General features: G+C 59.2%; 50 protein-coding genes, 1 tRNA gene, 1 pseudogene and 2 riboswitches (2 of these 54 only partly in view). Of the genes and pseudogenes, 27 read left to right on the top strand and 25 right to left on the bottom strand.

From position 1 onward, the window contains the following. From CUN63_RS25865 to nfuA, 3 genes are all read left to right on the top strand, one after another. On the top strand, positions 1 to 931 hold the 3' end of the coding sequence (locus CUN63_RS25865; protein ID WP_129443638.1) for a fatty acid cis/trans isomerase. The gene continues 1364 nt to the left of window position 1, outside the view; the window shows 931 of its 2295 coding nt (coding positions 1365-2295); the start codon falls outside the window, past its left edge; the stop codon is at positions 929 to 931. Between the two features lie 185 nt (positions 932 to 1116). Then, a complete protein-coding gene (locus CUN63_RS25870; RefSeq protein ID WP_129443640.1) occupies positions 1117 to 2151 on the top strand; it encodes an acyltransferase in 1035 nt (344 codons plus the stop codon). A 57-nt stretch (positions 2152 to 2208) separates the two neighbouring features. Further along, on the top strand, positions 2209 to 2793 hold the full coding sequence (gene nfuA / locus CUN63_RS25875; RefSeq protein ID WP_008150988.1) for a Fe-S biogenesis protein NfuA: 585 nt from the start codon (positions 2209 to 2211) through the stop codon (positions 2791 to 2793). A gap of 147 nt (positions 2794 to 2940) precedes the next feature. On the opposite strand, the gene cobM is transcribed toward nfuA, so the two are convergent. The 4 genes from cobM to CUN63_RS25895 form a co-directional block, all read right to left on the bottom strand. Further along, entirely contained in the window at positions 2941 to 3687 is a 747-nt protein-coding gene (gene cobM, locus CUN63_RS25880; protein ID WP_129443642.1) for a precorrin-4 C(11)-methyltransferase, read from the bottom strand. A gap of 83 nt (positions 3688 to 3770) precedes the next feature. After that, positions 3771 to 4184 carry a cobalamin biosynthesis protein gene (locus CUN63_RS25885; RefSeq protein ID WP_129443644.1) on the bottom strand — a complete coding sequence of 138 codons (414 nt, stop codon included), beginning with the start codon at positions 4182 to 4184 and terminating at the stop codon, positions 3771 to 3773. Further along, positions 4181 to 4888: a CbtA family protein gene (locus CUN63_RS25890; RefSeq protein WP_129443646.1), complete on the bottom strand. Its 708-nt coding sequence runs from the start codon at positions 4886 to 4888 to the stop codon at positions 4181 to 4183. The genes CUN63_RS25885 and CUN63_RS25890 overlap by 4 nt, the downstream gene beginning before the upstream one ends. Positions 4889 to 4899: 11 nt before the next feature. Next, on the bottom strand, positions 4900 to 5094 hold the full coding sequence (locus CUN63_RS25895) for a CbtB-domain containing protein (protein ID WP_129443648.1): 195 nt from the start codon (positions 5092 to 5094) through the stop codon (positions 4900 to 4902). A gap of 120 nt (positions 5095 to 5214) precedes the next feature. Next, positions 5215 to 5444, bottom strand: a riboswitch (cobalamin riboswitch). A gap of 193 nt (positions 5445 to 5637) precedes the next feature. Beyond that, positions 5638 to 5853, top strand: a riboswitch (cobalamin riboswitch). 99 nt (positions 5854 to 5952) lie between these two features. Here CUN63_RS25895 and cobW point away from each other — a divergent pair. From cobW to CUN63_RS25920, 5 genes are all read left to right on the top strand, one after another. After that, positions 5953 to 7026 carry a cobalamin biosynthesis protein CobW gene (cobW, locus tag CUN63_RS25900; protein WP_129443650.1) on the top strand — a complete coding sequence of 358 codons (1074 nt, stop codon included), beginning with the start codon at positions 5953 to 5955 and terminating at the stop codon, positions 7024 to 7026. Between the two features lie 3 nt (positions 7027 to 7029). Beyond that, positions 7030 to 10896 carry a cobaltochelatase subunit CobN gene (cobN, locus tag CUN63_RS25905; RefSeq protein ID WP_129443652.1) on the top strand — a complete coding sequence of 1289 codons (3867 nt, stop codon included), beginning with the start codon at positions 7030 to 7032 and terminating at the stop codon, positions 10894 to 10896. An 88-nt stretch (positions 10897 to 10984) separates the two neighbouring features. Then, positions 10985 to 11983, top strand: a complete 999-nt coding sequence (locus tag CUN63_RS25910) for an ATP-binding protein (protein ID WP_129443654.1) — start codon at positions 10985 to 10987, stop codon at positions 11981 to 11983. Positions 11984 to 12102: 119 nt separating this feature from the next. After that, positions 12103 to 12642 (top strand): VWA domain-containing protein, encoded by a 540-nt coding sequence (locus CUN63_RS25915; protein ID WP_178082673.1) that lies wholly within the window; start codon positions 12103 to 12105, stop codon positions 12640 to 12642. A 100-nt stretch (positions 12643 to 12742) separates the two neighbouring features. Then, positions 12743 to 14389: a phospholipase D-like domain-containing protein gene (locus CUN63_RS25920; RefSeq protein ID WP_129443658.1), complete on the top strand. Its 1647-nt coding sequence runs from the start codon at positions 12743 to 12745 to the stop codon at positions 14387 to 14389. Between the two features lie 152 nt (positions 14390 to 14541). On the opposite strand, the gene CUN63_RS25930 is transcribed toward CUN63_RS25920, so the two are convergent. Beyond that, positions 14542 to 15768: an NADH:flavin oxidoreductase/NADH oxidase family protein gene (locus tag CUN63_RS25930; RefSeq protein ID WP_129443660.1), complete on the bottom strand. Its 1227-nt coding sequence runs from the start codon at positions 15766 to 15768 to the stop codon at positions 14542 to 14544. A gap of 77 nt (positions 15769 to 15845) precedes the next feature. On the opposite strand from CUN63_RS25930, the gene CUN63_RS25935 reads away from it, so the two are divergent. Continuing rightward, positions 15846 to 16250: a MerR family transcriptional regulator gene (locus CUN63_RS25935; protein WP_129443662.1), complete on the top strand. Its 405-nt coding sequence runs from the start codon at positions 15846 to 15848 to the stop codon at positions 16248 to 16250. On the opposite strand, the gene CUN63_RS25940 is transcribed toward CUN63_RS25935, so the two are convergent. Next, entirely contained in the window at positions 16240 to 17802 is a 1563-nt protein-coding gene (locus CUN63_RS25940) for an MFS transporter (protein WP_129443664.1), read from the bottom strand. The two genes, CUN63_RS25935 and CUN63_RS25940, sit on opposite strands and share 11 nt — an antisense overlap. Before the next feature lie 103 nt (positions 17803 to 17905). On the opposite strand from CUN63_RS25940, the gene CUN63_RS25945 reads away from it, so the two are divergent. Continuing rightward, on the top strand, positions 17906 to 18775 hold the full coding sequence (locus tag CUN63_RS25945) for a LysR family transcriptional regulator (protein WP_129443666.1): 870 nt from the start codon (positions 17906 to 17908) through the stop codon (positions 18773 to 18775). A 149-nt stretch (positions 18776 to 18924) separates the two neighbouring features. Here CUN63_RS25945 and CUN63_RS25950 read toward each other — a convergent pair whose 3' ends face one another. Together CUN63_RS25950 and CUN63_RS25955 are read right to left on the bottom strand one after the other, a co-directional pair. Next, positions 18925 to 19356: a thioredoxin family protein gene (locus CUN63_RS25950; RefSeq protein ID WP_129443668.1), complete on the bottom strand. Its 432-nt coding sequence runs from the start codon at positions 19354 to 19356 to the stop codon at positions 18925 to 18927. A 102-nt stretch (positions 19357 to 19458) separates the two neighbouring features. Then, positions 19459 to 19863 carry a hypothetical protein gene (locus CUN63_RS25955; RefSeq protein WP_129443670.1) on the bottom strand — a complete coding sequence of 135 codons (405 nt, stop codon included), beginning with the start codon at positions 19861 to 19863 and terminating at the stop codon, positions 19459 to 19461. A 403-nt stretch (positions 19864 to 20266) separates the two neighbouring features. On the opposite strand from CUN63_RS25955, the gene CUN63_RS25960 reads away from it, so the two are divergent. From CUN63_RS25960 to CUN63_RS25995, 8 genes are all read left to right on the top strand, one after another. Continuing rightward, entirely contained in the window at positions 20267 to 21115 is an 849-nt protein-coding gene (locus CUN63_RS25960; RefSeq protein ID WP_129443672.1) for a transporter substrate-binding domain-containing protein, read from the top strand. Between the two features lie 52 nt (positions 21116 to 21167). Continuing rightward, positions 21168 to 21830 carry an amino acid ABC transporter permease gene (locus CUN63_RS25965; RefSeq protein ID WP_008015908.1) on the top strand — a complete coding sequence of 221 codons (663 nt, stop codon included), beginning with the start codon at positions 21168 to 21170 and terminating at the stop codon, positions 21828 to 21830. Between the two features lie 8 nt (positions 21831 to 21838). Next, positions 21839 to 22501 (top strand): amino acid ABC transporter permease, encoded by a 663-nt coding sequence (locus CUN63_RS25970; RefSeq protein WP_129443674.1) that lies wholly within the window; start codon positions 21839 to 21841, stop codon positions 22499 to 22501. Beyond that, positions 22498 to 23304, top strand: a complete 807-nt coding sequence (locus tag CUN63_RS25975) for an amino acid ABC transporter ATP-binding protein (RefSeq protein WP_129443676.1) — start codon at positions 22498 to 22500, stop codon at positions 23302 to 23304. Before CUN63_RS25970 ends, CUN63_RS25975 begins: the two co-directional genes overlap by 4 nt. Positions 23305 to 23334: 30 nt before the next feature. Beyond that, positions 23335 to 23724, top strand: coding sequence for a RidA family protein (locus CUN63_RS25980; protein WP_129443678.1), 390 nt, complete (start codon positions 23335 to 23337; stop codon positions 23722 to 23724). Between the two features lie 150 nt (positions 23725 to 23874). Beyond that, positions 23875 to 24639, top strand: coding sequence for an IclR family transcriptional regulator (locus CUN63_RS25985; RefSeq protein ID WP_129443680.1), 765 nt, complete (start codon positions 23875 to 23877; stop codon positions 24637 to 24639). A 39-nt stretch (positions 24640 to 24678) separates the two neighbouring features. Continuing rightward, complete coding sequence (locus CUN63_RS25990) at positions 24679 to 25896, top strand: amino acid deaminase (protein ID WP_129443682.1); 1218 nt, start codon at positions 24679 to 24681, stop codon at positions 25894 to 25896. A 160-nt stretch (positions 25897 to 26056) separates the two neighbouring features. Then, positions 26057 to 26992, top strand: coding sequence for a sugar kinase (locus tag CUN63_RS25995; RefSeq protein WP_129443684.1), 936 nt, complete (start codon positions 26057 to 26059; stop codon positions 26990 to 26992). 127 nt (positions 26993 to 27119) lie between these two features. On the opposite strand, the gene CUN63_RS26000 is transcribed toward CUN63_RS25995, so the two are convergent. Next, positions 27120 to 27395 carry a peptidylprolyl isomerase gene (locus CUN63_RS26000; RefSeq protein ID WP_007898282.1) on the bottom strand — a complete coding sequence of 92 codons (276 nt, stop codon included), beginning with the start codon at positions 27393 to 27395 and terminating at the stop codon, positions 27120 to 27122. Between the two features lie 64 nt (positions 27396 to 27459). After that, entirely contained in the window at positions 27460 to 29997 is a 2538-nt protein-coding gene (locus CUN63_RS26005; RefSeq protein ID WP_129443686.1) for a PAS domain S-box protein, read from the bottom strand. A 120-nt stretch (positions 29998 to 30117) separates the two neighbouring features. Here CUN63_RS26005 and CUN63_RS26010 point away from each other — a divergent pair, with 120 nt between their 5' ends. Together CUN63_RS26010 and CUN63_RS26015 are read left to right on the top strand one after the other, a co-directional pair. Beyond that, positions 30118 to 31227: a PilT/PilU family type 4a pilus ATPase gene (locus CUN63_RS26010; protein WP_129443690.1), complete on the top strand. Its 1110-nt coding sequence runs from the start codon at positions 30118 to 30120 to the stop codon at positions 31225 to 31227. A gap of 291 nt (positions 31228 to 31518) precedes the next feature. After that, entirely contained in the window at positions 31519 to 35373 is a 3855-nt protein-coding gene (locus CUN63_RS26015; RefSeq protein WP_129443692.1) for a hypothetical protein, read from the top strand. Positions 35374 to 35392: 19 nt separating this feature from the next. On the opposite strand, the gene CUN63_RS26020 is transcribed toward CUN63_RS26015, so the two are convergent. The 12 genes from CUN63_RS26020 to CUN63_RS32400 all read right to left on the bottom strand — a co-directional run bounded on the left by CUN63_RS26020 (position 35393) and on the right by CUN63_RS32400 (position 50336). Then, the gene (locus CUN63_RS26020) at positions 35393 to 37348 is read right to left on the bottom strand and encodes an acetoacetate--CoA ligase (RefSeq protein ID WP_129443694.1); all 1956 of its coding nucleotides are present in this window, start codon (positions 37346 to 37348) and stop codon (positions 35393 to 35395) included. A gap of 148 nt (positions 37349 to 37496) precedes the next feature. Continuing rightward, positions 37497 to 38270: a 3-hydroxybutyrate dehydrogenase gene (gene hbdH / locus CUN63_RS26025; RefSeq protein ID WP_129443696.1), complete on the bottom strand. Its 774-nt coding sequence runs from the start codon at positions 38268 to 38270 to the stop codon at positions 37497 to 37499. A 7-nt stretch (positions 38271 to 38277) separates the two neighbouring features. After that, positions 38278 to 39669 carry a GntP family permease gene (locus CUN63_RS26030; protein ID WP_129443698.1) on the bottom strand — a complete coding sequence of 464 codons (1392 nt, stop codon included), beginning with the start codon at positions 39667 to 39669 and terminating at the stop codon, positions 38278 to 38280. Between the two features lie 301 nt (positions 39670 to 39970). After that, positions 39971 to 41386: a sigma-54-dependent Fis family transcriptional regulator gene (locus tag CUN63_RS26035; protein WP_129443700.1), complete on the bottom strand. Its 1416-nt coding sequence runs from the start codon at positions 41384 to 41386 to the stop codon at positions 39971 to 39973. A gap of 164 nt (positions 41387 to 41550) precedes the next feature. Next, complete coding sequence (locus tag CUN63_RS26040; protein WP_129443702.1) at positions 41551 to 43125, bottom strand: ABC transporter ATP-binding protein; 1575 nt, start codon at positions 43123 to 43125, stop codon at positions 41551 to 41553. A gap of 14 nt (positions 43126 to 43139) precedes the next feature. Then, positions 43140 to 44162 (bottom strand): ABC transporter permease, encoded by a 1023-nt coding sequence (locus CUN63_RS26045; protein WP_046048461.1) that lies wholly within the window; start codon positions 44160 to 44162, stop codon positions 43140 to 43142. Further along, positions 44162 to 45223: a microcin C ABC transporter permease YejB gene (locus tag CUN63_RS26050; RefSeq protein WP_129443704.1), complete on the bottom strand. Its 1062-nt coding sequence runs from the start codon at positions 45221 to 45223 to the stop codon at positions 44162 to 44164. The genes CUN63_RS26045 and CUN63_RS26050 overlap by 1 nt, the downstream gene beginning before the upstream one ends. After that, positions 45223 to 47091 carry an extracellular solute-binding protein gene (locus tag CUN63_RS26055; protein WP_129443706.1) on the bottom strand — a complete coding sequence of 623 codons (1869 nt, stop codon included), beginning with the start codon at positions 47089 to 47091 and terminating at the stop codon, positions 45223 to 45225. The genes CUN63_RS26050 and CUN63_RS26055 overlap by 1 nt, the downstream gene beginning before the upstream one ends. Positions 47092 to 47226: 135 nt before the next feature. After that, complete coding sequence (locus CUN63_RS26060; RefSeq protein ID WP_129443708.1) at positions 47227 to 47508, bottom strand: peptidylprolyl isomerase; 282 nt, start codon at positions 47506 to 47508, stop codon at positions 47227 to 47229. Positions 47509 to 47614: 106 nt separating this feature from the next. Further along, the gene (locus tag CUN63_RS26065; RefSeq protein ID WP_129443710.1) at positions 47615 to 48496 is read right to left on the bottom strand and encodes a triacylglycerol lipase; all 882 of its coding nucleotides are present in this window, start codon (positions 48494 to 48496) and stop codon (positions 47615 to 47617) included. A gap of 288 nt (positions 48497 to 48784) precedes the next feature. Continuing rightward, the gene (locus CUN63_RS26070) at positions 48785 to 49873 is read right to left on the bottom strand and encodes a 3-deoxy-7-phosphoheptulonate synthase (RefSeq protein ID WP_129443712.1); all 1089 of its coding nucleotides are present in this window, start codon (positions 49871 to 49873) and stop codon (positions 48785 to 48787) included. 334 nt (positions 49874 to 50207) lie between these two features. Next, positions 50208 to 50336: a hypothetical protein gene (locus tag CUN63_RS32400; RefSeq protein ID WP_256657593.1), complete on the bottom strand. Its 129-nt coding sequence runs from the start codon at positions 50334 to 50336 to the stop codon at positions 50208 to 50210. Positions 50337 to 50496: 160 nt separating this feature from the next. Here CUN63_RS32400 and CUN63_RS26075 point away from each other — a divergent pair, with 160 nt between their 5' ends. The 7 genes and pseudogenes from CUN63_RS26075 to CUN63_RS32805 all read left to right on the top strand — a co-directional run. Continuing rightward, positions 50497 to 51255 (top strand): carbon-nitrogen hydrolase family protein, encoded by a 759-nt coding sequence (locus tag CUN63_RS26075; protein WP_129443714.1) that lies wholly within the window; start codon positions 50497 to 50499, stop codon positions 51253 to 51255. Then, entirely contained in the window at positions 51255 to 51698 is a 444-nt protein-coding gene (locus CUN63_RS26080; RefSeq protein WP_129443716.1) for an N-acetyltransferase, read from the top strand. Before CUN63_RS26075 ends, CUN63_RS26080 begins: the two co-directional genes overlap by 1 nt. A gap of 126 nt (positions 51699 to 51824) precedes the next feature. Next, on the top strand, positions 51825 to 52466 hold the full coding sequence (gene uvrY / locus CUN63_RS26085) for a UvrY/SirA/GacA family response regulator transcription factor (RefSeq protein ID WP_008015884.1): 642 nt from the start codon (positions 51825 to 51827) through the stop codon (positions 52464 to 52466). 2 nt (positions 52467 to 52468) lie between these two features. Next, positions 52469 to 54292, top strand: coding sequence for an excinuclease ABC subunit UvrC (uvrC, locus tag CUN63_RS26090; RefSeq protein WP_129443717.1), 1824 nt, complete (start codon positions 52469 to 52471; stop codon positions 54290 to 54292). A 33-nt stretch (positions 54293 to 54325) separates the two neighbouring features. Continuing rightward, complete coding sequence (gene pgsA / locus CUN63_RS26095) at positions 54326 to 54886, top strand: CDP-diacylglycerol--glycerol-3-phosphate 3-phosphatidyltransferase (RefSeq protein ID WP_008150904.1); 561 nt, start codon at positions 54326 to 54328, stop codon at positions 54884 to 54886. A gap of 62 nt (positions 54887 to 54948) precedes the next feature. Next, positions 54949 to 55024 (top strand) — tRNA-Gly (locus tag CUN63_RS26100). A 221-nt stretch (positions 55025 to 55245) separates the two neighbouring features. Further along, positions 55246 to 55755, top strand: a pseudogene (locus CUN63_RS32805) (tyrosine-type recombinase/integrase); the annotation flags it as partial. Between the two features lie 114 nt (positions 55756 to 55869). On the opposite strand, the gene CUN63_RS26110 reads toward CUN63_RS32805, so the two are convergent. The 3 genes from CUN63_RS26110 to CUN63_RS26120 form a co-directional block, all read right to left on the bottom strand. Continuing rightward, a complete protein-coding gene (locus tag CUN63_RS26110; RefSeq protein WP_129443719.1) occupies positions 55870 to 56226 on the bottom strand; it encodes a type II toxin-antitoxin system RelE/ParE family toxin in 357 nt (118 codons plus the stop codon). Between the two features lie 2 nt (positions 56227 to 56228). Next, a complete protein-coding gene (locus tag CUN63_RS26115; protein ID WP_129443720.1) occupies positions 56229 to 56519 on the bottom strand; it encodes a type II toxin-antitoxin system ParD family antitoxin in 291 nt (96 codons plus the stop codon). 287 nt (positions 56520 to 56806) lie between these two features. Beyond that, positions 56807 to 57671 carry the 3' portion of an IS4 family transposase gene (locus CUN63_RS26120; RefSeq protein ID WP_129443721.1) on the bottom strand. It continues 305 nt past the right edge of the window, so the window shows 865 of its 1170 coding nt (coding positions 306-1170); its start codon lies off the right edge, out of view; it ends in the stop codon at positions 56807 to 56809.

Genomic DNA, 57671 nt, shown 5'->3' on the forward strand with positions numbered 1-57671 from the left:
GACGATATTCCGGCACTTCGACAGTGCCTCGGTGAACAAAGGCCTGATCGGTGACGTGCCGCAAACGATGTGGCTGTTCGACTTCCCGCTGCTGGAGCGCACGTACTACCAGTTGGCAGTCAACTTCGACGTGTTCGGCAATGTCTCCCATCAGGCGCAAACGCGCCTGTACTTCGACCTGATCCGCAACGGTGCGGAGCAGAATTTCCTGCGCCTGATGCCGGCCGATTCGCGCGACGATTACCTCGACGACTGGTACCAGAGCGGCGGAAAATTCAAGATGTGGCTGGACTACGAGGCCATCGACAACGACAAAGAGACGGCGCTGGTACTGGACGAAAAGGACCCGAAACGCGATTTCGCCATGCAGTTGCTGACCCGTTACGGTGACCTCAACGCCAAGCCGGATCCGATCAATCGTTGTGACGGCGCTTATTGCTCGCGGCCGAATATCGATCCGGCCTTGCTGAGCGCCGAGCAGGCCTTGAGTCGCCTGACTTCGCGGCCGGCGGCCGGGCTGAAGGTTATCGATCAATTGCCGGAAGCGACACTGCTGCGCATCGAAACCGCGAGCGGCAAGCGTGAGGTTTACAGCCTGCTGCGTAACCGGGCGCACAGTAACGTGGCGTTCCTGCTCGGTGAATCGCTGCGGTATCAGCCTGGGCTCGACACATTGACTATTTATCCGGGCGTCCTCAGCAGCTATCCGAATTTCATGTTCAACATTCCGGCCGAGCAAGTGCCTGAGTTCGTGAACGAGATGGAATACGCCAAGGACGCCAATCGCTTCGAAAAAATCGTCGAGCGCTGGGGGATTCGTCGCAGCCATCCGCAGTTCTGGTTCTACTTCCATGACCTGAGTCGGTACGTCCATGAGACCGAACCGGTGGAAGAGGGCGTGCTGGACATGAACCGGTACGAGAATCTTTGATCGACCTTTGACTGTTGGCCGGTGTCGGATCTTTAGGGCACCGCCAATCCAATGTGTGCGGGCTTGCTCGCGAAGGCGGTGTATCAGTCAATATTGATGTCGACTGACACACCGCCTTCGCGAGCAAGCCCGCACCCACAGGGGATCTGTGGTGATTTGGGGGAATGCGATCGGGAGGGCCGTCGATGTTGATTTCAATACAGGCACTGCGCGCGCTCGCGGCCTGGACGGTGGTCTGCCACCATTTCATGCAGATATTCTTCGACTTCCAGGCCCGTGGGCCGGTGGGGCAGATGTTCATCGACAAGGGCGCGGTGGGTGTCGACATCTTCTTCGTCATCAGTGGGCTGGTGATTTTCCTGTCCACCGAGGGCAAATCACTGCCGCCGGGGCGCTTTCTGCTGTATCGGCTGTTCCGCATCGTTCCGGCGTACTGGCTGTATACGGTGCTGATGGCGCTGCTGGTGGTGTTCGCTCAGCCGGTTCTGCCGGATCAGACAGTCGACTGGTCGCATTTCCTGTTGTCGCTGTTGTTCATTCCTACTGAAAACCCCGGCGGCTACGGGATTTATCCGACGCTCAACGTCGGCTGGACCCTCAACTACGAAATGCTCTTCTACGTGCTGTTTGCCTGGGCGCTGCTGTTCCGCTTGCAGTTTCGACTGCTGATCGTCGCGGCGCTGCTGTTTGCGGTGTGTCAGGCCTGGACCGGCTACGGCTGGATTAGCGAGTTCTACCGCTCGGACATTGTTTATGAATTCTTGCTGGGGATCGCCATCGGCATGATTTACCGTCGCGGCTGGATCAGGCCCGGATTCTGGCTACCGCTGCTGGGCATTGGCGGCGCGTTGCTGGCGATTTATCACCTGGCGCCGCAGCCACGGTTGCTGGCCTGGGGGCTGCCGAGCGCGGTGCTGGTGATGGCGTGCATGGCGCTGGAGCGCTATGTCGAGCACAGTCGGGTGCTCAAACTGCTGGGCGATTGCTCCTACTCGGTGTACCTGATGCACGTGTTGGTGCTGTCTGCGGGTGGTTTTGTCGCACAGCTTTATGGCATCAATCCCTACGTGATGTTCGCCGTTTGCGCCGCGACAATCGGTCTGGGCTCGTGGGCAAGTTACGAATGGGTGGAAAAATGCAGCTATCGGTGGCTTAAAGGCCGAATTGACGGCGAATTGGCTATCGAGGCAGTCCCAGCTCTTTCCCGACAAAAATACTAGGACTTTGTACGGCGCGATGATTGGCGTAAACTGCGCCCAAGCCTGCGAGGAGTTTCCATGACCGCTATTACCATTACCGACGCCGCCCACGATTATCTGGCTGATCTGCTCTCCAAGCAGAACACCCCAGGCATCGGCATCCGCGTCTTTATCACCCAGCCTGGCACCCAGTACGCCGAAACCTGCATTGCCTACTGCAAGCCGGGCGAAGAAAAACCTGAAGACACGGCGCTGGGGCTCAAAAGCTTCACCGCTTACATCGACTCGTTCAGCGAAGCTTTCCTGGACGATGCGGTAGTCGACTACGCCACCGACCGTATGGGCGGCCAGCTCACCATCAAGGCGCCAAACGCCAAAGTACCGATGGTCAGCGCCGACAGTCCGGTCAATGAGCGTATCAACTATTACCTGCAAACCGAGATCAACCCGGGGCTGGCCAGCCACGGCGGTCAGGTCAGCCTGATCGATGTGGTCGAAGACGGCATCGCCGTACTGAAGTTCGGCGGCGGTTGCCAGGGCTGCGGCCAGGCAGACGTCACCTTGCGCGAAGGCATCGAGCGCACCTTGCTCGAGCGCATTCCCGAGCTCAAGGGTGTTCGTGACGTCACCGACCACACGCAGAAAGAAAACGCCTACTACTAAGTAAGGTGTTCGCTGCATACATAAAAAAACGGCACCCGTGAGTGCCGTTTTTTTATGGGTGAAGTCTTTAAAGATCGCAGCCTTCGGCAGCTCCTACAGGTGTACGCATCCCATGTAGGAGCTGCCGAAGGCTGCGATCTTTTGATCTTATGGGCGATACAGATGCGCATGTCCGGCACGATACAGCGACGACTCACTGAAGTGATCACTGCCCAAAACCCGGCCCACCAAAATCAACGCCGTGCGCCGAAACCCCTTGGCTTCAACCTTCTCGGCGATATCCGCCAACGTCCCCACCACCCAGTCCTGATCCGGCCAGGTCGCCCGGTGAATTACCGCGATCGGGCAATCCGCGCCGTAATGCGGCAGCAATTCGGCCAGGATTTTCTCCAGATGATTGACCCCCAGATGAATCGCCATAGTCGCCCCGTGCTGCGCCAGGCTGCCGAGCCCTTCGCCGGCGGGCATCGCGGTCTTGTCTGCGTAGCGGGTCAGGATCACGCTTTGCGACACGTCCGGTAACGTCAGTTCCGCGCCCAACAGTGCCGCGCAGGCCGCCGTGGCCGTGACGCCGGGAATGATTTCAAACGGGATGTCGAGTTCGCGCAGGTAGCGGATCTGCTCGCCAATAGCACCGTAAAGACTCGGGTCGCCGGAGTGCACCCGGGCCACGTCCTGGCCCTTGGCATGGGCGGATTTGATCAGCTCGATGATCTGTTCCAGGTGCAGTTCGGCGCTGTTGACCACCTGTTCGGCGCGATGGCCTTCCAGCACGGCGGCGGGCACCAGGGAGCCGGCATAGATGATCACCGGGCAGCTGCGAATCAGCCGTTGGCCTTTGACTGTGATCAGTTCCGGGTCGCCGGGACCTGCGCCAATGAAGTAGACGGTCATCGTCGGTTCCTGTGAGAAAAAGGGGCTGGGCAAGGCTTCAGATGAAGATTGCTCATGATCAAAGACGGGGATTATCGGGGATTTTAGGCGGCGCCGGCCAATGCCAAGGTGGCCTGGGCGTATTTTTGTCGAGAAATCAGCAATTTTGCCGGTGCCTGGGCCAACTGTTCGGCCATGGCCAGGGCGGCACTTTCCGCGACGCCGTAGCAGCCAGTGCGTTCGAACGCGATGTCTGAACGATGGCTAAGTTGCGTTTGATAGACGGCCAATTGTTCGCAGCTGAAGTACTGCAATGGTAACGCAAGCTGTTCGGCCAATTCGATCAGGCCAGGTTCTTCGCGCTTCAGGTCGATGCTGGCCAGGGCCTTGATCTGGTGAAGTGCGATTTTATGAGCCTGTAACGCCTGATCGAGCAGCGCCCGCAGTGTGCTGGCAGGGCAGCCGCGCTGGCAGCCCAGGCCGACCACTAAAGTCGGCGCTGTGCTGATCTCAGTCATGCGTGGTATTGACCATCGCTTTTGCGGCGGAACAACCAGGCACTGATCAGGCCCAGGGCCAGCCAGAATCCCATGTTGGTCAGCTGCGAAGCGATTTTGAACTGGGCTTCCAGAGCTTCTGGAGCGAGCATCGAATGCACCTCCGGTTGCGGCGCGCCGATTACGTGAGGCACGGCCAGAATGGCCACGCCGAGCACTTTCATCAGCCAGTGACGGCTGAACACGATCAATGCGATGCCGACCGCGGTGGAGGCCGCCGTGCCGATCCACCAGATCTGCCGTTGCGCCAAATCAGCTGCGGCAGTGCCCGGCAGCTCAGGCGGCAGACCGAGGGTCGGTGCCAGCACGAACGTGGCGTAACCGGCCAGGCCCCAAAGCAGGCCTTGGGAGGTTTTGGTCGGAGCGCGCAAGGTATAGAGGCCAGCGAGCATCAAGGCGAAACCGACCGCTACCACCAGGTTGCCGCCCGTGGTGGACAGTACGCGCTGCCAGCCGTCTTCCGGTTCCCAGGCTTCGGCATCGTGGGTGTGAGCGGCGACAGCACCCGCAGCGTGTTCGTGAACCTCAACAGCCGCCGGCTCGGATTTTTCGTAGGTCTCGGCCTGCAAAATCAGCGGAGCCACCCAGAAGCTTTGCAGCAGGGTCAGCAGCAGGGCGGCCAGCAGCCCGGTGAACCCTGCGGTTTGCGCAATACGCTTGATCATGTCGGCAGGTCTCAATGGCACGGGAATGCAGAGCTGTGGCGGGTATCGTGCGCGGCGTTGTGCACCGCTTCGATGTGCGAGAAACCGGCGAAATACACAAGGCACGCGCCAAGGATCGACGCACACACGGCGGCGGTCAGGCGTTGAGTCAGGGTATTGGTGGTGCTGGCTGTCGTGTGGCCGGTGCTGCTGATGATGATCGACATGGCGCTTCCCTCTGGTCTGTCAGCGGGTGATATAGAGCGCATGGAAGACCCCTGCGAGTCGGGCACGCAGAGGTTCAAACAGCGCCCGCCCACCGCGGGTTTGTTATTCAGTGATCGTAATGGTCACTTTGTGTTGCGGGCCGGTCTCCGGGCTCACGAGGGGCGCTGGCTTTCGCCTTGACCTGCAAGCATCACCTTCCCATGCCGAACTGCTGGCACAGTGGATCTGACGCTTCGCTCGCTTACCGTTGCGGGGGCAGCACCGGACTGACATGACTTTAGAGTAAAGCACATGATTCACCGGTTTCCCGTTTCACCCTGTGAAGGGCACCCGTAACAAGGCGTGTAGGAGAGCATGGGCGGGGGTTGGGCGTCAATTGGCAAGGGTTCTCACTTGGATGTCGAGTCGCTCCCTTCGCGAGCAAGCCCGCTCCCACATTTGAAATGCATTCCCCTGTGGGAGCGGCGGTGCGACGATTCGACTTGCTCGCGAAGGGAGCGCCACAGAAGTCAGGTGAACATTGACCCGCCTCCACACGATGCGTAGCCTTGCGCTTTCGAGGTTCTTCGGCGTCTGTCGAAGCTAAGAAGGGAACGCGGTCGATGCCGCGGCTGCCCCCGCAACTGTGAACGGTGATGTTCGCTGCCACGCCACTGCAAACCCTGTGCAACGGGTTCGCGGGAAGGCGCAGCGAATGCCAGGCCCACAAGCCCGGCAAACCGTCAGCCAGGAGACCTGCCTCGACACAGATTCTCACTACAACCGGGCGGGGTGATCCGGTGGCGAACTCTTACGCGCGCGCCTCCGTCGCAGCGATTGTCGTCCCGTATGCCCGCCACCTTGCCAAAGGGCATCCGATGAAAACACTGGCCAAACTCCCCGTCACCATCGTTACCGGCTTCCTCGGCTCGGGCAAAACCACCTTGCTGCGGCACATGCTCGACAACGCTCAGGGCCGTCGCATTGCGGTGATCGTCAACGAGTTCGGCGAGCTGGGCATCGACGGCGAAATCCTCAAGCAGTGCTCCATCGGCTGCACTGAAGAAGAAGCCAACGGCCGCGTCTACGAACTGGCCAATGGCTGCCTGTGCTGCACCGTTCAGGAAGAGTTCTTCCCGGTGATGCGCGAACTCGTCGCCCGTCGCGGCGACCTTGACCACATCCTCATCGAAACCTCGGGCCTGGCCCTGCCAAAACCGCTGGTACAAGCCTTCCAATGGCCGGAAATCCGCAGCGCCTGCACCGTTGACGCGGTGATCACCGTGGTCGACAGCCCAGCGGTCGCCGCCGGTACCTTCGCGGCTTTCCCGGACCAGGTTGATGCCCAGCGTAAACTCGACCCGAACCTGGACCACGAATCGCCGCTGCACGAGCTGTTCGCCGACCAACTGGCCAGCGCCGACCTGGTGATCCTCAACAAGGCCGACCTGATCAGCCCTGAAGACCTGGCCCGTGTACGCCTGGAAGTCGCGGAAGAACTGCCGCCCGCGGTGAAAGTCATCGAAGCCAGCAGCGGTCGCGTGCCACTGGACGTGCTGATCGGCCTCGGCGCTGGTTCTGAAGAACACATCGACAGCCGTCACAGCCATCACGATCACCACCATGAAGGTGAAGACGGCCATCACGATGAGCATGACCACGATGCCTTCGACTCCATCTCCATCGAACTGCCGCAAGCCGACGAAAGCCTGCTGCTGGACGCGTTGACCCAACTGGTGGTCCAGCACGGCATCCTGCGCGTCAAAGGTTTCGCGGCGATTCCGAAAAAGCCGATGCGCCTGCTGATCCAGGGCGTGGGCACTCGTTTTGACAAGCATTTCGACCGTCAGTGGGGCGCCGATGAAGCGCGTACCACGCGCCTGGTATTGATCGGTCAGGAGCTGGACGCCACTCTGCTTGAAGCGCAATTGCGCGCTGCGCTCAGCGTTTAAGCCATGCACCTGCTCAGGACCCAGCCCGGCGGTTTCGTGTCGGATGACAACATTGCCGACCTTGGACAAACCCCTGCCGAGTTGGTGATCCTGTGCAGCGGCGACTCAAGCCTCGCGCTGCTCGCCGAAGCGGCGCAGCAGTTGCCCGACGATTACCCCAGCGTGCGTCTGGCCAATCCGATGCAGGTGCAGAACCACGCCTCGGTCGACCTGTATGTCGACGAGGTGCTGCGCCATGCCAAGGTGATTCTGATCTCGCTCCACGGTGGCATCGCCTATTGGCGTTACGGTGTCGAGCGTCTGGTGGAATTGTCACAGCGCGGCGTGCAACTGATTCTGGTGCCCGGCGATGACCGTCCGGACCCGGAACTCAGCGAGCTAAGCACGGTGGCTGCCTGCGACCGCGACCGCCTCTGGCAGTTTTTGCGTCAGGGCGGCATGAGCAATGCCCTGGATTTTTTCTGTTGCCTCGCCAATCGTTGGCTGGATCGCGACTACGCCTGGGCCGAGCCGCAAACCCTGCCGCGCACGGCGATTTACCACCCGCACAAAAGCCCCGCTGAACTGAAGGATTGGCAAGCCGATTGGCAGGCCGATCAACCGGTCGCGGCGGTGCTGTTCTACCGCTCGCATTTGCAGGCGGCGAACACTGGTTTCATCGATGTTTTCTGTCAGCGTTTGCAGGCGGCAGGGTTGAACCCGTTGCCGATTGCCCTGGCCAGTCTGAAAGAGCCCGGCTGCCTGACCGTGGTCGAGGACCTGTTGGACGAAGTCGAAGCCGGCGTGATTCTCAATACCACCGGTTTCGCGCAATCCAGCCCTGAAGCGCCGCACCTGCGACCGTTTCGCCGCAACATTCAAGTGATCCAGGCGATCTGCGCCCAGGACAACGAACCCGGATGGCGCGCCAGCGAACAAGGTCTCGGTCCGCGTGATCTGGCGATGCACATCGCGCTGCCGGAACTGGACGGGCGGATCATCAGCCGACCGATCAGCTTCAAGGACCTGGCCTGGCGCAGCGAGCGCAGCCAATCCGATGTGGTCTGCTATCGGCCACAACCGGAGCGTATGGATTTTGTCGCCGAACTGGCGCGGCGCTGGATCGATCTGGCGCGGGTGCCCAACGCTGAAAAACGCATCGCACTGATCCTCGCCAACTACCCGACGCGCGATGGGCGCATCGGCAATGGCGTGGGCCTCGACACCCCGGCCGCCGCGCTGAACATCCTGCGCGCGTTGCATACAGAAGGTTATCCGCTACCCGCCGAATTGCCCGACACGGGCACCGCGTTGATCCAGCAGTTGCTCGGTGGCGTGAGCAACGACCTCGACACCCTCGACCAGCGTCCGTGTCAGCAAAGTCTGTCGATGGACGACTACCTGCTGATGTTCAACGCCTTGCCCGAGTCCAATCGCCAAGCCGTGCTGGAACGTTGGGGCTCGCCGCAAAGCGATCCGATGTGCCGTGGCGGGCGAATGATGATTGCCGGGCTGCGCTTCGGCCTGACCTTCGTCGGCATTCAACCGGCGCGCGGTTATCAGGTGGACCCGAGTGCGGTGTATCACGATCCGGACCTGGTGCCGCCTCACGGTTACTTGGCGTTCTATTTCTGGTTGCGCAACACCTACGGTGCCCACGGCGTGATCCACGTCGGCAAGCACGGCAACCTCGAGTGGTTGCCGGGCAAAGGCGTCGGGCTTTCTGAGAATTGCTGGCCGGATGCGCTGCTCGGGCCGCTGCCGAACATCTATCCGTTTATCGTCAACGATCCGGGCGAGGGCGCACAGGCCAAACGCCGTACGCAGGCGGTGATAATCGATCACTTGATGCCGCCGTTGACCCGCGCCGAAACTTACGGCCCGTTGCGCAACCTCGAATTACTCGCCGACGAGTATTACGAAGCGCAATTGCTCGATCCGCGCCGTGCCCGGGAATTGCAGCGCGACATCCTGCAACTGGTGCGTGACACGCACATCGACCGCGAACTGCAACTCGACGAGAAACTCGACAGCGACGCCGATGCGGCGATCTGGCTGCCGCGTCTGGACACCTATTTGTGCGACTTGAAAGAGTCGCAGATCCGCGACGGTCTGCATGTGTTTGGCGAGTCGCCGACCGGACGTTTGCGCATCGACACCTTGTTGGCGTTGTTGCGCATTCCTCGTGGCGATGGGCGTGGTGCACAATCGAGTCTGCTGCGGGCTTTGGCCAAGGCGTTCACGTTGGGCTTCGATCCGCTGGATTGTGCGTTGGCCGAGCCTTGGATCGGGCCACGTCCGATTGAACTGCAAACCCTCACCGATGAAGTCTGGCGCACCGCCGGGGATACCCGTGAACGTCTGGAACTGTTCGCCACGCAACTGATCTCGCAAACTCTAAACCAACCTCAAACCAACCCCGGCCCCTGTGGGAGCGAGCTTGCTCGCGAAGCGGTTGAGCATCCAACATTGATGTCGATTGACCCACCGCTATCGCGAGCAAGCTCGCTCCCACAGGAGGCCACTTGGTCTGACGTCAGCGCGATCATCGACAGCCTGCGCGAAGTCGTCGCGCCAAGGCTGGACGCCTGCGGTCCGGCGGAAATGCGCGGTCTGCTCGACGCCCTCAGCGGCCGCTTCGTGCCGGCCGGCCCCAGCGGTGCGCCGAGTCGCGGTCGGCTCGACGTGCTGCCGACCGGCCGCAACTTCTACTCGGTGGACGTGCGTAACCTGCCGACCACCACCGCGTGGCGTATCGGTTTCCAGTCGGCCAACCTGATTCTTGAACGGCACCTGCAAGACCACGGCGATCATCTGCGTCAGCTCGGCCTGTCGGTGTGGGGCACCGCGACCATGCGTACCGGCGGCGACGACATCGCCCAGGCCATGGCGCTGATGGGCGTGCGCCCGGTCTGGGCGACGGGCAGTCAGCGGGTCGACGACTTCGAAATTCTGCCGCTGAGTCTGCTGGACCGTCCGCGCGTGGACGTGACCTTGCGCGTCTCCGGATTCTTCCGTGATGCCTTTGCCAATCTGATTCGCCTGTTCGACGCGGCCGTGCAAGCGGTCGCCGCCCTCGACGAGCCGGACGACCTCAACCCCTTGGCCGCCAAGGTGCGTGCCGAGCGCGAAGCATTGATGCAATCGGGGCTGGATGAAGACGCAGCCAGGCGTCAGGCCGGTTGGCGCATCTTTGGCGCCAAACCCGGTGCTTACGGCGCGGGCGTGCAGGGCGCCATCGACGGTCGTCTGTGGCAAAGCCGCGACGACCTGGCCGAGGTTTATCTGAACTGGGGCGGCTACGCTTACGGCGGTTCTGACGAAGGCACCGCAGCGCGAGAGCAGTTCGCTCAGCGCCTGAGCCAGGTGCAAGCCGTGCTGCAAAACCAGGACAATCGTGAACACGACTTGCTTGATTCCAACGACTATTACCAGTTCCAGGGCGGCATGCTGGCGGCGGTGGAAAGCCTCAGTGGTGAAGCAGCGGCCAGTTACCATGGCGATCACAGTCAGCCGGACTTGCCGAAGATCCGCACGTTGAAGGAAGAGCTGAACCGGGTGATTCGCTCCCGGGCAGCCAATCCGAAGTGGATCGACGGCGTGAAGCGCCACGGCTATAAAGGCGCGTTTGAACTGGCGGCGACCGTTGATAACCTGTTTGCGTTCGATGCTACAACGCAGCTGATCGACGATCACCAGTATGCATTGCTGGCGGATGCGTATTTGCTGGATCCGGCGACCCGGGATTTTGTTCGCGAGCATAATCCGCATGCGTTGCGCGACATGACTGAGCGGATGCTTGAGGCGCAGCAGCGGGGGATGTGGAAGGAGCCGGGCGACTACCGCGAAGCATTGGAGAATTTGTTGCTGGACATAGAAGAAGACAGCTAATGCGCCGCAGAACCCTGTGGGAGCAAGCTCGCTCCCACAGGGATTAAGGTGCTGCTGATGGATCACCGACCATGACCGAGTATTAAAGATGACCGACACCCCCCATTTCCCTCTCTCCGCCGTGGTCGGCGCCGACGATCTCAAACTCGCCCTCTACCTGACCGCCATCGACCCGAAAATCGGCGGCGTTCTCATCGAAGGCCCTCGCGGCATGGCCAAGTCGACCCTGGCCCGAGGCCTGGCCGACTTGCTCGCCAGCGGCCAATTCGTCACCTTGCCGTTGGGCGCCACCGAAGAACGACTGGTGGGCACGCTCGACCTGGACGCCGCCCTGAGCGAGGGTCGCGCACAGTTTTCCCCCGGAGTACTGGCCAAGGCCGACGGCGGCGTGCTCTACGTCGATGAAGTCAACTTGCTGCCTGATCACCTGGTGGACCTGCTGCTGGATGTGGCCGCCAGCGGCACCAACCTGATCGAACGCGACGGCATTTCCCATCGGCATTCGGCGAAGTTCGTGCTGATCGGCACGATGAACCCGGAAGAGGGTGAGCTGCGTCCGCAACTGCTCGACCGATTTGGCCTGAACGTCGCCCTCAGTGGCCACACAGCACCGACCGAGCGCGGGCAGATCATCCGCCGACGGCTGGATTTCGACAGCGATCCCCACAACTTCTGCGCCGAATGGGAAAGCCAGCAGCAGTCGCTGCGCGAACGTTGCCAGAAGGCGCGCAACGCGCTGGCAAGCATCCCGCTCGACGATCATGCGCTGGCGCAGATTACCGAGCGCTGCTTTGCCGCCGGTGTCGATGGCTTGCGGGCCGACCTGGTCTGGTTGCGCGCGGCGCGTGCCCACGGGGCGTGGCGTGGCGCGAGCGCCATCGCCGAGGAAGACATCGACGCCGTCGCCGAATTTGCCCTGCGCCATCGCCGCCGCGAGCCATCGCCACCGGCACCGCAACAAAGCCAGCCGCCTTCTACCCAGCATTCCAACCCGAGCGAAGGCCAGGGCCAATGGGGTGAAATGCCCGCCCAAGCGTTACCGGTCGGCGCACGACGTGAAGTGCCGAGCTGGCCAAAAAAGCCCTAGGCATTCGCCCTCGATCTGATGCGGGGGCGAATGCCAGACCCCGCGCCGGACGACTGGACAATGGCAAGCAGGGTAAACGTCACGCGGCGCGCAGCGGCTCGATCAATTGGCCCGGCACATTGTTGAACGGCCGCCCGCGTCAACGCGACGATGTCTTGTTTCACCTGCGCACCCGTTCTCCTCACGAACTGTGGTTGGTGATCGTCGACGCCTCGGCCTCGACTCGTCGCCATCAGGCGTTGAGCGATGCCAAGGGCTTGCTGGCGCAACTGTTCGACGATGCCTATCGCCAACGCGCGCGCCTGGCGTTGCTCACCGCCAGTGGTCATGTGCCGAAGTGGCAGGTACAAGGGTTGAAAGCCTCCGCGGGTTTGCGCAACTGGCTTGATGGGCTGGGAGCGGGCGGTGGTACGCCGTTGCTGGCGGCGCTGGGTGAGGCGGGGCGCTGGCTGGCGGTCAGGCAGAAGCGTTTTCCGGCGGAACAGCAGCGCTTGTTGCTGGTGACCGATGGCCGATTGAAGGACTGGTCGACGTTGCCGGCGCTTGATTGTCCGGGGCTGCTGATCGACATCGAACGAGGGCCGATTCGTCTTGGACGGGCTAAGGTGATGGCTACCGAGTTGCAGGCTGAGTATCTGCATATCGATGATATGGAGTGAGCCGAAAAGATCGCAGCCTGCGGCAGCTCCGACAATGAACGGCGTACACCTGTAGGCGCTGCCGCAGGCTGCGATCTTTTGATCTTCACAGGAGTGAGTCATGCGCGTTCTAGCCGTCAATAATCAGGACGATTTCCGCGTCAAAGCCTACGCCGGCACCAATGGTGTGCTATTGGCCATGGACCTGGCCGAACCCCGCCGCAAAGGCCTCTTGGGTTTCGCCATCGAAAAACAGCAAGGCCCCAAGCCCTGGCTGTTCCTGTTCAATAGCCTGACCTTCCCCGGCAAGGTGCATACGTTTCCCCAGTTTCACGCGACCCCCAGCGATATCGCACCGTTGCAGAAATTTCGCTGGGCCGATTACGCGGTCAATCCGGGGATGACGATCCATTACCGAATCCACCTGGCCTACGGCAGCGTTGATGCGCCGCAATTGGGCGAATACCTGGAGGTGACGGTCACCTCCGACAATGGTCAGCCGAATAACCAAAGTGTGAGCTTCAATCGCGCAGTGGCTGCCAGCCAGGCGTTCCAGCGCAAGTTTCCCGAACTCGACGCGCTGATCAGCGCCAACAAGAACCTGCCCATCGAAGCCTGGCCGGATGCCCCGCGGCAATGGCTGGAAAACGGTTTGCTCGGGCGCCTGCTGGGATTTATCGAGCGTGCGGTGGATGGCCAGTGGGCGCTGGACATTGCCATCTACGAGTATGAATTGCAGGCCATTGTCGATGCGGTCAATGCCGCGTTCGAGCGTGGGGTAAACGTTCGAGTCCTGTATCACGCTCAACCGGGCGATGAGGACACCACCCTGAACGAGGCCAGCCTGGAAAAAATCCCGGCGGTGCACAAACGCGGGCGGGTCACCCACAACATCTTCCACAACAAATTCATCGTCCTGAGCCGGCTCGACGCCGCGGGGCAGCGTCAACCGGAAGCGGTGCTGTGCGGCAGCACCAATTTCACGCCCAACGGCGTTTATCGCCAGGCCAACGTGGTGCATGTGCTGGACGACACACGCGTCAGCGCCAGCTATCTGCACACCTTCGAGCAGGTCTGGGCTAACCCTGCGGATGTCGGTGCCACCAGAAACTGGCTCACGCACAACAACCCGATGGATCCGCTGCAACCGATGTTCGCCGGGTTCTCACCGCGCTCGGGCAAAGGGGATCTGGATGAGTTTGTCGAGATCATCAACGCCGCGAAAAAGGACGTGCTGTTCGTCACCGCGTTCGCCTTGCCCGACGATATCCTGAACGGTTTGCTCGGCCAGCCCCACGACGACATTTTGCGTTACGGCCTGCAAAACACCGCCAGCCGCATCACAGGTTTCCACGCCGACCGCACCGCCGAATTCGCCACCACCGCGCTGCTCAACACCGGGCTGGAAGGCTGGCTCAGAGAGAACATGAAAGGCCAGAAGGGCAACCTGCTGGTGCACACCAAAGCCGTGGTGACGGACTTCACCAGCGATGCGCCGACGATCATCAGCGGCAGCCATAACCTCAGTGCCGCGGCCAGCAATGGCAATGACGAGAACTACCTGATCATTCGCGGTAATACCGATCTGGCGGACCGTTATGGCCTGGAGCTGCTGCGGTTCTACGAGCATTACCGGTTTCGCTACTTCGCCAAAAAACTCGCGCTCAAGCAGGTCCAGCCGTTGGCGGCGGATGACAGCTGGACCGATGACTATTACCTCGATGGGGATTTGCGTCAGCTATCCAGATTGCATTTTTCCGGACGGTAAACACACTCGCGGGGCAAACGCACTCCTTGTGGGAGCGGGCTTGCTCGCGAAGGCGGAGTGTCAGACAACATCATTGTTGACTGGAAGGCCGCTTTCGCGAGCAAGTCGGATCGCCGCACCGCCGCTCCCACATTGGATTTTCGACAACTTAATCACTTCATTCCCATAGCCTGCCGGTACTGACGAGTCCGCCGGGCGATGTACACGCGGTCGAGAATCAACGCCCATAGCGCCGAAACGTCGGGACGGGTCTTGCGCCCACGGCTCAGGCGATTGAGCTGGAATTTCACGACGGCCATGCTCGCCAGCGCCGCCAGGGGTTTGCGCTTCCAGCGAATCGGCGGCAGTTGCGGGTGACTGTTCTGACCTTCGCGCCAGCGTTTGACCAGTTGAGGTTCGAGCGCCAGCGCTGTGCCGATCCCGGCCATGGCGATGCCGCTGTCGAGTACCTGTTCGACGATCGCCAGACGTCGAATCCCGCCTGTGACCATCACCGGCATGTTCGCCACGCTGGCCAGCTCACCGGCCATTTCCAGAAAGTACGCTTCACGTGCCAAGGTCCGACCATCCCGGGCCTCGCCTTGCATGGCCGGGGCTTCGTAGCTGCCGCCGGAGAGTTCCAGCAGATCGATCGGTTGATCGTTGAGCCACTGGGTGACGTGCCGGGCATCGTCTGCGTCGAAACCGCCGCGCTGGAAGTCCGCCGAGTTGAGCTTCACCGCCACGCAAAATGTCGGAGACACAGATTTGCGCACGGCGCTGACCACCGCCAACAACAAGCGCGCGCGATTTTCCAGAGAACCACCCCAGCGGTCGGTTCGGCGGTTGGTCAACGGCGAGAGGAACTGGCTGATCAGATAACCGTGTGCGGCATGAATCTGCACCCCGGTGAAGCCGGCCTTTTCCGCCAGGGCGGCGCTGGTGGCGAAGCGTTGAATGACCTCTTCGATGTCGCCCTCGCTCATGGGTTTGGGCTCGGCAAACATCTTCGAGAACCCACCCAGGTCCAGCGCCACCGCCGAAGGCGCCAACGCTTGCTGGCCGAGATTGGCCATGGTTTGACGGCCAGGATGATTGAGCTGCATCCAGAACTGCGCGCCACCGGCCCGGCCGATGCTTGCCCATTGGCGAAAGCGTTCAAGGTGCCGCTCATCTTCCAGCACCACGCCACCGGGGCCAGTCATGGCGCGGCGGTCGATCATCACGTTGCCGGTCAGCAACAGTCCGGTTTCGCCTTCGGCCCACGCCTGATACAGCCGGAACAAGGCATCCGCGGGTGCCTGCTCGGTATCGGCGAGGTTCTCTTCCATCGCGGCTTTGGCGATGCGGTTGCCGATGGTCTGGCCGTTGGGCAAATTCAATGCTTGGAAGGGCGACATGCTTGACTCCTCATCAGTGATGAGCAGAGGCTAAGCTTAAAGTTAACTTTAATGTCAAGCAGGCAAACGAGGCTGAGATGAAGATTGGTGAATTGGCGCAATTGAGCGGGTTGAACGCGTCGCGCATTCGGTATTACGAGGCTCAGGGTTTGATTCGTCAGGTGGAACGCCGGGCCAACGGTTACCGGCATTACCCCGACCAAACGTTGCAAACCCTGAAGATCATCCTGTGCGCCCAACAGGCTGGTTTCAGTCTGGAAGAGTTGAAGCAGCTATTGCCGGACAGCGCGACCGGTCAGTTCAAGCACGAAGAACTGGTGGCCGGCCTGGGGCGCAAAGTCGAACAGATCGAAGAGATGCAGTTGCACCTGGCGCAGAGCAAGGCGCGCTTGTTGGAGGTGATCGACACCATTCAGGTACGACCCGAGGGCATGGGTTGCGATGCTAATGCCCAGCGGGTATTGGCGACATTCAAGCATTAGTCATGTCGGTCGCTTTCACCGAAGGGCTTGTCGCGGTGGGGATCGGACTACGCATCAACGTGCCCACCACCAGCGCCCCCAACAAGGCCAGCAAACCCGCCACCCAAAGCAGCAGGCTGAAACCACCGACGAAGGCTTGCCGGGCCAACGGCTCGACCATCGGGCGAGCGGCTTCTGGCAGCAGGCTCATCGCCGCCGTCATGTCGCCAGCCACCACCCGCGAGGCGATACCCTGGGTTTGGCCGAGCCATTGCGCGCCATGGTCCGACAGACTGGTGCGCAACAACAGCTCGGTATGACTGGACAACAACGCCCCGAACACGCCGATGGCCAGCACGATGGCGCTGAAACGCATGGTGGTGCTCATGCCTGAGGCCATGCCGGTGCGCTCCCGTGGCACGCAGGCCATGATGTTTTTTTGCGTATCGCCGTTGAGCAGCCCGGCACCGGCGCCGGTCACGGCAATCGCCAGGGCGAAGGGCAGGTAACCGCCGCTACTGACCGCCCAGGCACTGAGCAGATTGCCGCTGCCGACCAGGGTCAAACCGGCGGCCATCAATGGGGCGGGGGCAAATCGACTCGCCAGACGTACGCCGATACGCGGGCAAATCAGCATGGTCAGGGCAAACGGCAACATCCCCAGACCTGAATCGATGGCCGAGAAACCCAGGCCGTTTTGCAGGTAAAACGGCAGCAGGGTCATCATCACCTGGGCGCAACCGGCGTAGGCAAACATGCCTAACAGCGCACCGATGAAACGCGGATGCTTGAACAGTTGCAGGTCAACCATCGGCCGCCGCTGCATCCGTTCAATCACCACGAACAGTCCCAGCAACAGAGCGCCGCCGATCAGCCGGGCGTAGGTCAGCGGGTTACTCCAGCCGATCCGGTTCGCCTCGATCAGGCCCCAGATCAGACACAGCAAACTCGCACTGAACGCCAAGCTGCCCCAGGGATCGAGGCGTGCGGACTGAGTGTCGCGGGACTCCGGCACGGCGCGCCAGACCATCACCATCAGGAACAATCCGACGGGCAGGTTAAGGTAGAAAATCCAGCGCCAGCCCATGTATTCGGTGATCAGCCCGCCGACCGTCGGCGCGGCGGTCATCGCCACCCCCATGCACGCGCCCCAGAACGCCCAGGCCTTGGCCCGTTCCACTTCATCGTGAAAGGTGTGGCCGATGGAGGCGAGGGCCGAGGTCAGCAGCAAGGCCGCGCCGACACCCTTGATCGCCCGGGCGATGTCGAGGAACAGCGCGTTGGGCGCGGCACCGCAACCGATGGACGCGAGGATGAAAATGCCCAGCCCGCAGAGCAGGGTTTTCTGCCGGCCGAAGCGGTCGGCGATGCTGCCAGCCGGTAACAAAAGAGCGGCGAAGGCCAGCATGTAAGCGCTGACTACCCATTCGATGTCGGCAAAGTTAGCGCCAAGTTCGCGGGCGATCGTGGGCAGCGTCACGGCAACGATGTTGGTGTCGAGGACGATCAGCGAGCAAACGCCTGAGGCTGTGAGTAATGTCAGTCGCGGGCTCACCTTGGGTTTGACGGGCATGGCAGCGTTTCTCTACTGTGGACGTCGGTGCAGCATATCGCCGGTCGCTACTTTCCTTGTTAGGTACGCCTTGTCACTTCATTACCTTTGAGCTAACGCACCGATGGATATTCGCCATTTTCGCTATTTCCTCGCCGTTGCCCGGCAAGGCAACTTCACCCGCGCCGCCGAACAACTCGGTATCGCACCGCCGACCTTGACTCGACAGATCCAGGACATGGAGAACGAACTCGGCACGCGATTGTTCGTGCGCCAGACACGTGAAGTCAGCCTGACCGAAGCCGGCGCCGCGCTGGTGATCGAGGCCGAGGCGACGGTGCGACAATTCGAATACGCTCAGTACAACGCCCAGCGTGCCGGGCGCGGGGATATTGGCCATATCGAACTGGGTTACGTGGCTTCGGCGGTGTATTCGGGCTTGCTGCAGAAACAGGTGCAAGCCTTCAGTCGCGAGTGTCCTGACGTCAGCCTGAACGTACGGGAAAGTCCTATGGCGTCATTGCCGATGATGGTGGTCGAGGGGCGTTTCGATATTGGCTATGTCCGCTCACCCATGACCTTGCCTGAAGGCCTGGAAGCCATTCGCCTGGATGCAGAAGGCTTTGTGCTGGCGGTGTCGGCCGAGTCCTGGTTATGCCGTCTGCCAGAGATTGCCCCGGAAAACTTGCAGAACGAGACGTTCATCCTGCCGGAGCAAATCAGCGGCACCTTGCAAGTCGCCGCCGAGGGTGGGTTTGCGCCAAAACTGGGTGCGCAACCGGGTGGGTTGGTGGCGGTCATTGCGTTGGTGTCGTTGGGGCAGGGCGTTGCCGTCGTGCCCGAATCAGTGGTCGGTCATGTGGGGTTGCCCGGCGTGTTGTACCGGGCAATCAAAGGGTGCGAGGCGAGTTCGTGGTTGTCGTTGATTTATCGTCGGTTCGAGAAGTCCGCGGCGGTAGTCCGGTATATCGAACAGGTCAAAAATCGTGAGTGAATGGAAATATAGATCTTCTGGTTTTCGCTGACCTTAAGAGCCCATCGCGAGCAAGCTCGCTCCCACATTAGATCGTGTCTGTCCGGCCAACTCGGTCAATTGTGGGAGCGAGCTTGCTCGCGATAGCTGTCTGTCAAACGGCAGACTTCTCAAACCCTGATCAACGTGCGTGCCCGAGGCACAGTGCACAGGTTCCGTAGCGTTCGACGCAACCACGCCAGGTCATGGCCTGGTTTCCGTGCTGCGTATAGGGGTTTCACCTTGCCGATGTACCTGGCGAAGTCTTCCTGCAGGGTTTGCTCAGTGCCGATTCCCTTGAGTTTCTTCAGCAGCTTCCCATCCTTGTAAAACAGCACGGTCGGGGTGCCGGTGACGTGCGGGTGGCGGGGGGATTCGGAGGTGTTCAACACATAGATGTTCGCGTGATGACGGTATCGCTCGGCAACCTGGCGAAAGACCGGTTCCGCCCAATCGCAGGCCGGGCAGTGTTCATTGCCGAAATACAGAATCACCGTGCGCCAGGTTTTCAGGGCCTTGCGGTAGGTGGGGGGCAATGTTGAGTGGGGTGCTGTCGAGTTCATTCAAAACTCCTTCCTCTCGGGATACATCGGCGGCGTGTTCAGGCGAAACAAAACGCGAGTCTTCGCCATGCGATAACTCGCGTGTCAGGCCTCAGCGGTGCACTAGAGAAGCTTCGATAGCGTCACATCGCCGAAATAAGAGCCCAAAGTGCCGAACACACCATCATTAGCTTCCAGCGTGACTTTGAACTTGATCGTGGAGATCTGGACTTCGAATTTTTTGGATAATACGGTCCAGTCTGTATTGCCACCGATGTCAAGGTAAACCGGCTCGCCTGTGGGGAGCGGTTGCACTTGAATCCGGGCAGCAGAGCCGGGGAGAGTTTTCATTCTTGCGGACAGCATGAACTGTCCGCCGGCGCCAGCACCGGTGGGGACGTCCTGACTGATTGAATCCGGGGCACCGATAATGCAATGACCGGTTACATAACTTACGTTATCTGGATTGGTCGCCGTCCACTCATTGCCTTGCTGAGAAAAGTCACCGTTCTTGATCAAATTAGCCATTGCAAAAATCCTTTTCGGAATCGTTCGTTTTTAGTGGCTTGCACCGCATTGAGGTGCTGAGTAATTAGGCAATTCGAATAGGCATTCCACAACTGTCACTTCTGACAGGTGAGTCAGTAAATCCGATGAGCGGTCACTTGCAGTCAAGAGCCGCGCGGCGTCGCACTGGGTGCACAGATGCGCCTGGATGTGGCGTTACTTCCCAATGGGTTGCGTTCGGTAGCGAACGGATGCCGAGAGCCATGCGAGATAGTCCAAGTCGTTTTTTCTAACCAACTGAATCAATTGGATTTTCATACTCCAGGATTTTCTGCCGATCCTGTGGCACACTTTCTGCTGTCTATTCCGTTGTTACACACCAACGTCCGGTATAACGGAATAACATCACCCTGGAGTGCTTGCCATGCATCGCCGACCTTCCTTGTTTAAAGCGTGTGTTTTTGTTCTCGCGGCTTCGGCTGCTGCCATGGGCGTGGCCCAGGCGGCGGACAGCAAGCTCGATAGCGTGCTGGCCCGCGGGAAACTGATTGTGGGCACGGGCAGTACCAATGCGCCGTGGCACTTCCAGGGAGCGGACGGAAAGTTGCAGGGTTTTGATATCGATATCGCGCGGATGGTGGCCAAGGGGTTGTTCAACGACCCGAGCAAGGTCGAGTTCGTGGTGCAGTCGTCCGATGCGCGGATTCCCAACCTGCTGACCGACAAGGTCGACATGAGCTGTCAGTTCATTACCGTCACCGCCAGTCGTGCGCAGCAGGTGGCGTTCACGCTGCCGTACTACCGCGAAGGTGTTGGCCTGCTGCTGCCGGCCAACAGCAAGTACAAGGAAATCGAAGACCTCAAAGCCGCCAACGACAGCGTCACCGTGGCGGTGTTGCAGAACGTGTACGCCGAAGAGCTGGTGCATCAGGCGTTGCCCAAGGCCAAGGTCGATCAGTACGACAGCGTGGACCTGATGTATCAGGCAGTGAACTCTGGCCGTGCCGACGCCGCGGCCACCGATCAGTCGTCGGTGAAATACCTGATGGTGCAGAACCAGGGGCGCTATCGCAGCCCGGCCTACGCCTGGAGTCCGCAAACCTACGCCTGCGCCGTCAAACGTGGCCATCAGGATTGGTTGAACTTCGTCAACACCACATTGCATGAAGCCATGACCGGCGTTGAATTCCCGACGTACGCGGCCTCCTTCAAGCAGTGGTTCGGTGTCGATCTTCCATCGCCAGCCATCGGTTTCCCCGTCGAATTCAAATGATCCCGTGAGAGCGGGGCGGTCATAAATCGCCCCGTTCAAGGTACTGCTGACCATGAACTATCAGTTGAACTTTGCCGCCGTGTGGCGCGATTTCGACACCTTGCTGGCGGGGCTCGGTCTGGGCCTCGAACTGGCGCTGGTGTCGATCGCCATCGGTTGCGTGATCGGCCTAATGATGGCGTTTGCTTTGCTGTCAAAGCACCGGGCGTTGCGGGTGCTGGCGTCAGTGTATGTGACGGTGATCCGTAACACGCCGATTCTGGTGTTGATTCTGTTGATCTACTTCGCCTTGCCGAGCCTGGGGATCCGTCTGGACAAGATCCCGTCGTTCATCATCACCTTGTCGCTGTATGCAGGGGCGTATCTGACCGAAGTGTTCCGCGGCGGGCTGTTGAGTATTCCCAAGGGGCAGCGCGAAGCCGGGTTGGCGATTGGTCTGGGCGAGTGGCAGGTCAAGGCGTACGTCACCGTGCCGGTGATGCTGCGCAATGTGCTGCCGGCGCTGTCGAACAATTTCATCTCGCTGTTCAAGGACACCTCGCTGGCCGCGGCGATTGCCGTGCCGGAGCTGACCTATTACGCGCGCAAGATCAATGTCGAGAGCTACCGGGTGATTGAAACCTGGCTGGTGACCACAGCGCTCTATGTGGCGGCCTGTTACCTCATTGCCATGATGCTGCGTTACCTCGAGCAGCGTCTGGCGATTCGCCGATAGGAGGCCAAATGTACGAATCCCCCAGTTGGTTGCATGAGTTATGGGTGGCACGGGAAGTCCTGTGGCAAGGCTTTTTGACCAGTGTGCAGGTCTCGGCCCTGGCGATTCTGCTGGGCACGATGGTCGGCATCGTCGCCGGTCTGGTGCTGACGTACGGCAAGTTCTGGATGCGCGCGCCGTTTCGGTTTTACGTCGACCTGATTCGTGGCACGCCGGTGTTTGTGCTGGTGCTGGCCTGCTTCTACATGGCGCCCGCACTAGGTTGGCAGATCAGTGCCTTTCAGGCCGGTGCGTTGGGGCTGACGCTGTTTTGCGGCTCCCACGTCGCCGAGATTGTGCGCGGCGCGTTGCAAGCGTTGCCCAGTGGTCAGATGGAAGCGAGCAAGGCCATCGGCCTGACGTTTTATCAAGCGCTCGGTTACGTGTTGTTGCCTCAGGCGTTGCGGCAGATCTTGCCGACCTGGGTCAACTCGTCCACCGAGATCGTCAAGGCCTCCACGCTGCTGTCGGTGATCGGTGTGGCTGAGTTGTTACTCAGCACCCAGCAGATCATCGCCCGGACCTTCATGACCCTCGAGTTTTACCTGTTCGCCGGATTTCTGTTTTTCGTCATCAACTACGCCATCGAATTACTCGGCCAGCACATTGAAAAGCGGGTGGCCTTGCCATGACTCAATCTTCGCTCTCTAACGTAAAAGATGCTCAAAACGGTCAGCCCCTGCTGGACATTCGCGGGTTGCACAAAAAGTACGGCCAGCTCGAAGTGCTCAAGGGCGTCGACCTGACCATGCAGCGCGGCAACGTCGTGACGCTGATCGGTTCCAGCGGTTCGGGCAAGACCACGTTGCTGCGCTGCGTGAACATGCTCGAAGAATTCCAGGGCGGTCAGATCATGCTGGATGGCGAGTCCATCGGTTATGACGAGGTGAACGGCAAGCGCGTGCGGCACCCGGAAAAAGTCATCGCCCGGCATCGGGCCATGACTGGCATGGCGTTCCAGCAGTTCAACCTGTTTCCGCACCTCACGGCGTTGCAGAACGTCACCCTCGGTTTGCTCAAGGTCAAAAAGCTGCACAAGGATGAAGCGGTGGCCCTGGCGGAAAAATGGCTGGAGCGGGTCGGCTTGCTGGAAAGGCGCGATCACTTCCCCGGTCAGTTGTCCGGTGGTCAGCAGCAGCGCGTGGCGATTGCCAGGGCGATTGCGATGAACCCGAGCCTGATGCTGTTCGACGAGGTCACCTCGGCCCTTGACCCGGAACTGGTCGGCGAAGTGCTGAGCGTGATCAAAGGCCTGGCCGAGGACGGCATGACCATGTTGTTGGTGACCCACGAAATGCGTTTTGCGTTTGAAGTCTCGGACAAAATCGTTTTCATGAATCAGGGGCGGATCGAAGAGCAGGGGCCACCCAAGGAACTGTTCGAACGCCCGCAATCGCCACGACTGGCGGAATTTCTCAAGAACACGCGTTTTTAAATATCCACTTTTCAATCAGGAGAATTATTCATGAGCATTACTCGTTACGGCACCGGTAGCACCGCCGGTGGCGGCCAGCCCCGTCCTTTCGCCCGCGCCGTTGAGGCCGATGGCTGGCTGCACGTGTCCGGGCAAGTACCGGCGCTGGATGGCGAAATCATTGTGGGTGGCATCGTCGAACAGACTCATCAGACCATGAAAAACCTGATCGCGATTCTCGAAGAAGCCGGTTATGGCCTGGAAGATGTGGTGCGCACCAGTGTGTGGCTGGAAGACCCGCGGGATTTCTGGAGTTTCAACAAGGTGTTTTCCGAATACTTCAAAAGCGAACACGCACCGGCCCGGGCCTGTGTGCAGGCGAACATGATGGTCGATTGCAAGGTTGAGATCGACTGCATCGCATACAAGAAAAAGGCCTGAACCGAGAGCGCGGCTGATTGGCCCTTGTAGGAGCTGCCGAAGGCTGCGATCTTTTGGCGTTTTTGGATGAGCCGCAAGAGCAGGATCAAGATCAAAAGATCGCAGCCTGCGGCAGCTCCTACGGGGGCGACTTTGAATGGGAACACAGACATGACCGAAGACACCATCAAGCGCCGGGCTCGCGGTCTGGACCGGGCGTTCGATATCCTCGATTTCCTCAAGGAAATCGGCAAGCCCCTGCGCCCGAACGAAATCGCCAGCGGCATCGGCAGCCCGAAATCCACGGTCTACGAATTGGTTGCCTCCCTGCTGGAGCGACGGATTCTGGAGGCCGTGGGCAAGGACGGTCACGTCTACCTCGGCCGTCAGCTGTACTTCCTCGGGCAAGCGCATTTACGCCATTTCGACCTGACCCGTGAGGCCGATCATGCCTTGCAGGAGATCGTCAGCCAGACCCGCGAAACCGCGCAGATGTGCCTGCTCAACGGACGAAAATACACCGTGGCCTTGATGAAAGAGGGCGAGCGGCATTTTCGCATTTCCTCTGATATCGGCGAGAACGCGCCGATTCCCTGGACCGCTTCCGGACGTCTACTGCTGGCGCATTTGAGCGACCAGGAAATCGTCGACCTGATTGACCACGACGATTTCATCCTGCCCAACGGTGAATGTCTGCCGCTTGAACAGTTTCTCGGTGAAATCCGTCAGGCCGCTATCGATGGCTTCTTCTCTTTCGATAGTGTCGCGGACACCTTTACCCATTGCTTCGCCGCCCCGGTGAAAGACCTGAACGGCGTGGCCATTGCGACCCTGTGCATCGTCGCCCCGAGGGCCGATGCCAAGAACAATTACAACGACTACCGCCGGGTGCTGATTGACAGCGCCAACAGCCTGGCCCGTCGCATCAACGAATAACAGCGGCTGCCTGCGGCCGCGAATGTGAGGAGTTCGACCATGTTTTCTGCCAAAAATACTGCCACCGTGGAAAAGGGCTTTGCCCACACAGGCGCCAATCTTGTGCGCGACGTCAGCCTGCCTGCGCTGGTGCTGCACCGCGAAGCGCTGGAACACAACATTCGCTGGATGCAGACCTTTGTCAGCAACAGCGGTGCCGAACTCGCCCCCCACGGCAAAACCAGCATGACCCCGGCGCTGTTTCGCCGCCAACTGGACGCCGGTGCCTGGGGCATCACCCTGGCCAGCGCCACGCAAACCCGCGCGGCTTACGCCCATGGCGTGCATCGGGTGCTGATGGCCAACCAATTGGTCGGTACGCCGAACATGGCGTTGATCGCCGATCTGCTGACGGACCCTGCTTTCGACTTCCATTGCATGGTCGATCACCCGGACAACGTCGCTGACCTCGGCGCGTATTTCGCCTCCCGCGGTGTGCGCTTGAACGTGATGATCGAGTACGGCGTGGTCGGCGGTCGTTGCGGTTGCCGCACGGAAAACGAAGTGGTCGCGCTGGCCAAAGCCATTGCTGCACAACCGGCCCTGGCGCTGACCGGGATCGAAGGTTACGAAGGGGTGATTCACGGCGATCATGCGGTGAGCAGCATCCGTGCGTTCGCTGATTCTTTGGTGCGCCTGGCCGTGCAGTTGCAGGACAGCGGCGCGTTCGCCATTCCCAAGCCGATCATCACTGCCTCGGGTTCGGCCTGGTATGACCTGATCGCTGAATCCTTCGAAGCGCAGAACGCCGGCGGGCGTTTCCTCAGCGTGCTGCGTCCTGGCAGCTACGTAGCTCACGACCATGGCATCTATAAAGAAGCGCAATGCTGCGTGCTCGACCGCCGCAGTGATTTGCACGAAGGCTTGCGACCGGCGCTTGAAGTCTGGGCTCATGTGCAATCGTTGCCGGAACCGGGCTTTGCGGTGATCGCCCTGGGTAAACGCGACGTGGCCTACGACGCCGGGTTGCCGGTGCCGCTGTTGCGTTACAAGGCGGGCGTGGTACCGGCGACGGGCGATGATGTCAGCGCCTGCAAGGTGACGGCAGTGATGGACCAGCATGCGTTCATGACCGTGGCGCCGGGGGTTGAGCTGCGGGTGGGGGACATTATTTCCTTTGGTACTTCGCACCCGTGCCTGACGTTCGACAAGTGGCGTATCGGGTGTCTGGTGGATGAGCAGCTGAATGTCATCGAAACCATGGAAACCTGTTTCTAAGGCTTGATTCGCGTCCGGCCGTTTTGCGACCGCTTCGCGCTCGAACGCAGGCTTCGCCAGCTGCTACATAAAGCGGGTTCGCCACGCACTTGTAGCAGTTGCCGCAGGCTACGTCCGGCTGCGCAACAGTCGTGAGCGGGTCAACATGAGAATTCAATTAATGAACACTATCAGCACCCTCGGCCCCAACACCCCGCGCATCGCCCTGATCGGCGAGTGCATGATCGAGTTGCAGCAACGCGCCGACGGCATCCTGCAACAGAGTTTCGGTGGCGATACCTTGAACACGGCGGTCTACCTGTCCCGGGAGTTGGGCGAGGGCGGCACGGTGGATTACGTCACCGCCCTGGGCGACGACAGTTTCAGCGATGCGATGTGCCAGAGCTGGGCCGACGAAAACATCGGGCTGGGCATGGTCCAGCGTTTGCCCGGCCGATTGCCTGGCTTGTATTGCATCCAGACTGATGCTGCCGGCGAACGGCGTTTTCTCTACTGGCGCAATGAAGCGGCAGTCCGCGATTGTTTCACCACCCCGGCCGCCGCGCCGATCCTCGCGGCACTGCCGGATTACGATGTGCTGTATTTCAGCGGCATCACCCTGGCGGTGCTCGGCGTGCAAGGTCGGGAGAAGTTGCTGGAAACCCTGATCGAAGCCCGGCAGCGGGATGCGCGGATCGTGTTCGACAACAATTACCGGCCACGGTTGTGGGCGTCGATCGAGGACGCACGGGCGGCCTATCGCAGTGTTCTGCCCTATGTCGACCTGGCATTGCTGACTGCCGATGACGAGCAGGCGCTGTTTCATTTTTCCGATTGCGAGGCGGTATTTGCCGCTTACGAGCAGATTGGCACGCCTGAGGTGGTACTCAAGCGTGGCGCCGAGGCGTGTCTGATTCGTTGTGATGGAGAGTCGTTTGAAGTGCCGGCGCAGGTGGTCGAGCGAGTGGTGGACACCACGGCAGCGGGGGATTCATTTAGCGCAGCGTATTTGGCCAGTCGCCTTAAAGGAGGCAGCCCGATTGAGGCTGCTGAAGCGGGGCATCGCTTGGCGAGTCGGGTGATTCAGGTGCCCGGTGCGCTGATCCCCAAAGATTGAAACGCAATCCCCTGTAGGAGCTGCCGAAGGCTGCGATCTTTTGATCTTGCTCCTTTCGGGACCGCTGAAAATCAAGATCAAAAGATCGCAGCCTTCGGCAGCTCCTACATAGGGCCTTTAAAGCCCCTCAATCCCGGTAAAACACCTGCACCAGGTGATAGCCAAACTTGCTCTTGATCGGCCCGTGCACAACCCGCAACGGCTTTTTGAAAATCACGGCATCGATAACACCGACCATCTGCCCGGGCCGTACTTCACCCAGATCGCCGCCGCGCTTGCCGGACGGGCAGGTGGAATACTTCTTGGCCAGCACATCGAAGGCTTCGCCCTTGGCGATGCGTTGTTTGAGCTGTTCGGCTTCTTCCGAGGTTTTCACCAGAATATGGCGGGCTTGAGCTTTCATGGGCAGTACCTTGCAACGGTGGTGGCTATATTGGTGCCAGCGGGGGGCGCGATTATGCCTCAACTCATTCCGGTTGACCGATCATCGCGCGAATCTTGTTGGCCAACAGGTCAATGGAAAAGGGCTTGGCCACCATGTCCATGCCTTCCTCCAGGAAGCCCTGGCGCTCGGCGGCTTTTTCCGCGTAACCGGTCATGAACAGCACTTTGAGTTTGGGGCGGTGCTGGCGGGCAATCTCCGCCAGTTGCCGACCGTTCATTCCTGGTAGCCCGACATCGGTGACCAGCAAATCGACCCGCAGGTCGGATTCCAGCAGGGGCAGGGCGGTCTTCGCGTCTTCTGCTTCATGGGCGTGGTAACCCAGCTCGTTGAGCAGGTCGAGCACCAGCATGCGCACCGCTGGATCGTCCTCCACCAACACCACGGTTTCACCGGCAATTGCGGCCGGCGCCTCGCTGGTGACCGGCATCAGGACGTTTTCGGGCTCTGCGGCGTGCAGCCGCGGCAGGTACAGGCGAACGCTGGTGCCCTGGTCCGGCAAGCTGAACAGGCTGACATGACCGCCCGACTGCTGGGCAAAACCATAAATCATCGACAGCCCAAGACCGGTGCCCTGGCCGATGGGTTTGGTGGTGAAGAACGGCTCGAAAGCCTTGGCCAGCACCGACGGTGTCATGCCGGTACCGTTGTCGCTGACGGCAATCATCAGATAATCCCCGGCCTTGACCGGTTCCAGGGTGTTGATGTCACTGCTGTCGAGATAAACGTTGGCGGTTTCAATGCGCAACTCGCCGCCATCGGGCATGGCGTCCCGGGCGTTGATCACCAGATTGAGCAGGGCGTTTTCCAGCTGGCTGACGTCGGTGCTGACCGGCCAGACGTCATCGGCCAGTTGCAGTTTGAGCTCGATGTGGTCACCCTTGGTCCGACTGAGCAGGTCTTCCAGAGAATGGATCAGATCATTGGCGTTCAGCGGCTTGCGATCCAGTGACTGACGCCGGGAAAACGCCAGCAGGCGATGGGTCAGGGCGGCGGCGCGGTTGGCCGAGGACACTGCCGCCTCGGTGAAACGGCCCACCTCGGCGGCACGCCCGTCGGCGATGTAGCGCTGCATCAAGTCGAGGCCGCCGATGATCCCGGTGAGCATATTGTTGAAGTCATGGGCGATGCCGCCGGTGAGCTGGCCGAGCGCTTCCATTTTCTGCGCATGCCGCAACGCCTCTTCGGCGCGCTCGCGTTCGAACATTTCGTTCTGAAGTCGCTGGTTGGCTTCAGCCAGTTGTTGGGTGCGGGCGGCGACTCGTTCCTCAAGGGTTTCGTTGAGATTGCGCAGGGCTTCTTCAGTCTTTTTGCGCTCGGTTTCGTCAATCACAAAGATGTAGAAACCATTGACCGCGCCATCCGCACCGTGGCGCGGCAAGTAGTTCATCAGGGCATGGCGGATGCTGCCGTCACGGTGCGGGGTGCTGATGCTGAAACAACAAGGCTTGCCGGACAGCGCCTGGGCGATGTATTCGGCGCGCAAGGCATAGGCTTCTTCACCCAGTACTTCACGGATGGTTTTGCCAAAGAGCTCCTGAGGCGTCAGCCCGTACCAGTCGAGGTAAGCCGCATTGTTCAGGCGAAAGCGTTCCTCGCGGTCCACGTAGCTGATCAGGATCGGCATGGCGTTGATGATCAGTTGCAGCTCGGTCTGACTTTGCCGCAAGGCTTGTTCTGTGTGTTTACGTTCGGTCAGGTCCAGGGCTGCGCCTAGGAAGCGGATCGGCCGGCCATGGTGGTCCTTGTAGCAACGACCCCGGGCAAACACCCAGCGCAACTGACCGTCGGCCTGCAGCAGGCGATATTCCTCGGCGTACTCGGTGCTGTGGGTGATGGAGTGCTTGATGCTGCGGGCGACCATGGCGCGGTCTTCCGGATGCACACCCTGGAGGTAGGCGCTGATAGGCAACTGGCTGGCGAGCAGCGGGTCGATACCGTGTAACTGGGCGAAGTGGGTGTCGGCAATGAAGCGGTCTTCGTTTATGTCCCAGTCCCAGGTGCCGACGGCGTCGGTGGCCGCGAGGGCCAGTTGCAGACGCTCCTCGGTTTCGTGCTGGGCCTTGAGGCTGGCGGCCGAACGCTGCTCGAGTTCGAGGGCGATGCGTCGGCGTTCGTTGGTTTCGATGGCCGTGACCAGAATCCCGGCGACCTGGGCGCTTTCATCGCGGATGGGGCTGTAGGTCAGGTCCAGCCAGAAGTCGGAATCATGGCCATTACGCTGCAAGGTGAAGCGCTGTTCGCTGTAGGTCCGCACCTGCCCTTGTAGGACGGCGCTGTAAATGGGGTCGGTAAAGTCTTTTAACTCAGGCCAGATCAGGTGTGTCGGCTGTCCGAATGCGTGTGGATGCTTGCTGCCGGCCAGCAGGGCGAAGCCGTCGTTGTAGATCTGCGTGAGCTGGGGGCCCCACAGCAACAGCATGGGCATCGGCGAATGAATCACGATATCCACGGCGGTTCGCAGGCTTTGCGGCCAGGTACTGGCAGCGCCCAGCGGGCTGCGTCTCCAGTCCAGTCGGGCAATCAAGGCCTGGGCATCGCTGCCGGTCGGTGATGCGTTCATCAAGATGTCCTGCACTTAAGTCGGTGTAGCGGTGTCAACTATCCTTGTACCGCAGTAGACGCTGGATGATCCAATTTGGGTCATTTTTATTCACTGAATGCTTCGCGGGTGCTTTTTGCCATGGAAATCGATGCACTGTTAAGGCTCCTGGCCAGCCAGAATGGCTCCGATCTTTATCTGTCTACCGGGGCGCCACCTAGCGCACGGTTCGAGGGTGTGCTCAAGCCCTTGGCCGATCAGCCGTTCAAGCCGGGAGAAGTCGGGGCCATTGCCGCGTCCATCATGGACGCCGAACAGCGTCTGGAGTTCGATCGGGACCTGGAGATGAACCTGGCGATCTCTTTGACCGGTGTCGGGCGCTTTCGAGTGAATATCTTCAAACAACGCAACGATGTGTCGATCGTGGCGCGCAATATCAAACTCGACATTCCGCGTTTCGAAGACCTCAAACTGCCGCCGGTGCTGCTCGAAACGGTGATGCTCAAACAAGGACTGATGCTGTTCGTCGGCGCCACCGACTCGGGCAAGTCAACCTCGCTGGCGGCATTGATCGACTACCGCAATCGCCACAGCAGCGGCCATATCATCACGATCGAAGACCCGGTCGAGTACATCCATCGGCACAAGAAGTCGATCATCAACCAGCGTGAGGTCGGCGTCGATACCCGCAGTTTTCACGCCGCATTGAAAAATACCCTACGCCAGGCACCGGACGTCGTGCTGATCGGCGAAATTCGTGACCGCGAGACGATGGAGCATGCGCTGGCATTTGCCGATACCGGTCATCTGGTCATTTCCACCCTGCATGCCCACAACGCCCATCAGGCGCTGGACCGCATCATCAATTTCTTTCCCGAAGAACGCCGGCCGCAACTCCTGCATGACCTGGGCAATAACCTGAAAGCGTTCGTGTCCCAGCGCCTGGTGCGTACCCGTGACGGTCAACGACGGGCGGCGGTGGAAGTGATGATTGGCACGCCAACCGTCGGCGACCTGATTCGGCGCAATGAGTTTTCAGAACTGAAGGGGATCATGGAGAAGTCTTCAGAGGCGGGGATGCAGACCTTCGATGGGGCGCTGTTCGAGCTGTTTTTCGAGGGTGCGATCGATGAGGCAGAAGCGTTGAAACATGCGGATTCATTGAACAACCTGCGCCTGCGGCTGAAAATGCACGCCGAGGCCACGCCCGGCCCCCATACACCACCGGGTGAATGGGGGCTGATGGACTGACCCCACAGGAGTTGGTTGTCGCAGGTGTTGTCGGTGAGAAGAATTAAAGCATGCTGATTGTTGACTAATAGCCTGAAGTTGTATCTGAAACTTCAGGGAGGTGCCACTTCTGTAAGTTACTTGATTTTCGGAGCGCGGGACTTGATGGACTGATTATTGGCTGGCTAGTTGTACTATGGTTGGTCTGTCGGAAATGTTACTTAATAGATTGGCGGTGGATTGCTCGGCCTGAGCAAGTAAGATCTGCCTGGACTGAATAAGTCATTCAGTTAATTTATTAAGGGTTGGGCTATGCATTTTGAATTAAAGGATAAGTTCTATAAGCCTCTGGGTGATTTCGGCAGAGAGGAGCAGTTGCGTCAAGACGCGGATGCAGCTGAGCGGAAATTGATTTTGGTCAATCTGAAAGCTTGTCTGGCAGATTACAGTGACGACGAAACAATAGACTGGTTTAACTACGAGATGGAGTTGCAGAAGGGCTCCTCTTTGTATGAGGTCTATGTGCCGGGAAGCGTTCTGATGAACGAATTGCTCAGTACGGTTGCAATAAGAAGCGCACTAACCCAGGAAAATATGAGTGACGCCGAACTTATTCGTGTTACCCATTCTGGCAAGCTGGAAGTGTTTGATGGTCATGATTGGAGAGATTTCGTCGCGCTGGGATATGTTGCCCACTCTAAGGCTACCCGAGATTCAATGGGGATCTTGGCGGACATTGCCAAAGAGGCCGGAGGTTGCCTGTGGGCGGACAACATTGTGAATATCGATCAGTGGCTTGAATTCTATGGCTTCGATGTGCCAAAGACCGTTGCGCAGGTCAGAAACCTGATCGGCTACTTCGAGTTTGACTGTCCTGAAATCGATCATTTTGGCAATTATTGGGGGCAGATCATCACCGATGATCAATCGTTGATCGTATTGTCCGCCGAGCAACTTAGGGATATTCGTCAGACCACTGAAAAACTTATAGCTCCGGACAAAAAGCTGCTGGACAAACTGTACCGCGAAACGGGTGGCACTATTGCAACGCACGATAACGCCGCCGAACGTATCGTTCAGTTGGTCACGCATCCGGCGGCCCAAGCCTGCGCCACGAAACTCCTGAAGGAACTGAACTGGTTCGGTGGAACATCCGGGCAAGACGTCTCTGCACAGGATCTTGGGCAACTATTGATAACGGTTATTTTGCTGGAACTGGATCCGCACATTGGTAACGCTCAAGCCAGAAAGAGTATCGGCGCGTTCGATTTGTATGCACCGACCAATGTCGAACGATCTTCGTCGGTCGTGCGCAAGGAGCTGGAAACCTTTCTACACACCAAAGGCTGGGTGAATCCTGTCGTGGCGCCATTGGCATCGCACCTGCTGCTGGCGGAAATCGCGCCAGAATTTCTGGTCAAGGGTGTCCCGTCGTCGCTGATGATGGGTTCGGTTGGCTGGGTGTCCTTCTGCGTTGGAGTTGCCCTGGTGGAAGCGGTCACCAAGGGAGCTTCGCGGGTTTTGACGTATACGCAGATTATGGCGTATGCCGAACTGGAGCCAGTCAGTGATCCGCTGGCACGTCTGCGGGATTTGGCAATGCTCGATCCAATCGTTGACTGGGCCCTGATTAATGACGTGGTGACGACAACGGAACTTAAGCAAGCGGAAAAGGAAACGACTGAGCGGGCAATGACAGTGTTCGAGGAGTACGTGGACGGCACGCACCTTGCCCGCGCCTATACCAGCTCCATTCCAAGCAGAAAAGACATCGCACGGGCAGCTGTGACGAAAGCCGCGCCAACTTGTGATTTCCTGGAAGATAAAATTATCTATCAGCAACCCGGCCTATATGCCTCACCTACCGCTATGTCCATGGTCGACCTGCATATGTCCGGTGACCTGGTGGGTGGCCTCTGGGATCTGCGTGCGGTTTTCCCCAACCCCTACTCTAACGCACCCAATTTGCATGGAAATATTACCAATCATAAAAATAAAAGTTTCTATGATCCATCCGTACTCAGCATTCACGATCGTTATCCGAGGCTGCGGCGGCTGGCGCCCAATAATGATGAGTATCACCGCCAACTGCGGGGTTACCTCGGCAATTTGAATAATGCTGTGATCAGAAATGTGAAGATGGCCCTTTCACACATGCCTCCCTTCGATCTGGAAACCTTTCTGAAAGGCAAGATCACCTTCTTTACCCTTCGCAGCCCGGCGATAGAGACATCCTCCAACCGTTTTGGGGGCCCGTTGATACTTGAAACAGACTATGAAACCCAACAAGGAAAAGATGCTGTCACGGGGCGTTTTGGTATTGTCATGTGCGCTTCTCATGGAAACACTGTTACGTGCTATGAACTGTTTACCTTGCGTGGTGAACTACGTAGAAACAACACGCTTGGTGCGCTGATCGCCAACACGGGAAAATTGCAGGGCGCCGCCAGAGTGGATTTTAAGGGTGGTCTGAAAGCGCAACAGGTACCGACGGATCCAGAACGATTACCGATTATCCTTAGTGAATACACTCATGGTCTTCTAGAGTCCAGTTCGGCCAGCAGTAGCGTGGCGATAATTGACAAGTTGGGTGAACTTGCCGCGCCTACTACGCCGTCGGAGCGGAAGCAGAGTGTTTATCAAAATTTTGATAATTCGCAGCTTGTTCGAATTGCCAGGTTCATCGTCAACAATCGTCCGATGATGACGTTTGACGAGCTTGAAGCAGCCGCCACTGTGCCAACAGTGCTTGAAAGCCAGCGCAAAAAAGGCGAAGAAACTGCGGCGTATATTGTCGATCTGGTAGTTCCCTTTAAAAAGTGCATCGAGGATCTATCTTCCGGGGAGCACAATAAGATGGTCGATGGGATGTATGGCTGCGTTATGGATGTCATCGCAGTGGGTGGGGCGTTTGTGGGGGCTGGCGCCAAAGCACTGAGCATCTCGGCGAAGGCTATCTCCACGGCTTCCAAAGCCGTCCGCCTGACCAAGCTCGCTTTCGTCACATCTGTTTCCCTCTTCAACCCCGTGGATGGCGTGCCTACGGCATTTTTCGGAGCCGGGAAACTCGTCCATAAGGGGGCGCTACGCTTTAACAGGCAGGCTCAAGAGATGCTCGGACTGGCGCAATCCCAGTTGCGCAAACTCAATGGCCGTCATAAAACCTACGACCTGGCTCGCGCAGCCAATAGCGCCGATACCACCGGACAGGGTACCTGGCGACCCCGTGGTGCAACCGGTGACGCGCTAACGGTGGTGGCCCGGCGTAACGGCCACCAATGGTATGCCCTTGATCGACTGGGCAAACCCTGGGGACCAAAACTGAACAACTTCACCTTTCAGGCACCTATCCAGTTGCCGCGATTCAGTAAGACATTGCCCGTCAGCTATACCCGACGGTTCATTGAGCAAAGCTTGCCGCTGGCGCGTACAAAAATCGAAAACGCGATCAACGTCTTGACCAGTCTTGACTTAACGAAGGAACGTAACGCAATCATCAAGGTATTGCTGGGAAGCAACTCGAGCGATGCATTCGAACGGTTGGTGAACTATCTGAGATTGGTCAGGGCAGACTTTGCAGGTCTTTCCCTCAGTAATATTTTTCTCGATCCGCTCAAGAACACTAACAATATTGCTGCTTTCAACATGGACGCTTACAAGCAATGGAAAGATGCAAAAGACCAATCCGACACGAAATTCATCGAAATCTATACGCCCAATATCAACAAGCACTTCATCGGTCTGGGCTTCAACCATGACGTCGTGGCAGACGACTTGATTCATGAGGTGTTCCACGGTGCTGCACAGACTGATGATGTCAGCTATGCCCGCGATGCGGGACGCAACGGCGAAAGAGGGCAATTGCTGGATGTGGCTCCACTGCTGAACTTGGCGTCGGGACGTTTGCCGGTTACGGATGAGGGCCGTGCCTGTCACGCCAGTTCCAAAGCCTTTGAAAATGCTGACTCACTGGCTGTGACCACCTCGCTGCTGAGCCAGCTGTATACGGACAAGGGTAGTTACGAACTCAATATGTCCACCCTGCGCGGCGCGCTTGAAGCAAACACCGGTAGCGCAATTGACGAGCCGGTTCTGATCACTCTGAACAACTCTATTGCGCCGAATCCTGCCAGTGGAAGGCGCCCACCTGGTTCGCATATGGATTAACGCACACCCGCATGATCGTTTAAGTTCCGAGTTCCGGCCGATCCCGAAACTGCTCAAGCGCTTCGGGATTGGCCAAGGCATCGGTGTTTTTTACCTTCTCACCATGCACCACGTTGCGCACCGCCAGTTCCACGATTTTGCCGCTGATGGTCCGCGGTATATCGGTCACCGTGACAATCTTCGCCGGCACATGCCGCGGTGTGGTGTTGGCGCGGATGACCTGGCGGATCTGCTGCTGCAGTGCTTCGTCCAGATCGACGTCCTCGCGCAATCGCACGAACAGCACCACCCGCACGTCCTCCTGCCACTGCTGACCGATGGCCACGCTGTCGAGAACCTGTGGGACTTTCTCCACCTGACGGTAGATTTCCGCGGTACCGATGCGCACGCCGCCGGGGTTGAGCACGGCGTCGGAGCGTCCGTGGATCATCATCCCGCCGTCGCGCAATTGTTCCGCGTAATCGCCTTGGGCCCAGACGCCGGGGAACTGACTGAAATACGAGGTGCGAAGCTTTTCCTGTTGAGGGTCATTCCAGAACCCGATGGGGATTGCCGGAAAGTGACGTGTGCACACCAGCTCACCTTTTTCGCCGATCACCGGCTGGCCGTCGTCGTTCCAGACTTCCACTGCCATGCCCAGGCTTTTGCCTTGTATCTCGCCACGGCGTACCGGTTGCAGCGGATTGCTGTTCACAAAGCACGAAACGATGTCGGTGCCGCCGGACATCGAGGCCAGGCACAGGTCAGGCTTGAGATCGCGGTAGACGTAGTCGTAACTCTGCGGCGACAACGCGGAACCGGTGCAAAGCAGGGTTTTGAGGGTGCTCAGGTCATGGCTTTCGCGAGGTTTGATGCCGCTGCTTTCCAGGGTTGCGAGGTACTTGGGGCTGGTGCCGAAGACACTGATGCGTTCGTCGTCGATCAGGTCGATCAGACGCTCGGGGGCGGGATGAAACGGCGAGCCGTCGTACAGCACCACCGCGCTGTCCACGGCCAGCGCCGAAACCAGCCAGTTCCACATCATCCAGCCGCAGGTGGTGTAGTAGAACAACCGGTCGCCGGGGCCGAGATCGCAATGCAGGCCATGTTCCTTGACGTGTTGCAACAACACGCCGCCAGTGCTGTGAATGATGCATTTCGGCACGCCCGTGGTGCCGCTGGAATAGAGGATGTACAGCGGATGAGCGAAGGGCACGGCAACGAAATCCGGCTCGCCGCCAGCGTCGTAGAAATCATCCCAGAGCGTCACGTTGGCCTGGGTGTGGAAGTGTTCGATGTGCGCTTGCGGTCGGGCGTAAGGCACAACAATCAACTGCTGCAAGGACGGCAAGCGTTCGAGGATTTCATTGACCTTGGTGGTCTGGTCGATCTCTTTGCCGGCATAGCGGTAACCGGCGCAGGTGATCAGCACTTTCGGTTCGATCTGGCCGAAGCGATCGATTACGCCCTGGGTGCCGAAGTCCGGTGAGGAGCAGGACCAGATCGCTCCCAAACTGGTGGTGCCGAGCATCGCCACGAGGGTTTGCCAGGTATTGGGCATGCACGCTGCGACGCGGTCACCGAGGCCGACACCGGCGGCTTTCAAGCTGTTCTGAAACCCGGCGACATGCTCGGCCAGTTCTGCCCAGGTCAGGTGTTCACGCTGGCCGTTTTCGCCGATGGCAATGACCGCCACGGCATCGTCGCGACGGCGCAGCAGGTGCTCGGCAAAGTTCAGGGTGGCGCCGGGAAACCATTGGGCGCTGGGCATTTGCTCGCCCTCAACCAGTACAGCGTCCGGTTGATCATGGAAACGGATGTCGAAGAAATCGACGATGGCCTGCCAGAACGCTTCACGCTGATCGATGGACCATTGATGCAGGGCAGGGTAGTCGTCGACGTGGAGGTTGTGTCGCTGATTGATGAAGCGCCGAAAGGCCTCCATGCGGGTCTTGCCGATGCGCTTGGCGCTGGGTTGCCAGAGGATGTCGGACATGGCTTGCCTCTTCTTCTATCTTCAGATCCATTCGCGGGCAAGCCACGCTCCCACAGGGTTTGTGTCGAACCCTAATCCTGCGCCAACCACAAAAACCTGTGGGAGCGTGGCTTGCCCGCGATGAACGATAACGCGGTCTAACGTCAGATCACTGCGCCAACCACCCACCATCAATATTCCACGCCGCGCCACGCACCTGGCTACCGGCCTCACTGCACAAAAACAGCACCAGTTCGCCCAATTGTGGCGGCGTCACAAACTCCAGAGAAGGCTGTTTCTCGGCCAGCAAGTCATGTTGCGCCTGTTGCGGGTCGATCCCTTTGGCGATGCGGTCATCAATCTGCTTCTGCACCAGTGGCGTCAGCACCCAACCCGGGCAGATGGCGTTGCAGGTGACGTTGGTGGTGGCGGTTTCCAGCCCGACCACCTTGGTCAAACCGATGACGCCATGCTTGGCCGCCACGTAAGCCGCCTTGCCCACCGAGCCGACCTGACCGTGCACCGAGGCGATGTTGATGATCCGGCCCCAGCCCTTGTCGCGCATACCGGGCAGGCTTAGGCGAGTGCTGTGAAACACCGACGACAGGTTGATCGCAATGATCGAATCCCAACGTTCCACCGGGAACTCTTCCACCGGCGCCACATGCTGAATACCGGCGTTGTTGACCAGGATGTCCACGCCGCCGAACTCACGCTCGGCGTAGGCGATCATGTCGGCGATCTGCTCAGGGTTGCTCACGTCAGCCGGGTGATGGCCGACCTTGCCGCCGAATTGCTCGACCTCGGCAATCACTTTGGACGCATCACCGAAACCGTTGAGGATCAGGTTGGCGCCAGCCTTGGCCAGGCTGAGGGCGATGCCCAGGCCGATACCGCTGGTGGAACCGGTGACCAGTGCAGTCTTGCCCGAAAGAGTCGTCATGAATACCTCACACAATGCCAGTGGCGTAGAAAGTACCGATCACCACAAAAACCGCCAGGGTCTTGATCAGCGTAATACAGAAAATGTCTTTGTAGGCTTCGCGGTGGGTCAGGCCGGTGACCGCCAGCAAGGTAATCACCGCGCCGTTGTGCGGCAGGGTGTCCATGCCGCCACTGGCCATCGCGGCCACCCGGTGCAGCACTTCCAGCGGGATGTTGGCGGCGTGGGCCGCTGCGATGAAGTCATTGGCCATGGCCGCCAGCGCAATGCTCATACCGCCCGACGCCGAACCGGTAATGCCGGCCAGCAGGGTCACTGTGATCGCTTCGTTGACCAGCGGATTGGGAATGCTCTTGAGCCAGTCGGCCAATACCAGGAAGCCCGGCAAGGAGGCGATCACCGCACCAAAGCCGTACTCCGATGCGGTGTTCATCGCCGCCAGCAACGAACCGCTGACCGCGCTTCGACTGCCTTCAGCCAACTTGCCGCGAATCGCCTGGAAGCCGAACACCAACACCATGATGATGCCGACCAGCAGGGCGGCCTGCACCGCCCAGATCGCGGTGAGCTTGGCGATGTCGGTGGTCACCGGCGCGGCCATGCCCGGCAGCGCGAGGCTGTGGGTCTTGCCATACCACTGCGGAATCCACTGGGTGAACAGCAGGTTCATGATGCCGACGGCCAGCAGCGGTGACACGGCGATCCACGGGTTGGGCAGTTTGATGTCGGCAGCGGTTTCCGGCTCGTTGCGCAGTTCGGTGCCATAACCCTCACCGGCGCGCTGAGCCTTATTGCGCTGACGCTGGAGAAACAGCATGCCGGCGCAGACCACGAAGATCGCGCCGATCAGGCCCAACCAGGGCGCGGCCCAGGCGGTGGTGTTGAAGAAGGTGCTGGGGATGATGTTCTGGATTTGCGGGGTGCCGGGCAGGGCGTCCATGGTGAACGAGAAGGCACCGAGGGCGATGGTCGCCGGGATGAGTCGCTTGGGAATATTGCTCTGGCGGAACATTTCAGCGGCAAACGGGTAGACCGCGAACACCACCACGAACAGCGACACGCCGCCATAAGTCAGCAGGGCGCAGACCAGTACGATCACTAGCATCGCCTGACTCGTGCCGAGCAGGCGAATCGCCGCTGCGACGATGGAGCGCGAAAAGCCCGACAGCTCGATCAGCTTGCCGAACACTGCACCGAGCAGGAATACCGGGAAATACAGTTTGATGAAGCCGACCATTTTCTCCATGAACACCCCGGTGAAGGCGGGGGCGACGGCGGAAGGGTCGGTGAGCAGCACGGCGCCGAGGGCGGCAATCGGGGCAAAGAGGATAACGCTGTAGCCACGGTAAGCCGCGAGCATTAGCAGCGTGAGGGCTGCCAAGGCAATGATCACACTCATGGTGTGTCTCCTGGATTGTTATTTTTGTAGGGTGGAACTGTTGTGGGAGAGGGCTATAGCGAGTTTCGTGCCATACACGCAAGCTATTGAAACATAAGAATATATGTAGATTGTTTGAGTTGGGTTTTAGTTGGGTGTCTCTAGTTTGAGACTTTTATCGGTATTGCCGGCCTCATCGCGAGCAAGCTCGCTCCCACAGGTTGACCGAGTTGCGCGCAAGAATGCGGTCAAATGTGGCAGCGAGCTTGCTCCGGGCGGCGTTCCGACGATGCTCTGTCTACAAGTGGAGATGTATGTCTCTTTATGGAGACTCCGCAATCCCCAACGCCACCATTTTCTTGTACAGCGTCGACCGCCCAAGCCCCAACCGCGCCGCCGCTTCAACAACCTTCCCGCCGCATTGCGCGAGGGTGCTTTCAATCAACTGCCGATCAAACCGCTCCCGAGCCTCACTGAAATTCTCATGCGCAACCGGCTCAATCGTTACAGGCGCCACGCGCTCTACCGGAGTGAACGTCCCAATCGCCGCGCGGATATCCGCGGCATTCAGCATCAAGTCATCACTGAGCAGTGCGGCGCGTTCGAGTACGTTGCGCAGTTCACGAATATTCCCTGGCCAGGCATGTTGACCCAGCAGGTCCAAGGCTTCGCGGTTCAATTCGTGCTGACTGCGCAGCTCCTCCAGAATCGCTTCACTGAGGGCTGGCAGGTCATCAAGTCGATCACGCAGCGGCGGGACCTGGATCGGCAGCACGTTAAGGCGGTAATAAAGATCGGCGCGAAATTCGCCGCGTTTTATCGCGGCTTCCAGATCCGTGGAGGTTGCGGCAATCACCCGCACATCGCTCTGGATCACTTCGTTGGAGCCCACCGGCTCAAATTCTTTTTCCTGCAGTACCCTCAGCAATTTGCTTTGCAGTGGCAGCGGCATGTCGCCGATTTCATCGAGAAACAGGGTGCCGCCCTGAGCAATTTGCAACTTGCCAGCGCGGCCCTTGCGATCTGCACCGGTAAACGCGCCGGGCGCGGTGCCGAAGAATTCCGCTTCCAGCAACGATTCGGGAATCGCCGCGCTGTTGATACTGACAAAGGCTTTGTGCGCGCGCGGCGAAGCGCCGTGGATCGCCTGGGCCAGCAGCTCTTTGCCGGTGCCGGTTTCACCGAGCAGCAACACCGGAGACTCGGCGCTCGCGCTGCGCCGGGCGCGGCGTTTGACTTCGAGGCTGGCGGCGCTGGTGCCGATGAAGTGCGCAAAGTTGTACTTGGTTTGCCGCGCTCGCAGCAGCGAGCGGGTGGAGGCCAATTCTTCCTGCATGCTCATGTAGCGCTTGAGCATCGGCGAGAGGCTGCGCAATTCGTCGAACAGCGCAAACCCGATGGCGCCGATCACCACGCCGGCGTCGTCATGAATCGGCAGGCGCATCACCACCAGTGGTTCTTTGGGGGTGTCCTGCATGTCGAGCAATATCGGCCGCCCCGTGCGTACCACCTCGCGCAACAGACTGCCGGGGATCACACTTTCGCAGGCCTTGCCGATCGCTACTTCCGCCGATTCCAGGCCGAAGCGTCGGGCATAGCGCTCGTTCATCCAGACGATGTTCGCATCGCGGTCGACAATCACCGTACCTTCGCTGGACTGCTCGATGATCTCGAACAACGAACGGATCGCCAGCAGGCGAACGCGCTGATAGTCCTTGAGGCTTTCGGTGGTGTTCATGGGCGTCATGTCCAAAATGTGTAGTGTCTGTGGGGGCCTCATCGCGAGCAAGCTCGCACACATTTGATCTATGTCGTTCACAAATCTCCTGTGGGAGCGAGCTTGCTCCGGGCGGCGTTCCGACGATGGCCGTTACGCGGTCCAAATGCATAGCGCGATTATGACTATCGCGGATGCGCCGCCGCCAACAGCTCTTTGGTATACGGATGCTGCGGCGAATCGAACACGACATGACTGGCACCGCTTTCCACCACTTTGCCGTCCTTGATCACGATCATGTCGTGAGCCAGTGCGCGCACCACCGCCAGGTCGTGGCTGATGAACAGGTAGGTCAGGCCATGTTTTTCCTGAAGTTGGCGGAGCAGGGCGACCACTTGTTTTTGCACCGTGCGATCCAGCGCCGAGGTCGGTTCGTCCAGCAGGATCAGCGCCGGTTTCAGTACCAGCGCCCGGGCGATGGCGATGCGTTGGCGTTGGCCGCCGGAAAACTCATGCGGGTAGCGATGACGACTTTGCGGGTCGAGGCCGACTTCCTCCAGCGCCCGAATTACCTCGGCTTTGCATTCGTCAGCCGTCAACTGGCTATGCACCTCAAGGCCTTCGCTGATGATCTGCGCCACGGACATTCGCGGGCTGAGGCTGCCGAACGGGTCCTGGAATACCACCTGCATTTTCTTGCGCCACGGCCGCAGCTGTTTTTGCGTCAGGCCGTCCAGCGCTTCACCTTGAAAGCGAATGCTGCCTTCGGAATCGAGCAAGCGAAGGATCGCCTGACCCAGCGTCGACTTGCCGGAACCGGATTCGCCCACAATGCCCAGCGTCTTGCCGCGTTGAATGTTAAGGCTGATGCCGTCCACGGCATTCAGGTAGGTCTTGCGCTGAAACAGCCCGCCACCGAGAGCAAACTGAACGCGCAGATTGTCCACTTCCAGCACGTTCTCGCGCTCGTCCCGGGGCAGTGCTTCACCTTCGGGTTCGGCGTTCAGCAGCACGCAGCTGTAAGGATGTTTCGGTTCGGTAAACAGCGTCTCGCAAGGTGCCTGCTCAACGATCTCGCCGGCCTTCATCACGCAAACTCGTTGGGCAATGCTGCGCACCAGATTGAGGTCGTGGCTGATCAGCAGCAGCGACATGCCGAGACGCTGTTGCAGGGATTTGAGCAGCAGCAGGATCTTGCGCTGCACTGTCACGTCCAGCGCTGTGGTCGGCTCGTCGGCGATCAGCAGCTCTGGTTCGCAGGCCAGGGCCATGGCGATCATCACCCGTTGCCGCTGGCCACCGGACAATTGATGGGGGTAGGCCTTGAGCCGCTCTTTGGGTTTCTGAATGCCGACCAAATGCAGTAACTCGAGAATCCGCGCTTGCGCCGCTTTACCGGCCAGCCCCTTGTGTAGCAGCAGGGTTTCGCCGATCTGCTTTTCGATGCTGTGCAATGGGTTGAGCGAGGTCATGGGCTCCTGGAAGATCATCGCGATGCGGTTACCCCGCAGTTCTCGCAACACCTTGGCCGGAGCGCCGACCAGTTCGCGGCCTCGATAGCGAATACTGCCCATGGTTTCGGTGCCGGTCTCGGGCAGCAGTTGCAGGATCGAGTGAGCGGTCACCGACTTGCCGCAGCCCGACTCGCCGACCAGCGCCAGGCATTCGCCAGGGCGGATGTCCAGGCACAGATTGCGCACCACGGTCTGGCCGCTGAAGGCCACGCTGAGGTCACGGATTTCGATCAGGTTGTTACTCATATCAACAGTCCGCGTCACGATCGTGGGTCAAAGGCATCTCGCAATGCCTCCCCGATAAACACCAGTAAAGAAAGAATCAGCGCCAGGGTAAAAAATGCCGTTAATCCCAGCCACGGCGCTTGCAGGTTCTGCTTGCCTTGACCGATCAACTCGCCCAGCGATGCACTGCCGGCAGGCATGCCGAAGCCGAGGAAGTCCAGCGCTGTGAGGGTGGAGATCGCTCCGGTCAGAATGAACGGCAGATAACTCAGCGTCGCGTTCATTGCGTTGGGCAGGATGTGCCGGACGATAACCTTGCGGTCGGTCAGGCCCAGCGCCCGGGCGGCTTTGACGTATTCCAGGTTGCGTCCGCGCAGGAACTCGGCGCGAACCACGTCCACCAGGGCCAGCCAGGAAAACAGCGCCATGATCCCCAGCAGCCACCAGAAATTAGGCTCGACGAACCCCGACAGGATGATCAGCAGGTACAGCACCGGCAGCCCCGACCAAACCTCCAGCAACCGTTGACCGATCAAGTCGACCCAGCCGCCGTAATAGCCTTGCAGGGCGCCGGCAGCGATGCCGATCAGTGCGCTGACAAAGGTCAGCATCAAGGCAAACAGGATCGACACCCGCGCACCGAAAATCACTCGGGCCAACACGTCTCGCGCCTGGTCGTCGGTGCCCAGCCAGTTGACCTTCGTCGGCGGGCTAGGCGCTGGTTGATTGAGGTCATAGTTCGGCGTGTCGTCGCTGAAGGGGATTGGCGGGAACAGCATCCAGCCACCGTCCTGGTGAATCAGCTTCTGCACATAATCGCTGCGGTAGTCCGCCTGGAACGGCAGCTGCCCACCAAACTCCTGCTCGGTATGACGCTTCAGGGCCGGGAAGTAGAGGGATCCCTGGTAGCTAACGATCAGCGGCTTGTCGTTGGCGATCAGCTCGCCACCGAGAGTCAAGAGGAACAGGCCGACAAACAACCACAGCGACCACCAGCCACGACGGTTTTTCTTGAAACGCTCAAAACGACGACGACCTAACGGCGAGAGCTTGAACATCAGGCGTTCCTCGCGGCGAAGTCGATACGCGGGTCGACGAGGGTGTAGCAGAGGTCGCCGACCAGTTTTATCAAGAGACCGAACAGCGTGAAGATGAACAGCGAACCGAATACCACCGGATAGTCCCGTGAAACCGCGGCTTCGTAGCTCATGCGACCCAGGCCGTCGAGGGAGAAGATCACTTCGATCAGCAGGGAGCCGGCGAAAAATACGCTGATGAACGTCTGGGGAATCCCCGAGACCACCAGCAACATTGCATTGCGAAACACGTGACCGTAAAGCACTCGGCGTTCGCTCAGACCCTTGGCGCGGGCGGTGACCACGTACTGGCGCGTGATTTCATTGAGGAAGGAGTTCTTGGTCAGAATGGTCAGCGTGGCGAACCCGCCGATCACCAGCGCCGTCACCGGCAATACCAGGTGCCAGAAGTAGTCGGCGATTTTGCCCACGGTCGACAGCGATTCGAAGTTGTCCGAGACCAGCCCGCGCACCGGGAACCAGTTCAGCGAGGTGCCACCGGCGAAGACCACGATCAGGAACATCGCGAACAGGAACGCCGGCATGGCGTAGCCGATGACGATCGCGGTGCTGCTCCAGATATCGAAGTGGCTGCCGTGGTGCACGGCCTTGCGGATGCCCAAGGGAATCGACACCAGGTAGGTGATCAGCGTCGCCCAGAGCCCAAGGGAAATGGTCACCGGCATTTTTTCCAGGATCAGGTCGGTGACGGTCGCACCACGGAAAAAGCTCTTGCCGAAGTCCAGGCGCGCGTAACTGGTGAGCATCAGCCACAGGCGTTCGTGCGCCGGCTTATCGAAGCCGTATTGCTTTTCGATGTCCTTGATCAGTTGCGGGTCGAGGCCGCGACTGGATCGGGAGGTGCCGGACATGCGTTCACCGGAACCGCCACCGACACTCGCGCCGCCGATGCCTTGCAAGTGCGCGATGGCCTGTTCCACCGGGCCGCCCGGCGCGGCCTGGACGATGATGAAGTTGACCAGAAGAATGATCACCAGCGTCGGAATGATCAGCAGCAGACGCCGCAGTATGTAAGCCCACATCAGTGCGGCCCTCCGGGTTTGCCACGGCTGATTTGCTCAGCGGTCATCTGTTGGTTGGTCAGCGGTGTGGTGCTGATTTCCCACCAGCTCTCGATGGCTTCGTCATTGCTCGCTTGCTCGTTGGGCCTGCCGAAACGGTTCCACCACACGGTGGAGCTGCCCGGCGGGTAATAGTTGGGAATCCAGTAGTAGTTCCATTGCAGCACCCGGTCCAGCGCGTGGGCGTAGTGCAGCATTTCGGGTTGGGTGGTGGCGCGAACCAGCCCGGCGATCAGTGTGTCGACCGCCGGATTTTTCAACACCATGTAGTTATTGGCGCCAGGGTCGTTGGCCGAGACCGAGCCGAAGTAATTGAGCAGTTCGCCCCCGGGCGACGTCGTGACCGGGTAGCCGGTGACGATCATGTCGTAGTCGCGGCTCATCAGGCGATTCACGTATTGGGACGAGTCGATGCGGCGGATGTTCATGTCGATGCCGATTTGTTTCAGGGTGCGCTTATAAGGCAGCAGCAACCGGTCCATGCCGTTCTGGCTGACCAGGAAAGTGAAACTCAGCGGCGTGCCTTCGGCGTTGACCAGTTGATCGCCATCGGGTTTCCAGCCGGCCTGTTCGAGCAAGTCGAGTGCCTGCAACTGTTTGTCGCGTATCACGCCACTGCCGTCGGTTTTCGGTGCCTGGAAAACCTGGGTGAACACCTCGTCGGGGACCTGCCCGCGCAGCGGTTCGAGAATCGCCAGTTCGCCGGCGTCCGGCAGTTGTCGGGCGGCGAGGTCGGTGTTGGAAAAGTAACTCTGCTGGCGGATGTACATGTCGCGCATCATCTGCCGGTTGCTCCACTCGAAATCCCAGAGCATGACCAGCGCCTGACGCACTCGACGGTCCTGGAACAGCGGGTTTTGCAGGTTGAACACAAAGCCCTGAGCCGGTTGGGGGGCTTGGGTTGCCAGGTGCGCCTTTTGCAGGCGCCCGTCGCTCAGGGCCGGGCTGTCGTAGCCAATGGAGAAACCGGTGGCGGAGAATTCGCGGTTGTAGTCGTAAGCACCGCCGCGCAGGACTTGGCGGGCGACGTCGGTATCGCCGAAGTACTCGATGCTGAAAAGATCGAAGTTGTAGAGGCCGCGGCTGACCGGTAAATCCTTGCCCCACCAATCGGCATTGCGCGTGAAGGTGATGCTGCGACCGGAGTCGACTTTGCTCACCCTGTAGGGGCCACTGCCCAAAGGTGGCTCATAACCGCCACCATTGGCGAAGTCGCGAGTCTTCCACCAATGCTCGGGAAACACCGGCAAGGTCGCGATATCAAGGGGCAGGGTACGGTTTTCATTACTTTTAAAGTCGAACCGAACCGTCAGAGGTGATTCCACTTCGACGCCTTTGACATCGGCAAATTGAGTGCGATAACGCAGGCTGCCCTGGGTCATCAACAGGTCGAAGGTGTAACGAACGTCTTCGGCCGTGATCGGTTTGCCGTCTGCAAAACGGGCCTTGGGGTTCAGGTAGAAGCGCAGGAACAAGCCGTCGTCCGAGCGCTCCATCTTCTGTGCCACCAGACCGTACACGGTGTATGGCTCGTCCAGCGAACGCTGGGCGAGAGGCGAGTAAAGCAGGCCGTCGATCTGTGTGACGCCAATGCCTTTGTCGATGTAAGGCAACATATGATCGAAATGACCGATTTCGACGGCCGAGCGGCGCATCGTGCCACCCTTGGGGGCTTGCGGGTTTGTGTAGGCAAAATGACTAAAGCCGGCAGGATACTTCGCCGGTTCACCGTACACGGTCAACGCATGTTGCGGTGCTGCATTCACACCGGCGGCGCCCAACAACAGGGCCACGGCCGTGAACAATAAAGTAGGGAAAGCCAGTCGCATTGTCAGCCTTAGAGCCGGGTGGTCAATAACCGCAATTTGTACGCTAGCGGCGCGTCCCTTGCCACCCGTATCACGTATCCGAAACACAACGGCCCACCAAAAGGCGGGCCGCTGTGCAGAAAACTTAAAGGTTGATCAGTCCTGACGGCTGGTCACTTCCAGCAGGTGGTAACCGAACTGGGTCTTGACCGGGCCTTGCACCACGTTGATCGGTGCGCTGAAGACCACGGCGTCGAATTCCTTGACCATCTGGCCTGGACCGAACGAACCCAGATCACCGCCCTGGCGGCTGGAAGGGCAAGTGGAGTTGGTTTTGGCGACTTCGGCGAAATCAGCGCCGCCTTCGATTTGGGCTTTCAATTCGTTGCACTTGGCTTCGCTGGCAACGAGGATGTGACGGGCAGTGGCTTTGGCCATGGAAAAATACTCCTTTCAATGTTCAGTAAAGTGCGGAGCCTACCGGATTCAGTGGTCTATTTCTCCTCAAAGTTCCCTCCAGTTCGCACAGATCGCTGGCATTCCTTTATAGACCGGCATTTCTCAGACGCTCCGCATGCTGCACATACAGGGCAATCGGGTCGATGCCCTTGCGCAACGGACCGGCGGCCTGGCTGAGGCTGTCCAGATGATCCAACGGATAGTCGGACCGGATGACTTTGCCCAAATGGGAGCTGTAGCGGCCAACCAGGCCGTCGTTCTGCTCGGGTTCGGTGGTGAAGTATCGGGAAAAGGCGCGGAGGAACCCGTGCAGCGGACTCAGTGCATCAAGCCCTTTGTCGAGAATGTCGCCCTGCAGGGTGCCGCTCCAGGAGTAATAACGTACGCCGCCGACCAGTTCGCGACCCTTGCCGCCCCAGGTTTTCGGCAATCCCTGGGGGTACTTGTCGTTGAACGCGCCTACGCCTTCGGTGGTCAGGGCATTCAGAGCGGCGATGGCGTTCTGCGGCAGGTGACGGTGGCCGCTGAGCAACGATAGAAAGTCTGCAAACAACGTTGCAACTGTCGAGGCGACGTGTTCCGGCAGGCGCCCGGGCGTCAGCGCCTTGCGCAAGAAGTCGGCCAGTTCCGAGCCGTGATTCGGTCCGCTGACGGAGGTCACCGAAGCGATTGCCTCCGGCGCTGTCGCCGCCGCATACCGTGCAGCGAGTGCGCCTTGGCTGTGGCCGATCAGGTTGACTTTGTTTGCACCGGTTCCTTCCAGTACCCGCTCGATCTGCGCCAGAAGTTGGTCGCCGCGGACTTCATTGCTATGGGTAGCCGACAAGTGCGGGATAAACACTCTTGCGCCTGCACTCCTGAGGGCCTGCTTGACGTCATGGAAGAGTTCGACCTTGCCGATGCGATCGAAGCCGAAGAGCCCGTGGACCAACAGGATCGGATACTGAGTAGTTGCATTCCGTAGCATGTTCTTTCCTTTTTCGCAGTCGTTCAGAGGTGTGTTGATGGGCTCACTCTAAAGCACACCCGCTGTTCGGCGTTGTATGAAAAAGCCGCTGTAACCTGATGAAAACGGAATAGAAAATGTACGAAAGTTCGAAAGTACATGAGGTCTTGGTCGGAATATTTGGACATCTTTTTATCTGTAACAGAGCGTTTTACTGCGATGGCCTACTCCGCGAACACCCTTTGCCTGTTAATCGTGTCTCGATTCCGACGTCCAGTCCTCGATGGGAGGACTGGAAGAGGGTATGGCTCACGCCGATTGTTGATCGCTGCTCTGCGCTCTGAGCCGGTCGGCTGCCTGGCGCAACAATGATTCCGTCCCGCTCCAGCCAAGGCAGCCGTCCGTGACTGACACGCCGTAACGCATGGACGGGCTCAGCGGTTGGCAGCCTTCAAACAGATGACTCTCGATCATCATGCCGATCAGTGATCGATCACCTTGCAGGCGCTGTTCAAGCACATCGTTAAACACCGCTGGCTGACGCAACGGGTCTTTGCCGCTGTTGGCATGGCTGCAGTCGACCATGATCCGGGCCGGGATCTTCAGTTTGGTCAAATCGCTGTTCACCCGGGCGACGCTGTCGCGGTCGTAGTTCGGCCCGCGGTGTCCGCCACGCAGCACCAGGTGGGTGTCGGGATTGCCCGGTGTTTGAATGATTGCCGGATGACCCTGGCTGTCGACACCGAAATGGCGATGCGGATGGGCGGCGGAGCGCATGGCATCGCTGGCCACACCGACACCACCATCGGTGCCGTTCTTGAAGCCGACCGGCATGCTCAGGCCGCTGGCCATTTCCCGGTGGATCTGCGATTCGGTGGTGCGAGCGCCAATAGCGACCCAGCTCAGCAGATCGTCGAAGTAGCCGGCAGCCATCGGTTGCAGCAGTTCGGTTGCAATCGGCAGTCCAAGGCGGAGCATTTCGCGCATCAACTCGCGGGACAGCGTCAAGCCGCCGGCCATGTCATCGCTGCCATCCAGATGGGGATCGTAGGCCAGGCCTTTCCAGCCGATGGTGGTGCGGGGTTTTTCGACGTAGGCGCGCATCACCAGCAGCATTTCATCACTGACCTCGGCGGCGAGGCGGGCGAGGTTGCCGGCGTATTCGAGGGCGGACTGAGGATCGTGAATCGAGCAGGGGCCGACGATGACCAGCAGACGGGAGTCTTCACCGTTGAGGATCGCGCGAACCGCTTGGCGGTGGGCGGCGACTTGCTGGCTCAGGACGTTGCTGAGTGGCAGTTGCTGTTTGAGTTGCAATGAGCTGGGCAGACGCTGGGTCAGCGCTTCATTGGCAGGGCTCAAGGTGGACAGCGGCAGTGCAGAGACGGACGAGTTCATATTCGGGCTTCCTGGGCTGGCGGCGGGTTCGTTCCCGCGCACTCGGCCCTACTGGGGTGTTCGACAATTGGCCGGATTGGCTGCGTGTGTGCTTGCCACCTGTGGGTGACCGATCGGAGGCGGCAGGCTGTCCCGAGCGGAGGCTGCTAAATCGCCAGGCGGTAAAACTGTCGTAACGGTAGTAAGTGGCGTAGTTCATTTTTGAATCCTCTGGTTGTCTGGTGTGTCGCTAAAAATGTGCGGGGCTGAAAAAACAAAACCCCCGGTCGGGAAGCCGACCGGGGGTTGATAATTCTCTGGTGGCGACCCGTTTAAAGTGGGCGCCGTGTGGGTATCAGGCGCGCCAGTGGCTAAACCAATACCCAAAATAAAAGCTGATCGGAGCACAAACGTCATTCACCCGGGCAGCCGACACCGAGCGCAGGGCGCTGACGGTACGAAGCTGTGAGAGGGCGTTGAACATGGTTTATCTCCGATGAATGTGCCGAGCTTACTCGAGGCCGGTACACGGATTCAATCAGAAAATGCTATCGATCACCGACGGCATTTTCTATCGCTTGAGTGCGTCACCGGTTGTGACACACTTTGTGTTCCGCTTACGTACAACGTTACAAGGACGAACCATGACGCCACTGATCATCGCCGCTGCTCAATCGACCTCCATCGCCGGTGACCTTGCCGCAAACATGGTGCGGCATCAGCGCTTCATGCAAGTTGCCGCGGAGCACGGCGTGCAATTGCTGGTGTTTCCGGAGTTATCGCTGACCGGGTACGAGCGTGGACTTGCGGCTGAGCTGGCCATTGCGCCTCACGCCGAGGTTCTGCAACCGCTACGGGATTTCGCGCGGGAAGTCGGTGTGACGACTGTCGTCGGGATGCCGATTCGGCTGTCGGAAGATTCGCCAGTATTGATTGGGGCGCTGGTGTTGGGCGCTGATGGATCGCTCGGGATCTATAGCAAGCAACATCTGCATCCAGGCGAGGAAGTGGCATTTGCACCGGGAACCGGCGGTTCGACCCTGACCATAGGTGCCGATACGGTCGCGTTGGCGGTGTGTGCGGATTTCTCTCACGCCAGTCATGCCGCCGCGGCGGCCCAGCAGGGCGCGGATCTCTATGCGGCAGGCGTGCTGATCACGGAAAACGGCTACGCCCCGGATACCGCGTTGTTGCAAGGCTACGCCAGCGCTCATTCGATGGCGGTGCTGATGGCCAACCATGGCGGTGCAACGGGTGGCTGGGAATCGGCTGGACGCAGCGCAATCTGGGCGTCGGACGGCTCGCTGATTGCGGCCGCACCCGGAACCGGTAACCTGATGGTCGTTGCTCGACGCAACGCTGACGGCTGGAAAGGGCAATTAGTGGAGGTTGCATTGGGGTGATGGTATTTGAATTACGTCCGGCGACATCCCGGGACCTCGACTTCGCTCGTGAACTGACCCGCAACAACATGCTCCGCTATTACATTCAGCACGATCTGCTGTGGCAGGACGAAGGGTTCGATGTTGGCTGGGCAGGGCGCGAGAACTGGTTGATTGTAAGTGGCAGTACCGTGTTGGGCTTTTTCAGTCTGAGTCGTGACGCCAAAGCCCTGTACATCCGCGAACTGCACGTCCTCGAAGCGTTTCGAGGGCGGGGCGCCGGTTCCTGGGCGATTGATCAGGTATTCGCCATGGCGTGCAAGGAACGGCGTCCGGCATTGCGTTTGACGGTTTTTGAAAACAATCCCGCGCAAGCGTTGTATGCGAGAAAGGGCCTGAAGGTGGTCGGCACGGACGAGTGTTTCCTGAGAATGCAGCGTGATATCGATGCCTCGCCTGGCTGAAACACGCTTACGACAAGCCTTTCAAGATGTATTGAAACTTTTTATATGACGCTTGCCGCTAGGTCTGCCAGTTGCTTTTTGCTAAGGTGTCGGCAACCCAATAAGACCATTTCGCGAGGTGTCTGCTTGATTAGGGTGCTAGTAGTCGATGATCATGATCTCGTTCGTACAGGCATTACACGAATGCTGGCTGACATCGATGGCCTGCAAGTAGTCGGCCAGGCTGAGTCAGGCGAAGAATCCCTGCTCAAGGCGCGTGAGTTGAAACCCGATGTGGTACTGATGGACGTCAAGATGCCCGGCATCGGCGGTCTTGAAGCCACACGCAAATTATTGCGCAGTCATCCGGATATCAAAGTCGTCGCGGTCACCGTGTGCGAAGAAGATCCGTTTCCGACTCGGTTGTTGCAGGCAGGGGCCGCAGGCTACCTGACCAAGGGTGCCGGATTGCCGGAAATGGTCCAGGCCATCCGCCTGGTGTTTGCCGGGCAGCGCTACATCAGCCCGCAAATTGCACAGCAACTGGCGATCAAATCCTTCCAGCCGACCAATGATTCGCCTTTCGATGCCTTGTCGGAGCGGGAAATCCAGATCGCGCTGATGATTGTCGGCTGTCAGAAGGTCCAGATCATTTCCGACAAACTGTGTCTGTCGCCAAAAACCGTGAACACTTACCGTTACCGCATTTTCGAAAAGCTTTCGATCAGCAGCGATGTCGAGTTGACGCTGTTGGCGGTTCGTCACGGCATGGTCGATGCCAGCCTCTGAAAATGACTGAAGTCTTCGATCCAAGCGCCTTTCTGTCGACGGTCAGTGGGCGTCCCGGTGTGTATCGCATGTTCGACAGCGAGGCACGCCTGCTCTACGTCGGCAAGGCCAAGAACCTCAAGAATCGTCTGTCGAGTTACTTCCGCAAATCCGGTCTTGCGCCCAAGACCGCGGCGCTGGTCGCGCGTATCGCTCAGGTCGAAACGACGATTACGGCTAATGAAACCGAAGCCTTGTTGCTTGAACAGACGCTGATCAAGGAGTGGCGTCCGCCCTACAACATCCTGCTGCGCGACGATAAATCCTACCCCTACGTCTTTCTCTCGGATGGCCAGTTTCCACGCTTGAGCATCCATCGCGGTGCAAAAAAGGCCAAGGGCAAATACTTCGGCCCTTATCCCAGCGCCGGCGCCATTCGCGAAAGCCTGAGCCTGCTGCAGAAGACGTTTTTCGTTCGTCAGTGCGAAGACAGTTATTACAAGAACCGCACCCGTCCTTGCCTGCAATACCAGATCAAACGCTGCAAGGCGCCCTGTGTCGGGCTGGTGGAGCCTGAGGTATACGCTGAAGACGTACGGCACTCGGTGATGTTCCTTGAGGGGCGCAGCAATGCGCTGACGGATGAGTTGTCCGCAGGAATGGAAGAGGCGGCGATCAACCTCGAGTTCGAACGTGCGGCCGAGTTGCGGGATCAGATTTCATTGCTGCGCCGGGTCCAGGACCAGCAAAGCATGGAGGGCGGGACGGGCGATGTCGACGTGATCGCGGCGTTTGTCAATCCGGGTGGTGCCTGCGTTCATTTGATCAGTGTGCGTGGCGGGCGGGTGCTGGGGAGCAAGAACTTCTTTCCGCAGGTGGGTATTGAAGAGGACGTTTCCGAAGTCATGGCGGCGTTTCTCGGCCAGTACTTCATCAGCAGTCCTGAGCGCGACTTGCCGAGCGAACTGATCGTCAACGTGGTTCACGAAGACTTCCCGACCCTGATCTCGGCCATCGATGAGCTGCGCGGTCGTGAATTGACCATTAGTCATCGGGTTCGTGGTACGCGAGCACGCTGGCAACAGTTGGCGGTCACCAATGCCGAGCAGGCACTGGGAGCGCGACTGGCCAATCGTCAACACGTTGCTGCACGCTTCGATGCGCTGGCAGAAGTGCTGAACCTGGACGAACCGCCACAGCGCCTGGAGTGTTACGACATCAGTCACTCCAGCGGCGAAGCAACCGTGGCATCCTGCGTGGTGTTCGGCCCCGAAGGTCCGATCAAGTCCGACTATCGTCGCTACAACATTGAAGGCGTCACTCCGGGTGATGACTACGCCGCGATGCACCAGGCCCTGACCCGACGCTTCAGCAAGCTGAAGGACGGGGAGGGCAAGCTACCGGACATTTTGCTGGTGGACGGTGGCAAGGGGCAGCTGTCCATGGCCCGCGACGTGCTCAATGAACTGGCCGTGCCTGATCTGATTCTGCTGGGCGTAGCCAAGGGCGCCACACGCAAGGCCGGTTTCGAAACCCTGTACCTGAACGATGCTGCCCACGAATTCACCTTGCGCGGCGATTCCCCCGCGCTGCATTTGATCCAGCAGATACGCGACGAAGCTCACCGTTTCGCGATTACCGGGCACCGCGCTCGTCGTGGGAAAACTCGCCGCACGTCTACCCTGGAGGGCGTTGCCGGTGTCGGACCGACCCGTCGCCGCGATTTGTTGAAACATTTTGGTGGATTGCAGGAGCTGTCTCGTGCCAGCATCGAAGAGATCGCCAAAGCACCCGGCATCAGTAAAAAGCTCGCAGAGTTGATTTATGCCAATCTGCACAGCGAGTAGAATGCCCCCCTCACCTCGTAGCCAGTTGTGCCGATGAATATCCCTAATCTGATTACCGTACTACGCGTCCTGCTCATTCCGATCTTCATTTTACTGTTCTACCTGCCGTATCAATGGAGCTACCTGGCGTCCGCCTCGGTCTTCGCATTTGCCGCCGCCACAGACTGGCTGGATGGGTATCTGGCTCGCCGACTGGAACAAAGCACACCGTTCGGGGCTTTCCTCGATCCCGTGGCTGACAAGCTGATGGTCGCTGTTGCGCTGGTATTGCTGGTGCAAGAACATGGCAACCTGTGGCTCACACTGCCGGCCGCCGTGATCATCGGTCGCGAGATTGTCGTCTCGGCACTTCGCGAATGGATGGCCGAACTCGGCGCCCGCGCTCACGTCGCGGTGTCGAACCTGGGTAAATGGAAGACCGCCGCGCAAATGCTGGCGCTAGTGATCCTGCTGGCCAATCCGTCGGATTTCACGTTCTGGGTGCTGCTGGGTTACGCCTTGCTGCTGATATCCGCGGGCCTGACGTTGTGGTCCATGGTCCAATATTTGCGGGCTGCCTGGCCGCATCTGAAGACCGACGTGGAAAAGAAATAAACTTTTTTGAATCAAGGGGTTGACGGGGCATCTGGATTCTATAGAATGCGCCTCACCAAGACGCGGGAATAGCTCAGTTGGTAGAGCACGACCTTGCCAAGGTCGGGGTCGCGAGTTCGAGTCTCGTTTCCCGCTCCAAGCATTAAAAAATGGATCTCTGAAAGAGGTCCATTTTTTTCGTCCAAAGAAAAGTCTTTCTTTGGCTTTTGCCGCGCCCCCTGAAAACACTCGGATCCAGCCCCAATGGGCGCATTTTCCAGTACATCAATCCGGTGCTCGGCAGATCGGTTTTTTCGTGGTGCCAGTCTCACCGCAAACCGTACAAATCTCCTCCATTCATACGAAACGGAGATTGTGCGATGGCTCTCACCAAGACCGCGGTCCGACACGCCAAACCCAGTGCCAAGGACTACACCCTCCCTGACTACGACGGTCTCGCCCTTTTCGTGAATACGAAAGGCACCAAGTGCTGGCACTTCCGCTTTCCCTGGGCGAATAAGCAACCCCGTATTTCTCTCGGGACCTACCCTGAAATTAGTCTACGAGAGGCTCGCGCTCTGCGTGATGTTGCCAGGGTTCTGATCGCCAGGGGTATCGATCTGCGGGCCCATCGACGACAGGAGCGCAATGCCTTACGCCTGGCAACGGAAAACACCTTCGAAGCGGTCTTTCAGCGTTGACGTGATTCAAGGCGTTGAGTCTGAGGATGCGCTGGAGGTGGTGTGCAAGATTGAACGTCGTGGTGCACTGACGGCGGCGGAGAAGTGTCGAACCTGGTTAAATCAACTTTCCGATACGCGATAGTTGAGGCGGGGCTCGAGACCAATCCGGCCGCCGGCCTCGATAGTGCGGCCGTGCCACAGCCTCCCGCTTCAATTTGCTGCCGAAGCGGCTGACAGCGCTGGCCGCTCAGGTTGAGATAAGGGGGATGTGCCTCACATTCGCTCTTCATGGCCTGTGAACCCTTTGGGCCAGGTCTGTGATTAGTCGTTGGGCAGGTGCAGCTGCACCTCCATGGCGTCATGAAGGAGTCTGATGATCTCGATCACTTCGTCGTTTGCCACACGATAGAACACGATATGGCGCGGACTTTTGACCGTTCCATGGGGTTGTTTTGCCTGCTGGCGTGAGTGGATGAGGTGATAGCTGCGAAGGCCCGGTGCAAGCTCATCACGGTCGTGGCTGCCAATGCGATAGGGCATGCCGGCGATATCTTGCAGCGCGGCGAGGATCAGCGCCTGGTAGCGCTGGCGTGCTCGATCGCCGAACTGAGTCTGAGAGAGTCTGAGGATGTCGACAATATCGGCGCGCGCCGCGTTGGAAATCCGATACTGCGGCATGCTCAGTGTTTCTCCCTCGCGGGGATGGTTGCCTCCAGGCTCAACCCCTCGAGGTAGTGCTCCAGATCCCCTTCGTTCAGCTGAGTAAAGCGCCCGTGCTCAAGGTCCATGATGCCGATCGATGTTGCCTGACGCAGTGCCTCAATTTTGGCCGCCTCTTCGGCGACGCGCTGCTCCAATAGACGCAAGCCTTCTCGCATCACTTCGCTGGCATTCTGATAACGACCGGACTGAACCAGATCATGGATAACCTGTTCCTGGTGAGGGGTAAGAACAACGTTTCGAGTCGCCATGGGTGGGCTCCAGCTCAGCGCAATCAGGTTTCGATCATTGGCATATTATGCCATGTTGCCCGCGAACATATAGATTTGGGTTTGTTTCTGACGAACTGGATCGTACGGGTTCATCCGCCGCGCCGAACAGCGCGTGCTGGCTCCGGAGTGTATTTGCAAATGCTCAAAAGGGTGTTGCAGGCGGGACGTCGGCGCCGTCTTGATCAGAGTGGGCCTTGGGCCCTCAGCTTGGCCAGGCCCTGTTTGATGAATCCGGCGTTCTCACACTAGTGTCCGGTAAACATGTTTCATAGTTGAAGGCTGCCTTGGGCAGCCTTCAACTTTTCTCGCTCCTGCCTTCGTCGCTCCCTCAATACTGGGGTTTCGGGCCGTTCAAACAGGACATGAACTATGCGAACCGTCAGCTCGAACAACGAGCCGGTAAATCCTGAGCGACGATGGAATATTTGCAGTAACAGATAGCTGATCAAGGCACTGTAAATCTGCAAACGCACCGCATTTTCGGAGTAGGCATAAAAGCGTTTGAGCTTCAGATGTTGTTTGATCCACTTGAAAAATAGCTCGATCTGCCAACGATCTTTGTACAAAGAGGCGATTTCTTCAGCTGTCCTCGTGAAGTCGTTGGTCACCAGAACTAACGGCGTCGCATGCCCCTCGCGCTCAACCACGACGCGTCTTACCGACTTTTCCCTGTAGTCGTTCAGGCGTTTGCCGGTCAAATGCTTTTTACCAAACTGGACGACTTCATCGGTCATGACCGAGCTTTGCTCAGTCACGGTCGAGTGCTCATGCAGCACTTTAATATTGGCGTTTTTCTTCAGGCGGGTGACGAAAAAAGCACCTTTGGTCTGCAACTCGTGCCACCAGTTGTAATCGCAGTAGCCCTTGTCGAAAACATACGTCATGCCGGCCTGGATCGGCATTTCCGGTGCATCGCTCAGGTCGTTGACGTTGGCAGGCGTAATGTTCACGTACACCGGGGCCAGTTGCGCCAGATCCAGCCCGACATGCACTTTGAGGCCTTGGGTGATGCGGGTTTTCGTCGCGGCTGTCCAGCCATCGAAGTGAGGTCCGCGCAAGGTGATCGACGTGGAGTCAATCAGGCTAACCATGGCCCCGATCTCCTTGCGCTGCTGGCGGCTGACGGCGCTC

This window comes from Pseudomonas sp. ACM7, from assembly GCF_004136015.1.
Lineage (GTDB): Bacteria > Pseudomonadota > Gammaproteobacteria > Pseudomonadales > Pseudomonadaceae > Aquipseudomonas > Aquipseudomonas frigoris.

Bases quoted from the DNA above. Each gene is read 5' to 3' on its own strand.
- CUN63_RS25870 (WP_129443640.1), top strand. From the start codon at position 1,117: ATGTTGATTTCAATACAGGCACTGCGCGCGCTCGCGGCCTGGACGGTG.
- nfuA (WP_008150988.1), top strand. From the start codon at position 2,209: ATGACCGCTATTACCATTACCGACGCCGCCCACGATTATCTGGCTGAT.
- cobM (WP_129443642.1), bottom strand. From the start codon at position 3,687: ATGACCGTCTACTTCATTGGCGCAGGTCCCGGCGACCCGGAACTGATC.
- CUN63_RS25885 (WP_129443644.1), bottom strand. From the start codon at position 4,184: ATGACTGAGATCAGCACAGCGCCGACTTTAGTGGTCGGCCTGGGCTGC.
- CUN63_RS25890 (WP_129443646.1), bottom strand. From the start codon at position 4,888: ATGATCAAGCGTATTGCGCAAACCGCAGGGTTCACCGGGCTGCTGGCC.
- CUN63_RS25895 (WP_129443648.1), bottom strand. From the start codon at position 5,094: ATGTCGATCATCATCAGCAGCACCGGCCACACGACAGCCAGCACCACC.
- cobW (WP_129443650.1), top strand. From the start codon at position 5,953: ATGAAAACACTGGCCAAACTCCCCGTCACCATCGTTACCGGCTTCCTC.
- cobN (WP_129443652.1), top strand. From the start codon at position 7,030: ATGCACCTGCTCAGGACCCAGCCCGGCGGTTTCGTGTCGGATGACAAC.
- CUN63_RS25910 (WP_129443654.1), top strand. From the start codon at position 10,985: ATGACCGACACCCCCCATTTCCCTCTCTCCGCCGTGGTCGGCGCCGAC.
- CUN63_RS25920 (WP_129443658.1), top strand. From the start codon at position 12,743: ATGCGCGTTCTAGCCGTCAATAATCAGGACGATTTCCGCGTCAAAGCC.
- CUN63_RS25930 (WP_129443660.1), bottom strand. From the start codon at position 15,768: ATGTCGCCCTTCCAAGCATTGAATTTGCCCAACGGCCAGACCATCGGC.
- CUN63_RS25935 (WP_129443662.1), top strand. From the start codon at position 15,846: ATGAAGATTGGTGAATTGGCGCAATTGAGCGGGTTGAACGCGTCGCGC.
- CUN63_RS25940 (WP_129443664.1), bottom strand. From the start codon at position 17,802: ATGCCCGTCAAACCCAAGGTGAGCCCGCGACTGACATTACTCACAGCC.
- CUN63_RS25945 (WP_129443666.1), top strand. From the start codon at position 17,906: ATGGATATTCGCCATTTTCGCTATTTCCTCGCCGTTGCCCGGCAAGGC.
- CUN63_RS25950 (WP_129443668.1), bottom strand. From the start codon at position 19,356: ATGAACTCGACAGCACCCCACTCAACATTGCCCCCCACCTACCGCAAG.
- CUN63_RS25955 (WP_129443670.1), bottom strand. From the start codon at position 19,863: ATGGCTAATTTGATCAAGAACGGTGACTTTTCTCAGCAAGGCAATGAG.
- CUN63_RS25960 (WP_129443672.1), top strand. From the start codon at position 20,267: ATGCATCGCCGACCTTCCTTGTTTAAAGCGTGTGTTTTTGTTCTCGCG.
- CUN63_RS25965 (WP_008015908.1), top strand. From the start codon at position 21,168: ATGAACTATCAGTTGAACTTTGCCGCCGTGTGGCGCGATTTCGACACC.
- CUN63_RS25970 (WP_129443674.1), top strand. From the start codon at position 21,839: ATGTACGAATCCCCCAGTTGGTTGCATGAGTTATGGGTGGCACGGGAA.
- CUN63_RS25975 (WP_129443676.1), top strand. From the start codon at position 22,498: ATGACTCAATCTTCGCTCTCTAACGTAAAAGATGCTCAAAACGGTCAG.
- CUN63_RS25980 (WP_129443678.1), top strand. From the start codon at position 23,335: ATGAGCATTACTCGTTACGGCACCGGTAGCACCGCCGGTGGCGGCCAG.
- CUN63_RS25985 (WP_129443680.1), top strand. From the start codon at position 23,875: ATGACCGAAGACACCATCAAGCGCCGGGCTCGCGGTCTGGACCGGGCG.
- CUN63_RS25990 (WP_129443682.1), top strand. From the start codon at position 24,679: ATGTTTTCTGCCAAAAATACTGCCACCGTGGAAAAGGGCTTTGCCCAC.
- CUN63_RS25995 (WP_129443684.1), top strand. From the start codon at position 26,057: ATGAACACTATCAGCACCCTCGGCCCCAACACCCCGCGCATCGCCCTG.
- CUN63_RS26000 (WP_007898282.1), bottom strand. From the start codon at position 27,395: ATGAAAGCTCAAGCCCGCCATATTCTGGTGAAAACCTCGGAAGAAGCC.
- CUN63_RS26005 (WP_129443686.1), bottom strand. From the start codon at position 29,997: ATGAACGCATCACCGACCGGCAGCGATGCCCAGGCCTTGATTGCCCGA.
- CUN63_RS26010 (WP_129443690.1), top strand. From the start codon at position 30,118: ATGGAAATCGATGCACTGTTAAGGCTCCTGGCCAGCCAGAATGGCTCC.
- CUN63_RS26015 (WP_129443692.1), top strand. From the start codon at position 31,519: ATGCATTTTGAATTAAAGGATAAGTTCTATAAGCCTCTGGGTGATTTC.
- CUN63_RS26020 (WP_129443694.1), bottom strand. From the start codon at position 37,348: ATGTCCGACATCCTCTGGCAACCCAGCGCCAAGCGCATCGGCAAGACC.
- hbdH (WP_129443696.1), bottom strand. From the start codon at position 38,270: ATGACGACTCTTTCGGGCAAGACTGCACTGGTCACCGGTTCCACCAGC.
- CUN63_RS26030 (WP_129443698.1), bottom strand. From the start codon at position 39,669: ATGAGTGTGATCATTGCCTTGGCAGCCCTCACGCTGCTAATGCTCGCG.
- CUN63_RS26035 (WP_129443700.1), bottom strand. From the start codon at position 41,386: ATGAACACCACCGAAAGCCTCAAGGACTATCAGCGCGTTCGCCTGCTG.
- CUN63_RS26040 (WP_129443702.1), bottom strand. From the start codon at position 43,125: ATGAGTAACAACCTGATCGAAATCCGTGACCTCAGCGTGGCCTTCAGC.
- CUN63_RS26045 (WP_046048461.1), bottom strand. From the start codon at position 44,162: ATGTTCAAGCTCTCGCCGTTAGGTCGTCGTCGTTTTGAGCGTTTCAAG.
- CUN63_RS26050 (WP_129443704.1), bottom strand. From the start codon at position 45,223: ATGTGGGCTTACATACTGCGGCGTCTGCTGCTGATCATTCCGACGCTG.
- CUN63_RS26055 (WP_129443706.1), bottom strand. From the start codon at position 47,091: ATGCGACTGGCTTTCCCTACTTTATTGTTCACGGCCGTGGCCCTGTTG.
- CUN63_RS26060 (WP_129443708.1), bottom strand. From the start codon at position 47,508: ATGGCCAAAGCCACTGCCCGTCACATCCTCGTTGCCAGCGAAGCCAAG.
- CUN63_RS26065 (WP_129443710.1), bottom strand. From the start codon at position 48,496: ATGCTACGGAATGCAACTACTCAGTATCCGATCCTGTTGGTCCACGGG.
- CUN63_RS26070 (WP_129443712.1), bottom strand. From the start codon at position 49,873: ATGAACTCGTCCGTCTCTGCACTGCCGCTGTCCACCTTGAGCCCTGCC.
- CUN63_RS32400 (WP_256657593.1), bottom strand. From the start codon at position 50,336: ATGTTCAACGCCCTCTCACAGCTTCGTACCGTCAGCGCCCTGCGCTCG.
- CUN63_RS26075 (WP_129443714.1), top strand. From the start codon at position 50,497: ATGACGCCACTGATCATCGCCGCTGCTCAATCGACCTCCATCGCCGGT.
- CUN63_RS26080 (WP_129443716.1), top strand. From the start codon at position 51,255: ATGGTATTTGAATTACGTCCGGCGACATCCCGGGACCTCGACTTCGCT.
- uvrC (WP_129443717.1), top strand. From the start codon at position 52,469: ATGACTGAAGTCTTCGATCCAAGCGCCTTTCTGTCGACGGTCAGTGGG.
- pgsA (WP_008150904.1), top strand. From the start codon at position 54,326: ATGAATATCCCTAATCTGATTACCGTACTACGCGTCCTGCTCATTCCG.
- CUN63_RS26110 (WP_129443719.1), bottom strand. From the start codon at position 56,226: ATGCCGCAGTATCGGATTTCCAACGCGGCGCGCGCCGATATTGTCGAC.
- CUN63_RS26115 (WP_129443720.1), bottom strand. From the start codon at position 56,519: ATGGCGACTCGAAACGTTGTTCTTACCCCTCACCAGGAACAGGTTATC.